Annotated in this window: 49 protein-coding genes and 1 pseudogene (1 of these 50 only partly in view); 26 read left to right on the top strand and 24 right to left on the bottom strand. The window is 61.7% G+C overall.

The genetic code is table 11. The features are described from left to right. Positions 1 to 974 carry the 5' portion of a hypothetical protein gene (locus tag CCR96_RS00480; protein ID WP_338035785.1) on the bottom strand. It extends 247 nt beyond the left edge of the window, so the window shows 974 of its 1,221 coding nt (coding positions 1-974); it begins with the start codon at positions 972 to 974; the stop codon falls past the left edge of the window. 2 nt (positions 975 to 976) lie between these two features. Further along, positions 977 to 1,423: a hypothetical protein gene (locus tag CCR96_RS00475; protein WP_201215151.1), complete on the bottom strand. Its 447-nt coding sequence runs from the start codon at positions 1,421 to 1,423 to the stop codon at positions 977 to 979. A 275-nt stretch (positions 1,424 to 1,698) separates the two neighbouring features. On the opposite strand from CCR96_RS00475, the gene CCR96_RS00470 reads away from it, so the two are divergent. The 6 genes from CCR96_RS00470 to CCR96_RS00445 all read left to right on the top strand — a co-directional run bounded on the left by CCR96_RS00470 (position 1,699) and on the right by CCR96_RS00445 (position 8,043). Continuing rightward, positions 1,699 to 2,577, top strand: a complete 879-nt coding sequence (locus CCR96_RS00470) for a trypsin-like serine protease (protein WP_201215077.1) — start codon at positions 1,699 to 1,701, stop codon at positions 2,575 to 2,577. Positions 2,578 to 2,752: 175 nt separating this feature from the next. Then, positions 2,753 to 3,817 carry a hypothetical protein gene (locus CCR96_RS00465; protein ID WP_201215076.1) on the top strand — a complete coding sequence of 355 codons (1,065 nt, stop codon included), beginning with the start codon at positions 2,753 to 2,755 and terminating at the stop codon, positions 3,815 to 3,817. Continuing rightward, positions 3,814 to 4,908, top strand: coding sequence for an AAA family ATPase (locus CCR96_RS00460; RefSeq protein WP_201215075.1), 1,095 nt, complete (start codon positions 3,814 to 3,816; stop codon positions 4,906 to 4,908). The genes CCR96_RS00465 and CCR96_RS00460 overlap by 4 nt, the downstream gene beginning before the upstream one ends. Positions 4,909 to 4,944: 36 nt before the next feature. Further along, on the top strand, positions 4,945 to 6,516 hold the full coding sequence (locus CCR96_RS00455; RefSeq protein WP_242518260.1) for a vWA domain-containing protein: 1,572 nt from the start codon (positions 4,945 to 4,947) through the stop codon (positions 6,514 to 6,516). 86 nt (positions 6,517 to 6,602) lie between these two features. Continuing rightward, positions 6,603 to 7,493: an Rpn family recombination-promoting nuclease/putative transposase gene (locus tag CCR96_RS00450; protein WP_201215074.1), complete on the top strand. Its 891-nt coding sequence runs from the start codon at positions 6,603 to 6,605 to the stop codon at positions 7,491 to 7,493. A 373-nt stretch (positions 7,494 to 7,866) separates the two neighbouring features. Then, positions 7,867 to 8,043: a hypothetical protein gene (locus tag CCR96_RS00445; RefSeq protein ID WP_201215073.1), complete on the top strand. Its 177-nt coding sequence runs from the start codon at positions 7,867 to 7,869 to the stop codon at positions 8,041 to 8,043. A 77-nt stretch (positions 8,044 to 8,120) separates the two neighbouring features. On the opposite strand, the gene CCR96_RS00440 is transcribed toward CCR96_RS00445, so the two are convergent. The 3 genes from CCR96_RS00440 to CCR96_RS00430 all read right to left on the bottom strand — a co-directional run bounded on the left by CCR96_RS00440 (position 8,121) and on the right by CCR96_RS00430 (position 10,732). Next, positions 8,121 to 8,492, bottom strand: coding sequence for a hypothetical protein (locus tag CCR96_RS00440; protein ID WP_201215072.1), 372 nt, complete (start codon positions 8,490 to 8,492; stop codon positions 8,121 to 8,123). 39 nt (positions 8,493 to 8,531) lie between these two features. Further along, positions 8,532 to 8,894 (bottom strand): hypothetical protein, encoded by a 363-nt coding sequence (locus CCR96_RS00435; RefSeq protein WP_201215071.1) that lies wholly within the window; start codon positions 8,892 to 8,894, stop codon positions 8,532 to 8,534. 134 nt (positions 8,895 to 9,028) lie between these two features. Next, positions 9,029 to 10,732, bottom strand: coding sequence for an FAD-dependent oxidoreductase (locus CCR96_RS00430; protein ID WP_201215070.1), 1,704 nt, complete (start codon positions 10,730 to 10,732; stop codon positions 9,029 to 9,031). Positions 10,733 to 11,175: 443 nt separating this feature from the next. Here CCR96_RS00430 and soeA point away from each other — a divergent pair, with 443 nt between their 5' ends. The 3 genes from soeA to CCR96_RS00415 all read left to right on the top strand — a co-directional run bounded on the left by soeA (position 11,176) and on the right by CCR96_RS00415 (position 16,007). Next, the gene (soeA, locus tag CCR96_RS00425) at positions 11,176 to 14,082 is read left to right on the top strand and encodes a sulfite dehydrogenase subunit SoeA (protein ID WP_201215069.1); all 2,907 of its coding nucleotides are present in this window, start codon (positions 11,176 to 11,178) and stop codon (positions 14,080 to 14,082) included. A gap of 134 nt (positions 14,083 to 14,216) precedes the next feature. Then, entirely contained in the window at positions 14,217 to 14,939 is a 723-nt protein-coding gene (gene soeB, locus CCR96_RS00420; RefSeq protein WP_201215068.1) for a sulfite dehydrogenase subunit SoeB, read from the top strand. Positions 14,940 to 15,026: 87 nt separating this feature from the next. Next, positions 15,027 to 16,007 (top strand): dimethyl sulfoxide reductase anchor subunit family protein, encoded by a 981-nt coding sequence (locus CCR96_RS00415; protein ID WP_201215067.1) that lies wholly within the window; start codon positions 15,027 to 15,029, stop codon positions 16,005 to 16,007. A 198-nt stretch (positions 16,008 to 16,205) separates the two neighbouring features. On the opposite strand, the gene CCR96_RS00410 is transcribed toward CCR96_RS00415, so the two are convergent. The 3 genes from CCR96_RS00410 to CCR96_RS00400 all read right to left on the bottom strand — a co-directional run bounded on the left by CCR96_RS00410 (position 16,206) and on the right by CCR96_RS00400 (position 20,246). Next, positions 16,206 to 16,406, bottom strand: a complete 201-nt coding sequence (locus tag CCR96_RS00410; protein WP_201215066.1) for a hypothetical protein — start codon at positions 16,404 to 16,406, stop codon at positions 16,206 to 16,208. 34 nt (positions 16,407 to 16,440) lie between these two features. Beyond that, on the bottom strand, positions 16,441 to 17,913 hold the full coding sequence (locus CCR96_RS00405; RefSeq protein ID WP_201215065.1) for an NAD(P)/FAD-dependent oxidoreductase: 1,473 nt from the start codon (positions 17,911 to 17,913) through the stop codon (positions 16,441 to 16,443). Between the two features lie 71 nt (positions 17,914 to 17,984). After that, positions 17,985 to 20,246: a M1 family metallopeptidase gene (locus CCR96_RS00400; RefSeq protein ID WP_201215064.1), complete on the bottom strand. Its 2,262-nt coding sequence runs from the start codon at positions 20,244 to 20,246 to the stop codon at positions 17,985 to 17,987. Positions 20,247 to 21,013: 767 nt separating this feature from the next. Here CCR96_RS00400 and CCR96_RS00395 point away from each other — a divergent pair. Then, complete coding sequence (locus CCR96_RS00395; RefSeq protein WP_242518259.1) at positions 21,014 to 22,135, top strand: ChaN family lipoprotein; 1,122 nt, start codon at positions 21,014 to 21,016, stop codon at positions 22,133 to 22,135. Next, entirely contained in the window at positions 22,132 to 23,622 is a 1,491-nt protein-coding gene (gene trhP / locus CCR96_RS00390) for a prephenate-dependent tRNA uridine(34) hydroxylase TrhP (RefSeq protein ID WP_201215062.1), read from the top strand. The genes CCR96_RS00395 and trhP overlap by 4 nt, the downstream gene beginning before the upstream one ends. Positions 23,623 to 23,639: 17 nt before the next feature. Here trhP and CCR96_RS00385 read toward each other — a convergent pair whose 3' ends face one another. Continuing rightward, complete coding sequence (locus tag CCR96_RS00385; protein ID WP_201215061.1) at positions 23,640 to 24,623, bottom strand: aldolase catalytic domain-containing protein; 984 nt, start codon at positions 24,621 to 24,623, stop codon at positions 23,640 to 23,642. 147 nt (positions 24,624 to 24,770) lie between these two features. Then, positions 24,771 to 26,009 (bottom strand): 30S ribosomal protein S1, encoded by a 1,239-nt coding sequence (locus CCR96_RS00380; protein ID WP_201215060.1) that lies wholly within the window; start codon positions 26,007 to 26,009, stop codon positions 24,771 to 24,773. 342 nt (positions 26,010 to 26,351) lie between these two features. On the opposite strand from CCR96_RS00380, the gene CCR96_RS00375 reads away from it, so the two are divergent. Continuing rightward, positions 26,352 to 27,320: an acetyltransferase gene (locus tag CCR96_RS00375; protein ID WP_201215059.1), complete on the top strand. Its 969-nt coding sequence runs from the start codon at positions 26,352 to 26,354 to the stop codon at positions 27,318 to 27,320. 106 nt (positions 27,321 to 27,426) lie between these two features. Continuing rightward, a pseudogene (locus tag CCR96_RS00370) lies at positions 27,427 to 27,705 on the top strand (gamma-glutamylcyclotransferase family protein); the annotation flags it as partial. A gap of 8 nt (positions 27,706 to 27,713) precedes the next feature. Here CCR96_RS00370 and CCR96_RS24290 read toward each other — a convergent pair. From CCR96_RS24290 to purU, 11 genes are all read right to left on the bottom strand, one after another. After that, positions 27,714 to 28,472 carry a B3/B4 domain-containing protein gene (locus CCR96_RS24290; protein ID WP_242518256.1) on the bottom strand — a complete coding sequence of 253 codons (759 nt, stop codon included), beginning with the start codon at positions 28,470 to 28,472 and terminating at the stop codon, positions 27,714 to 27,716. A 92-nt stretch (positions 28,473 to 28,564) separates the two neighbouring features. After that, on the bottom strand, positions 28,565 to 29,086 hold the full coding sequence (locus tag CCR96_RS00365; RefSeq protein ID WP_201215057.1) for a GNAT family N-acetyltransferase: 522 nt from the start codon (positions 29,084 to 29,086) through the stop codon (positions 28,565 to 28,567). A gap of 35 nt (positions 29,087 to 29,121) precedes the next feature. After that, on the bottom strand, positions 29,122 to 30,447 hold the full coding sequence (locus CCR96_RS00360; RefSeq protein ID WP_201215056.1) for an FMN-binding glutamate synthase family protein: 1,326 nt from the start codon (positions 30,445 to 30,447) through the stop codon (positions 29,122 to 29,124). A 10-nt stretch (positions 30,448 to 30,457) separates the two neighbouring features. Continuing rightward, complete coding sequence (locus CCR96_RS00355) at positions 30,458 to 31,141, bottom strand: GltB/FmdC/FwdC-like GXGXG domain-containing protein (protein ID WP_201215055.1); 684 nt, start codon at positions 31,139 to 31,141, stop codon at positions 30,458 to 30,460. Next, the gene (locus CCR96_RS00350; protein WP_201215054.1) at positions 31,138 to 32,070 is read right to left on the bottom strand and encodes a class II glutamine amidotransferase; all 933 of its coding nucleotides are present in this window, start codon (positions 32,068 to 32,070) and stop codon (positions 31,138 to 31,140) included. Before CCR96_RS00350 ends, CCR96_RS00355 begins: the two co-directional genes overlap by 4 nt. A 50-nt stretch (positions 32,071 to 32,120) precedes the next feature. After that, positions 32,121 to 33,455 carry a type III glutamate--ammonia ligase gene (gene glnT / locus CCR96_RS00345; protein WP_201215053.1) on the bottom strand — a complete coding sequence of 445 codons (1,335 nt, stop codon included), beginning with the start codon at positions 33,453 to 33,455 and terminating at the stop codon, positions 32,121 to 32,123. Next, positions 33,452 to 34,069, bottom strand: a complete 618-nt coding sequence (locus CCR96_RS00340) for a hypothetical protein (protein WP_201215052.1) — start codon at positions 34,067 to 34,069, stop codon at positions 33,452 to 33,454. The genes glnT and CCR96_RS00340 overlap by 4 nt, the downstream gene beginning before the upstream one ends. Continuing rightward, positions 34,069 to 37,020 (bottom strand): 2Fe-2S iron-sulfur cluster-binding protein, encoded by a 2,952-nt coding sequence (locus CCR96_RS24965; protein ID WP_201215051.1) that lies wholly within the window; start codon positions 37,018 to 37,020, stop codon positions 34,069 to 34,071. The genes CCR96_RS00340 and CCR96_RS24965 overlap by 1 nt, the downstream gene beginning before the upstream one ends. Further along, positions 36,989 to 37,270, bottom strand: a complete 282-nt coding sequence (locus CCR96_RS00330; RefSeq protein WP_201215050.1) for a sarcosine oxidase subunit delta — start codon at positions 37,268 to 37,270, stop codon at positions 36,989 to 36,991. The genes CCR96_RS24965 and CCR96_RS00330 overlap by 32 nt, the downstream gene beginning before the upstream one ends. Positions 37,271 to 37,303: 33 nt before the next feature. After that, positions 37,304 to 38,545, bottom strand: coding sequence for an FAD-dependent oxidoreductase (locus tag CCR96_RS00325; RefSeq protein WP_201215049.1), 1,242 nt, complete (start codon positions 38,543 to 38,545; stop codon positions 37,304 to 37,306). 10 nt (positions 38,546 to 38,555) lie between these two features. Further along, positions 38,556 to 39,410, bottom strand: a complete 855-nt coding sequence (gene purU, locus CCR96_RS00320; protein ID WP_201215048.1) for a formyltetrahydrofolate deformylase — start codon at positions 39,408 to 39,410, stop codon at positions 38,556 to 38,558. A 335-nt stretch (positions 39,411 to 39,745) separates the two neighbouring features. On the opposite strand from purU, the gene CCR96_RS00315 reads away from it, so the two are divergent. The 7 genes from CCR96_RS00315 to CCR96_RS00285 all read left to right on the top strand — a co-directional run bounded on the left by CCR96_RS00315 (position 39,746) and on the right by CCR96_RS00285 (position 47,378). Then, on the top strand, positions 39,746 to 40,447 hold the full coding sequence (locus tag CCR96_RS00315; RefSeq protein ID WP_242518251.1) for a helix-turn-helix domain-containing protein: 702 nt from the start codon (positions 39,746 to 39,748) through the stop codon (positions 40,445 to 40,447). Between the two features lie 331 nt (positions 40,448 to 40,778). Then, positions 40,779 to 42,110, top strand: a complete 1,332-nt coding sequence (locus tag CCR96_RS00310) for an ammonium transporter (protein WP_201215046.1) — start codon at positions 40,779 to 40,781, stop codon at positions 42,108 to 42,110. An 82-nt stretch (positions 42,111 to 42,192) separates the two neighbouring features. Next, positions 42,193 to 42,369 (top strand): hypothetical protein, encoded by a 177-nt coding sequence (locus CCR96_RS00305; protein WP_201215045.1) that lies wholly within the window; start codon positions 42,193 to 42,195, stop codon positions 42,367 to 42,369. Between the two features lie 128 nt (positions 42,370 to 42,497). Next, positions 42,498 to 43,901, top strand: coding sequence for an ethanolamine ammonia-lyase subunit EutB (locus CCR96_RS00300; protein ID WP_201215044.1), 1,404 nt, complete (start codon positions 42,498 to 42,500; stop codon positions 43,899 to 43,901). Next, a complete protein-coding gene (gene eutC / locus CCR96_RS00295) occupies positions 43,898 to 44,743 on the top strand; it encodes an ethanolamine ammonia-lyase subunit EutC (RefSeq protein WP_201215043.1) in 846 nt (281 codons plus the stop codon). Before CCR96_RS00300 ends, eutC begins: the two co-directional genes overlap by 4 nt. A gap of 215 nt (positions 44,744 to 44,958) precedes the next feature. Beyond that, positions 44,959 to 45,450 (top strand): OsmC family protein, encoded by a 492-nt coding sequence (locus CCR96_RS00290; RefSeq protein ID WP_201215042.1) that lies wholly within the window; start codon positions 44,959 to 44,961, stop codon positions 45,448 to 45,450. Further along, positions 45,450 to 47,378, top strand: coding sequence for a RyR domain-containing protein (locus tag CCR96_RS00285; protein WP_242518250.1), 1,929 nt, complete (start codon positions 45,450 to 45,452; stop codon positions 47,376 to 47,378). Before CCR96_RS00290 ends, CCR96_RS00285 begins: the two co-directional genes overlap by 1 nt. An 18-nt stretch (positions 47,379 to 47,396) precedes the next feature. On the opposite strand, the gene CCR96_RS00280 is transcribed toward CCR96_RS00285, so the two are convergent. The 3 genes from CCR96_RS00280 to CCR96_RS00270 form a co-directional block, all read right to left on the bottom strand. Then, complete coding sequence (locus CCR96_RS00280) at positions 47,397 to 47,864, bottom strand: DUF1249 domain-containing protein (protein WP_242518248.1); 468 nt, start codon at positions 47,862 to 47,864, stop codon at positions 47,397 to 47,399. A 183-nt stretch (positions 47,865 to 48,047) separates the two neighbouring features. Continuing rightward, positions 48,048 to 48,419 (bottom strand): thioredoxin, encoded by a 372-nt coding sequence (trxA, locus tag CCR96_RS00275; RefSeq protein ID WP_201215040.1) that lies wholly within the window; start codon positions 48,417 to 48,419, stop codon positions 48,048 to 48,050. A 95-nt stretch (positions 48,420 to 48,514) separates the two neighbouring features. Beyond that, positions 48,515 to 49,105: a methyltransferase domain-containing protein gene (locus CCR96_RS00270; RefSeq protein ID WP_201215039.1), complete on the bottom strand. Its 591-nt coding sequence runs from the start codon at positions 49,103 to 49,105 to the stop codon at positions 48,515 to 48,517. Positions 49,106 to 49,210: 105 nt separating this feature from the next. Here CCR96_RS00270 and CCR96_RS00265 point away from each other — a divergent pair, with 105 nt between their 5' ends. The 6 genes from CCR96_RS00265 (at position 49,211) to CCR96_RS00240 (ending at position 56,735) form a co-directional block, all read left to right on the top strand. Beyond that, the gene (locus CCR96_RS00265) at positions 49,211 to 49,681 is read left to right on the top strand and encodes an Rrf2 family transcriptional regulator (protein WP_201215038.1); all 471 of its coding nucleotides are present in this window, start codon (positions 49,211 to 49,213) and stop codon (positions 49,679 to 49,681) included. Positions 49,682 to 50,055: 374 nt separating this feature from the next. After that, positions 50,056 to 50,985, top strand: coding sequence for a 50S ribosomal protein L3 N(5)-glutamine methyltransferase (prmB, locus tag CCR96_RS00260; RefSeq protein ID WP_201215037.1), 930 nt, complete (start codon positions 50,056 to 50,058; stop codon positions 50,983 to 50,985). Positions 50,986 to 51,146: 161 nt separating this feature from the next. Then, positions 51,147 to 52,628, top strand: coding sequence for an oxygen-independent coproporphyrinogen III oxidase (hemN, locus tag CCR96_RS00255; RefSeq protein ID WP_242518246.1), 1,482 nt, complete (start codon positions 51,147 to 51,149; stop codon positions 52,626 to 52,628). A 95-nt stretch (positions 52,629 to 52,723) separates the two neighbouring features. After that, a complete protein-coding gene (locus tag CCR96_RS00250; protein ID WP_201215036.1) occupies positions 52,724 to 54,316 on the top strand; it encodes a long-chain-fatty-acid--CoA ligase in 1,593 nt (530 codons plus the stop codon). A gap of 9 nt (positions 54,317 to 54,325) precedes the next feature. Beyond that, positions 54,326 to 54,988, top strand: a complete 663-nt coding sequence (gene thiE / locus CCR96_RS00245) for a thiamine phosphate synthase (protein ID WP_201215035.1) — start codon at positions 54,326 to 54,328, stop codon at positions 54,986 to 54,988. A gap of 547 nt (positions 54,989 to 55,535) precedes the next feature. Further along, positions 55,536 to 56,735, top strand: a complete 1,200-nt coding sequence (locus tag CCR96_RS00240; RefSeq protein WP_201215034.1) for a GGDEF domain-containing protein — start codon at positions 55,536 to 55,538, stop codon at positions 56,733 to 56,735. Positions 56,736 to 56,844: the final 109 nt, after the last annotated feature.

Genomic DNA, 56,844 nt, shown 5'->3' with positions numbered 1-56,844 from the left:
GCGAAACCTTCTTCATAGCGTAGCATCAGCTGCCACTTGGGCAGCGGTCGATGGGTGACTTGCGCATAGTACCCTTCGGCGGTGGCGTCTCGATCCGGGCGCAGGGGTCCGAAGTCCCGCCACCGCATGGGCTCGGCCATGTACTCGGTGGTGAAACTCCAGCGCTCGGTGTTGTACTGCGCGGATGCAATCCAGTAGAGGATGTCGACCGTGCCCGGTCCGATCGGCAGTGGGCCGCCTTGCTGGGGGTCGAACTTCAGCGAGACGGCGGCGCCGCTCCAGCCGAGCTTCAAGCGTTCGTTCTGTGAGTAATACCAGAGGCTGGCTAGCCAGCTGTTCTCGTCCGGCTCGAGACCACCGGGCAGGTCGCCGAACAAATACGCCGTTTCAACATTCGTATCGACCACGGGCAATCCGCTCGCCAGACTCGCCGAAAAGAGGCCGAAGGGTTGGTAGAGATCGGTATAGGCGAGGATACCGTCCGCGGACAATATTAGGTTGCGGACCTTGTCGAAATAGACCACCTGTGGCAAGAAGATGCCGGGGTGAGTGAAAGGCACATCGCGGGTTTCGTTATACAGGCCAAGGCGGTTCTTGATGCGGCCGATCCGGGTTCCAACACGGTAGCTATCGCCGCTGGCTAGGGTGATATCCGCGAGTAGGAAATCGACCTGTGGCTCGTCGTCACTCATCTCGCCGGCTCGTCGGTAGAGCAGCTGTCCCGCCAGCCTGAGCCGTGGATTCAGGCGCCAAGACGCATTCAAGCCGATCTCGGTGAAGTCGAACGAGGTGTTTGGACTGTCGCCGTAGAACCGGTTGGCTGAGGTTTTGAGCGCCCCCTGGCTGGCGAACCCATGCAGCTGCAGTTGATCGGCAAGTCGTTGATCCGCATTTGACTCTGTGAAATTGTCGGCGATACTGCTGCCGACCGCGAGCAGCAAGATCCAGGTTGTGAGAACGCTGCGTAAGTCCACGACTATTTGACCTCGACGACCTTGATCCCGGGCAGGCTCAGTGGCTGGCCAACATAGCCGATGGCGCCTGGTGTTTGACGAACGCGTTGGACCATTTCTGCTTCGTTGGCAACCTGGAGTGGTGCCTGGCCGGTGCCAGAGAAGACTTGGCGGTCCCAGGTCTGTCTGAGCTGGTACGGGAAGACCCCGAGGGCGCTTTTGGCGAAGGCCTGGTGCAGTGGGGCGTCGTCGGGGAGGACGAAGACGGCGACCGGCAGTTGATCGGACCATTGGTTGATCCGCATGGTGAAGATCAGTCGTGCACGATTACGATCAATGTCGCTGATCGTGACATCATCGTTGACGATGATCTGCTGCGCCTGTGCCAAGCTCAGCGCAGAAAGGCTGAAGCATAGGGCTGAGATCAGGGCGCTGACCTGCGGCCACTGCATGCGGGGGAACGGAGTCACGGTGCGCGCCGTCCAGGGTGCTAATGACCGACAACGCGCACGCCGCACCCCGTTGGGAGTGTTTGAGAAATCCTTTAACCGCACTGGCTGGGGTACATCCTAGCAGCTCCGACTCAGTAAGGGCTGAAGCGCGCATTTCGCCTGCAATCAGACGGCCCTTCGCAAGGGGCTGCATGCCGGCATCTCTTTTAACCCTGGACTGGTATGCACTTTACTGAGGAGTGGCGATGGTGCGCAAGCCTGTGGCGTGCAATCAGCTTTCATGATGACCGCGGATGCCAATCCATAATCCAAGAAGGCGCTTGCGTCTCGCACGCTTCGGACTCGGCCCTTGGCTGCTGATCGCCAGCACTGCCTTGGCGTTGAGCGGCGGAAGCGAGGACAGCGTGCAGCGTCATCCCGAAGTGTTGAGTCTCCGTGCTGATCAACGGTTCATCTGTAGCGCCGTGAAAATCGGTCCGCAGACGCTGCTGACCGCCGCGCATTGCGTGGTGAATGCGCGCAGCGGCGAGCTGATGTCGGCGTTTCGACACGCTGCCGAGATCTCGCTCGACAATGCCCCGCAACAGCTGAGCGACAAGGGCGCGATGATTGCCGTCGTTGACGACATCCTGTTGCCGGATGCGTACCGAGAGGGATTGGCAAAGCTAGTCGATTATCGTCGGCAGCGTCTCGCTGAGCTGAGCAGCATGGCGTCGGCGCTACCGACCGAACAGCTTGAGCAGGGATTGCGCATGCGTTACCACTTCGCTGAGCGCTATCCTGACATCGCCTTGATTCGGCTGCGCACAGCCACCCCGGAGATCCCCGTTGCCGAAGTCGATTTCACACCGCTAGCAGCGGGCGCAGAGGTCGAGCTGGTCGGCTTTGGCTGCGCCGATCTGCGTCGAGTCGGTAACCGAGCAGCGGCCGCGCGCCGTTCGGGCTGGACGCGGGTGATTCGGGTCGATGCGGTCAACTTCTATACCGAAGCCGGTCAGAAGTCGGAGCAGGCGCCCTCACTCTGTCCAGGCGATTCCGGTGGCCCCGTGCTCTATCAGGGCCGCGTGGTCGGCATCCACAGCGTCGTCTATGGGCTCAATGCCCGGCATGGGGCGCGCTCGAATATGGCCGTGAACCTGGCGCCTTTGGCAGGTTGGGAGGCTTGGCCATGAGCGATCTCGAGGCTTTCCTGAATCTATTTTGACGTGCAAATTTGACGTGCAAATTTGACGTGCAAATTTGCACTTCAAATCCACAGCATTTTCATGGATGAGGCGGGGATGCCGTTGATGCTGAAGCCGTGTATCGTCATCATCCTGCAACCTCATCTGGATCGAGCTTGTCATTATGGTTCGTATTGTCGTCACCCCGCCCGCTGCGGTCGAAGCCGAGTCTACCGGACCGATTCCGCTGACCCATCATCAGATTCTCGAACTGGTTGCGCCGTTCAGCCGCCGGGGTTGCCAGGTCGATCTCGCTGCGAGCGATCGTGCTCTGCGCCGGCTCAACTTTAAGCCCGTCAGCCATCCCAACCTGCCACTTGCGGGCGAAGCGCTGACCGAAAGCCTGGTCCTTGAGCACCCTGAAGACGACCTTTTCCGCTTGTGTCGGACCCTTACCGATGACTCCGGGCTCAGTTCGACGCTCGAGATCGAGGGGACCGATGCTGGGCTGCTGTTGGAGCAGGTCGAGGCGATCGCGGTCGAGCGGCAGATCATCGCCGTTGAAGGGGTGCACATTGCTCGAAGCTATCGGCTGCAGCCGGTGGCGGCGAGCGAGCAGCGGCCCGCCTATTGGCGTTTGCAGTTGACCACTGCAGAGGCGCGAGTCGAGGGGACGGTGTTGACCCTGAACGCCAAGACCGGACGCAAGATGCCAGCTGACATCGAGTTGGACGCCGAGGCCGGGCAGCGTCTGCAAGTGCCGGCCGATCTGTTTGCGGTATTGGGTTGGGATTGGCGTCCGCTGCGCCCGCTCGGCAAATTCTGGCGCGGCAGCCTGCGCATTGCTGCCGATGAGCCGGCACGAACGCGGGATGCCGAGTCCAAGCTGTCGCAGGCCGTCAGCCATCTTGCCAAGACCCTACGCAGTGATCCGGCCGATTTTCATGCCCGCTGGCAGAGGGCGCGCTGGCGCGCCACCTTCCAGCGCGCGATCCCATTGCTCATCGGTATCGGTCTGCTCGGCTCGGCGCCCTTGGTCCAGCTATTCACGCTTGAGCAGGCTTCAGTCGCGCGCATGCTCATCTTCCATGCGCCACCGATGTTGCTGATCGGTATCTTCATGATGCGTGAGCTGCCGGTGATCGAGATTCCACCCATGCCGCGCCGTTTGGTTGGTCGCGACTGGATGATCGATGACGGCAAAGGGCACTTAAAGGGTCGCTCCGTGCAAGGTGTTGAAGCCGGATGAATATCCCGCCGGTCTCGATTGCTGCGGCCAAGCAGGCGCTCATCGAACAATATGCTGATCCGGTACTACGCCAGCGTGCCTCGATGCTCTGGGGCACGCGCGGTGTCGGCAAGTCATCGATCGTGCGTCAGGTCGCCGACCACTTCGGCGTCCCGCTGATCGATCTACGCCTCACCACCATCGAGCCGGTCGATATCCGCGGCGCCATCTATGCCGACGAGACCCAGGCCAAAACGGTCTGGTTTCCACCCGAGTTCCTGCCGAGCGCCGATCAGCCCGAAGGCATCCTGTTTCTCGATGAGCTGACCGCGGCCGATCAGCGGCTGCAGATCTCGGCCTACTCGCTGATCCTAGATCGGCGTGTGGGTCATTACCGGTTGCCGGATGGCTGGCAGCTGGTGGCGGCCGGCAATGCCAGTTTCCACGGTGCCGTTAGTCATGACATGGGTACCGCGTTGGCGGATCGGATGTTCCATTTCAATGTCCAGACCGTGATCGATGCCTTCCTCAGCTATGCCGTTGCCCAGGGCTTTGCGCCTGAGGTGATGGCCTATCTGAAGGTGCGCCCGGACAAGCTCGACGATACCCAGACGCAGCTCGCCAATGACCACCTGATCGGTGCCAGCCCGCGCGGTTGGGAGGACATCTCCAACGTGTTGCGCTCTGGTCTCTCCGAACAGGCCAAGCGGGTCTTCGTGCAGGGTCGCATCGGCGCCGCCAATGCCGCCGAGCTGTTTGGCGTGCTCAAGGAGATCCAAGCCGGCGTCGACGTCGTCGCGCTGCTCGAGGCCGAGCCGGGCGAGGCTACCGCGGCGCTGTTGCCGACCAACCTGGATGCGCTCTACGGCATGATCTATGCGCTGCTGGCGGCGGCGAGCGACCCGGAACGCATGGCCCGTGCACTGGCCATCATCGAGCAGTTACCGGATGCGCCAGCCCGCGAGCCGCTGCCGATCCGTGAGGCGCAGACCTTGGCAATGGAACTGCTGTTGGAGCGCGCGCTCGAGACCGGGCTTGAAGGCGCGGTGCTCGAGAGTCCCGCTTATCGGCGCTACAGCGAAGCGCGCGAGCAGGCTGGGCTCAGTGGCTAGTCTGCGAGTCGTCTGCACTCAGCCGTATCCCCGTCGATGCAAGCCTCCCTTCATACCCATCGCGGTACCCGCGCGATCCAGAAGATGGTCGAGTACGCACCTTCGACCGGTGGACTCGCGCTCTGGGTTCGTCATCAGGATGTCGATGTGCTCCCGGGGCAGCAGCAGGGTGTGGGTCTAGAAGGTCTAGCCAACACTCAGCATCGCGCTCGCAGCGCGGCGAATGAAGGAGCCTCTCGCGGCTGGGCGGCTGAAGGTACCTCTCGCGGCGGAGCACCTGAGGCTGATGCTTCTCGCAGCGGGGTGACTGAGGATAGCTCTCGCAGCCGGCTGAATGAGCGCGAGGCGGTTGAGGCCGAGGCCGGTCTAACGGCCATGGTCGCCAATGATGGCCGCACCATCTTCTACACCCCAGCCTTTGATGCGCTCAGCCTGCCGCTGCAGATCGGCCAAGTCGCGCATCAGGTGCTCCATGTCGCGCTGCAGCACGCGCAACGCGAGCGGGCACTGGCGCGCCTGATCGGCGATGTTGATCCGCAGCTCTTCAATCTCTGCGCTGATGCCATCGTCAACAGCACCCTCGGACATCTGCCCTGGCTCGAGCTGCCGCGCAATGCAGTCATGCTCGAAGGGCTGATCTCCAGCATCCTGCATCGCGAGCAGCGTCCTGCTGCGGCGCTGCTCGAATGGGATCTCGAGCGGCTCTACCGTGCCATTGATGACCGACGTCCGCGCTTGCAAGCGGGTACCGGCGATCAGAACCGTAGCAACCGCCGGCGAGACGGCAACAGTGGCCAGCGTAGTGGCCGCGCTGGTCAGCAGCTCGAGACTGAGTTGAATGCGGCGCCGAGTGCTGCGCGCGAGGACGGTCCGCGCGCTAGCCGCGCGCGCTGGCTCGGGGCCGAGACGCCACGTGATCTGCTACCTGCCGACGATGATCTACGTCCCGAGCAAGAGGCTGAACAGGCGCGCGAATGGCGCGAGCGGCTGATCCGCGCCCACGCCGGCGACGGCGCCCACTCCATGCTGCGGGAGCTGATCGCCGACCTGCCAAAAGTGCGCACGCCTTGGGAGCACCTGCTGCGCACGCTGCTTACCCGCGGTCTGGCGCGCACGCCGGATCAATCCTGGTCGCGTCCGTCGCGCTCCTATCTGGCCAATCAGGGGCGCACTGCCAGCGGACAGCGTCTGCCCTGGGAGCCAGGCCGCACCGCCTCGCGTGCAGTGCCGCGGTTGGTGGTCATGGTCGACCTCTCTGGCTCCATCGATCCGTCGTTGCTCGAGCGCTTCGCGCGCGAGATCGAGGCCATCAGCCGCCGCCTTGAGGCAGGACTCACGATCATCGCTGGCGATGATCGCGTGACCGGCGTCGCCCAGTTCGAGCCTGGCCGCTCCAACCTGCGCGAACTGGCCTTTGAGGGCGGTGGTGGCACCGACTTCAGCCCGCTGCTACGCGAGGCCGAGCGCCACGCCCCGGATATCGCCCTGTTCCTCACCGATCTCGATGGCCCAGCGGACTACAAGCCCAGTTATCCGGTGATCTGGACCGTGCCGGCTGTCAACGCGAATGCCCGGCATCCGTTTGGGCGGAAGCTGGTTCTCGAATAGCACTACGCGGTATTGATGCGCAGCTGCGTCAATCCTGAGCGTTCGGCCGGATGGGTGCTCGTCGTCCTTCTGCTAGACTCCCCAGCATGCGCCACCCTATCGACCCCAAGATCGACTGCGTCTTCAAGGCCCTGCTCGGCGCCGAGACCAACCGTGCGTTGTTGATCCACTTCCTCAACGCCATACTCGGCTCGGAACTGCCGGCCCCGATCACTTCGGTCGAGATCCTCAACCCCTACAACGAGCGCGAATTTCTCGACGACAAGCTCAGCATCGTCGATGTCAAGGCCCGCGACGACTCCGGGCAGCTCTACCAGATCGAGATCCAACTGCTGATCTATCGCGACTTGCCGGCGCGTATCAGCTATGGCTGGGCCGATCTCTACAGCTCCCAGTTGAGCAGCGGCGAACCCTATACCAAGCTTAAGCCCACCTATGCGATCTGGCTGCTGGCAGAGGACTTGCTCCCCGACAATGACGTCTACCTGCACGACTTCCGCCTGCGCGATGCCAATGGGCATTGTCTCGTTGCCCATGGCGGAATCTGGCTGGCGGAACTGAACAAGTTCCATGCCGACCTGGTCCAAAATGAGCAGGAGCGGTGGCTGAAGTTCTTCAAAGACGGCGATAAGCTCGACACCGACGCGCTACCGCCCTGGATGCAGACCCCTGAGATGGAGCAAGCCATGAGTACCCTAGAAGGCTTTTCCGAGAAAGACCGCGCCTACCATGCCTATCAGGCGCGACAGAACTACCTGCGCCAGCAGGCCAGTATCCAAGAAGAACTCGACGACCGGCGAGCTGAGATCGAACAGGCGCGGCTTCGTTTGCAACATGCGCAGGCGGCTGTAGAGCAGGCGCAGGCAACCGCAGAGCAGGCGCAGGCAACCGCAGAGCAGGAGCGTGCCGCCAAAGAGGATGCGTTAGCCGAGATCGAGCGGCTCAAGGCTCAACTGCGTGGGCCGAAAGCCGATTGATAGCCAACTGCCTACGACCCTTGGGCGCTACTGTGTTTCGACGAACGTCGGTAGGACCGTACCTGATGCTGACCTAGTATCAGGTGAGTCTCGCATCAGATCGGTGAGATTCGCGAGCTGGATCAGCTCCACGATGGGCGATGCGGGGCGTTCTAGCGCAAGGCTTAGCCGCTGACTTTGGATGCCTTGGAGAAGAAGTTGAGGGGGCCGGGGATATAGGGTCTGCGGATCGAAACCCGCGTACCACACGGCATGAAGCCGAATTTCGTCCCTAGCCAGAGGAGAGGCTAGAACCTGAGCCACGAGAAATCAAGGTTTGCTTGGCCGGCGCGCTCGCTGAGCAGGGGGGTCTTCAAACCGGACGAGGTGACCGATGATGGATCGCATTCGCAGCATTCTCGAGCAGTTGGAGCAGACGCGGGATGACTTGCTCGCCCTCTCGGACGACATCTGGCTCAGCATCGACCACAACGACCTGACTTTGGTCACCCGCAACACAGCCAATTTCACTTTGAGCGGCGTCAAGCTCCTGAATCCGTTTTCCTCCTGAGCGTTCGTTTGGATGGGTGCTCGTCGTCTTTCTGCGATACAGCGACCTCTAGCTCCACAGCGAGCAAAAGCGATCAGTCAATTGGCGAGTACGGACCAGGAATCGTCTTGCAGGTTCTTGATCATCTTATCTTCATCCGCAACTATTTGTTCGACTTTGTCGAGGTCTGACCAGGAATAACCTTGATCCTTCATGCGCCCCCTTTCTTCTCCAATCTTGTTATTGATGCCGAGAAGAAATTCATACCATTTCTTCCATGCATCCCTGTCATTTTCATCCCATTCAGCAATGGGGTAGTATAACTTTTCCCTGGTGTCGAGCAGGTAGAGTCGATCTTTCTTGAGTGCTCTATTACAATAGATCACGCAATAAGGTGTGCCGCGTAATCCGCGATACTCAAACTCAGCGGGTGTCTTGGCCGCTAAATCACCATGGATCAATTGTGCCATCATGTCCTCCCAACATCGTTGGGTCTTGCGTGCGTCTGATCACAACCGCTGCAGACCCTGCGCCCAATCAGCGACGAACTCCTCGATCGACGCGATGAAATCCGGATCATGCTCGCTGCGGTTGATGGTGCAGTGGATCAGCGTACCTTCGGGGTCTTCGGTGATCGTCCAGGCCAGCGCATTCGGACAGCCGGGCAGGGTGAAGCGCAGTCCGTCGCGGATGCGCTCGCGGCGCACGGCGAACTGCCCCCAGAGGCAGTAGATCTCGCCAGCATCCTGCGCATCCGACCACTGCAGCACCCGGTCGATCGACGCGCAGAGTTCTGCCAGTCGTGGACCGGTGACCTGGTCTTGGAGGTGATCAGGGGTGAAGCTGCATCGGGCGGTGGCAAAGAATTCCATCTGGCGTCTGTCCGGTTGGGTTTCGGAATCACAGCATGATGGCACTGGTCGGGGACGGCGACCAATGCCGATGGTGACTCCTGTGTTGAACGGGTGATCAATGGTCACCCCGAGGGTCAAGAGTGACCCGCTGGTCACTTCTCCCGCGCGTAGGGCCAGGCCATGATCCCGCCTTCCATCACCTTGACGTTGCGCCAGCCGTGCTGCCGCAGGATCGCCGCGCCTTCGTAGCCGCGTAGCGAGATCTTGCAGTAGAGGATGATCTCGCGGTCCTTATCCTCTGGCAGTTCGTTCAGCCGACCCCGCAAGGCACCAAGCGGGATCAGGGTCTCGCCGATGCCGAGCCGCATCGCCTCGTACTCCTCCGGATTGCGGGTGTCCAGGATGAAACAGTCGGCGCCTTGGTCGACACGCTGCTTGACCTCGGTGACCGAGAGCCCCCGCATTCGCCCCTTGAGCTTGTTCTCCATGACATGGGCGGCGATGATGGTGTGATCCAGCGCCAGCGAGTAGGGCGGGGCATAGGGCAGGTCGGCGTTGACCATATCGTCGACCGTGAAGCGGCCGCGGATCGCCATCGCCATGGTCGCGACCCGCTTGCTGACATCGCCGGGGCCGATGCACTGATAGCCGATGATGCGGCCGCTCTCGCGCTCGGCCACCAGCTTGCTGATCAACAGCTTGCCACCCATGAACACCGGGATGTCGAGCCCGGCGATGGTCGCGGACTCGATATCCTCGAAGCCGGCCGCCTTCGCCGCCTGCGCCGAGAGGCCGGTGAAGCCGACGGTGAAATCGAAGATCTTGCAGATGCCGGTCTGGGTGATGCCGGGGAAGCTGGCGCTGTTTTCCTCGATGATGTTCTGCCCGGCGACGCGGCCCTGCAGGTTGGCCAGATCGCCATAGGGCGCGCGCATCCAGTGTCCGCTGACCAAGGATTTGCACTCGACGCAGTCGCCGACCGCGTAGATGTCTGGGTCCGAGGTCTGCATGCGTTCATTGACGCGGATGCCGCCCTGATCGCCGATCTCCAACCCGGCAAGCAAGGCCAGGTCGATATTCGGGCGCACCCCGACCGCGACCACCGCCAACTGACAGGGCAGCTCGGTGCCATTGTCGAGCTTCACGCCACTGAGCTTGCCGTTGTCGCCGAGGAATTCGGCGACGCCGTTGCCGACGATGATGTCCGGGCCATGGGCGCGGATATGGTTCTCGACCAGCTTGGCCAGGTCGGGATCGAGGAACGGCAGGATCTGATCGGTCTTTTCGATCACCGTGGTATCGATGCCAGCCAAGCGCAGCGCCTCGCAGACCTCGAAGCCGATCAGACCGCCACCGACCACCACCGCCTTGTCGACACCCTGGGTGTCGCGCACCGCGCGCAGCGCATCGGCATCGCCCATGGTGTGCAGGGTCTGCACGCCCTCGAGATCGAACCCTGGGGCATTCGGGCAGACCGGGCGGGCGCCGGTGGCGATCACCAGCCGATCGTAGTGCAGGGTGCGCTCGGTCTCGGTCGGCAGATGCTTGACGGTGACGGTCTTCGCCTCGCGGTCGATGCGCAGGGCCTCGGTCAGCACCAGGGCCTCGATGCCCTTGGCCTTGCCGTAGAAATTGGGATCGCGCACGGTGCCGGCAGCGGTGCAGATGAGCAGGTTGCGATCATCGAAGGTGCCGCCGACGTAGTAGGGGAAGCCGCAGGAGGCCATCGACAGATCCTGCTCGCGCTGGACCAGGGTGATCTCGGCGAATTCATCCAGGCGCCGAGCCTTGGCGGCGGCCTTGGGACCAGCGGCGGAGCCGCCGATGACGACGATGCGGGTGGGTTGCGATGACATGCTGTGGTTCCTTTGGGAGTCGAATCAATGAGCGGCAGGGCTTGCTCCGACCGAACGCCAGGAACAGCAGTGGATGCTCATGCGGGCTCTACGGACCGGAGTGGTCGGCCGCTGATACCGCACTTCCCCTGTCGTGGCCGCTCGCGTCACGTCCAGGCGTTAGGAACACCCGCTGGGGAAACCCTCAAGCATTGAGTCTGAGTAGCGACCTCAGGCTTGGCGCTGATAACCATCAAGGCTTGGCATGTTTTGGTGTAAGCCTTTGATCAGTGACAAGTCCTGCGCGTTCTCGGGCAGCCCTTGAGGTTGGCGACCCCGCGAAGGCGCGCGGAGATTACCTCAATCAATAAAACGTTGTTTTTGTTCTCTGCGCTTACCCATTTACGCTGCGCAAATATTAGAATGTATCGACATTCCCCAGAGGCCAGACGAACGACAAGCCCATGAAAGACCCTGCTGTGCAACACGATGCCGAGATTGGCCAGACCGAGGTTAAGGAGACCACCTGCTATATGTGCGCCTGTCGCTGCGGCATTCGCGTGCACCTGCGCGATGGTCAGGTCCGCTACATCGAAGGCAACCCGGACCACCCGCTGAACAAGGGCATTCTCTGTGCCAAGGGCTCGTCTGGGATCATGAAGCAGGTCTCGCCGGCGCGGCTGACCAAGCCCTTGCGCCGCAAGGCCAATGCCAAGCGCGGTACCTCTGCGTTCGAGGAGATCTCCTGGGACGAGGCGATGACCATGCTCAGCGAGCGCCTTGGCAAGCTGCGCGCGACGGACCCAAAGAAGTTCGCGCTCTTCACCGGCCGCGATCAGATGCAGGCCCTGACCGGCATGTTCGCCAAGCAGTTCGGCACCCCGAACTACGCCGCGCACGGCGGCTTCTGCTCGGTCAACATGGCCACCGGCATGATCTACTCGATCGGCGGCTCGTTCTGGGAGTTCGGCGGGCCTGACCTTGATCACGCCAAGCTGTTCATCATGATCGGTACTGCCGAGGACCATCACTCGAACCCGATGAAGATGGCGCTCTCGAAGTTCAAGCGCGAGGGCGGGCGCTTCATCGCCATCAACCCGGTACGCTCCGGCTATGGCGCGATTGCGGATGAATGGGTGCCGATCAAGCCCGGCACCGATGGCGCGCTCTTTCTCGCCTTGACCCATGAGATCCTCAAGCTTGGCCTGTTCGACCGTGACTTCCTGATCCAGTACACCAATGCCGCTGAGCTGGTGATTGATGACCCCGAGCGCGATGACCACGGCATGTTCGTCCGTGACGAGACCATTGAGGTCACCCGTGGTTGTACCGATCCGCAGGATAAGCTGTGGTGGGATCGCAATACCGGGCCGGTGCTGACCCATAGCGAGGGCGCTGATCCGCGCCTGCTCGGCGGCTATACCATGCCAGATGGAACGCCGGTGAAGACCTCGTTCCAACTGCTCAAGGAGCGCGTCGACGACTATACGCCGGAATGGGCCGAGAGCATCACCGGGATTCCGGCCGCAACCATCCGCCGGCTGGCGCATGAGATGGGCGTGATGGCGCGCGATCATAAGATCGAGCTGCCAATCAACTGGACTGACGTTTGGGACAAGGAGCACGACCGGGTCACCGGCAATCCGGTCGCCTTCCATGCGATGCGCGGCCTGGCGGCGCATTCGAACGGCTTCCAGACCATCCGTGCGTTGAGCATCCTGATGACGGTGCTCGGCACCATCGACCGTCCCGGTGGATTCCGCCACAAGGCGCCGTTCCCGCGGCCGATTCCGCCCTGCCCGAAGCCACCGAACAGCCCGGATGCAGTGCAGCCGAATACGCCGCTCGATGGCCTGCCGCTGGGTTGGCCGGGCAAGCCCGAGGATCTCTTCGTCGACGATGATGGCGAGCCGGTACGCATCGACAAGGCCTTCTCCTGGGAGTATCCGCTCGCTGCTCATGGCCTGATGCACAACGTCATCACGAACGCCTGGCGTGGTGACCCCTATCCCATCGACACGCTGTTCCTGTTCATGGCCAATATGGCCTGGAACTCGTCGATGAACACGGTCGAGACGCGCAAGATGCTGACCGACCAGGACGAGAACGGCGAGTACAAGATCCCGTTCCTGGTGGTCTGTGACACCTACGCCTCAGAGACCGTCGCCTTTGCCGACCTGGTGCTGCCGGATACGACCTATCTCGAGCGCCACGATGTGCTCTCGATGCTGGATCGACCGATCTCTGAGTTTGACGGCCCCGTCGACTCGGTGCGCCTGCCGGTGTTGCCGCCAAAAGGGGAGTGCCGGCCGTTCCAAGATGTGATCATCGAACTGGGCGCCCGTCTTGGTCTACCGGCTTTCACCAATGCCGATGGCACGGCCAAATATAAGAACTACCCCGACTTCGTCGTTAACTACGAGACTTCCCCCGGCTCGGGGATCGGCTTCCTCGCCGGGTATCGCGGCAAGCACGGCGACAAGTCGCTGAAGGGCGAGCCGAATCCGAATCAATGGGAGCAGTACGCGGCCAACCATTGCGTGTTCCACCATGAGCTGCCACGCAGCTACCAGTACATGCGCAACTGGAACAAGGGTTACCTGCACTGGGCGCGCGCGCATGGCATGACCAAGTGGGCCGAGCCGATCACCATCCACATCTACTCCGAGATCCTGCAGCGATTCCGCGCCGCGGCGCAGGGTAAGTGGCCCGGTCGGCAGCCCCCGGAGCGCTATCGGGAGCGCATCGAGACCTTCTTCGATCCGCTGCCGTTCTACTACGACAGCCTCGAGGCGCAGCGTGTCGATACCAAGCGCTTCCCGCTCACGGCGCTGACCCAACGACCGATGGCGATGTACCACAGCTGGGATAGTCAGAACGCCTGGCTACGTCAGATTCACAGTCATAATTACCTGTTCGTGAACCCAAAGATGGCGATCGCCTTGGATATTCAGGACGGTGACTGGATCTGGGTCGAGTCGCATCTCGGTAAGGTCAAGTGCATGTGTCGCTACTCCGAGGCGGTCGAGCCGAGTACGGTCTGGACTTGGAACGCCATCGGTAAGGCCACTGGCGCCTGGGGTTTGAGCGACAGGGCTGATGAGTCGAAGAAGGGCTTCCTGCTCAACCACATCATCAGCGAAGAACTGCCTGTGGTCAGCAGCGACGGCAAACAGATCTTGTCCAATTCCGATCCGCTCACCGGACAGGCCGCCTGGTTCGATACGCGTGTGCGCATCTATAAGGCCAATGCGCAGGAGCCGAAGATCACCGAGCCACAGTTCCCGCCAATGAAGTCGCTGCCGGGCCAGCTGTCACGGCCGAGGGTGCGTTGGCAGGCCTATGTGGCTGGTCTCTTTGGCCGTAAATAACCAGCAGCGGCCGGCGCTGAGTCGCCGGCCGTGGTTGCTCGATCAAGCTCGGAGCGCAGTCGGCCTGTTCGAACCTTGGCCAGCGCGTCCACCGAGCCCAATGCCTCCGGGCCAGCATTACCCGCGATAGACCCATGACTCAACTTGCCCTCGTTATCGATCTGAACGTCTGCGTTGGCTGCCATGCCTGCGTGACCTCCTGTAAACAATGGAATACCTCGGGCTGGGCTGGCCCGATGGTGGATGAGAATCCTTACGACGCTAATCCGACCGGCACCTTCTTCAACCGGGTGCAGACCTACGAGGTCGGCAGCTTCCCCAGTACCGAAACGGTGCACTTTCCAAAGAGCTGCCTGCATTGCGAAGATCCGCCTTGCGTCCCTGTCTGCCCAACCGGCGCCTCCTATAAGCGTGAGGACAACGGCGTGGTGCTGGTCGACTATGACAAGTGCATCGGCTGTAAATACTGCTCTTGGGCCTGCCCCTATGGTGTGCGTGAGCTGGACGAGCAGCAGAAGGTGATGAAGAAGTGCACGCTATGCATCGATCGCATCACCGATCACACGCTTCCTGAGGCTGAGCGCAAGCCGGCCTGTGTGATCGCCTGCCCGACCAATGCGCGGCTTTATGGCGATGTGCATGATCCGGATTCCGAGGTCTCGGTCGCGATCCGTGAACGTGGCGGCTATGCGCTGATGCCGGAGTGGGGCACCAATCCTGCCAACCATTATCTGCCACGTCAGAAGACGCACATGCATGTGACCGAGGAAGACCTGCAGCGCTCCGATAATCCGCTCACCAAGGAAGACATCACTGTCTACCAGGGTGAAGAGACCATGGAAGACGTGACCTGGTAGATATCTCTGGTAGATGTCTCTGGTAAATGTCATCTGGTAGCAACGCGCTGCTTCCTCCTCATCTGAACCTCGATCAGGCTATTTCCGATGCATCCAGCTTTCTCTGTCATCTTTTTGACCACGCTCATCGGCGCGGGTCAGGGCCTCTTCTTGGCCCTGTTCACCGGCCAGTTCTATTCGACCGTTGAATTGGTCGAGCCACAGCCGGCCTCGTTCTATGCGGTCGGTAGCGCCCTGTCGCTGGCCTTGCTGGTCGGTGGGCTCGCGGCGTCGTTCTTTCACCTCGGACGCCCCGAGCGGGCGTGGCGGGCGGCTGCGATGTGGCGTACCTCTTGGCTCTCGCGCGAGGTGATCGTGCTGCCAGCAATGATGGGTATCGTCTTCCTCTACGGCGTCTTCCATTGGGCCGGCTGGACGCAGCCGTTCATCGTGCTGGGGGAAGGGACACTGCCCATCGATGCGACCTTTGTCCTCGGTATGCTCGGCGTGCTCGTCACGCTGGCGCTGTTCGTCAGCACCGGAATGATCTATGCCAGCGTTAAGTTCCTGCAGGAATGGCATTCGCCCTATACTATTGTGAACTTCATCTTCCTAGGCACCGCCTCCGGATTCATGCTCGCCGCCGCTTATTCGGCGCTGCTCGGCAACCATCTGGTCGGCTTCTTTGGCACTTGGGCGGTCATTGCGACCTTGCTCGGTCTTGGCACGCGAACCGCTTCGTTGATGCGGAATGCATCGATCAAGCATCGGAGCAATCTGCAGACGGCGATTGGAATTCGTCACCGGGGGATCGTGCAGAAGTCGCAGGGCTTTTCAGCAGACTCGTTCAACACCCGCGAATTTTTCCATCATCAGAGCCCAGAGACCCTAAAGCTGATTCGCGTCATGTTCATGGTGTTGGTCTTCCCACTGCCCATCGCCTTGGTGCTGCTCGCCTATGCGCTGGCGTCGCCGACACTGCCAATCCTGGCCTTCGTGGTTCAGTACATCGGACTCATCGCTGAGCGCTGGTATTTCTTCGCCGAGGCCGAGCATCCGCAGAATCTGTACTACCAGCAGATCTCCTAGACGTTGGTCTGGGGATCATTTCGGGATAATTTGGGGATAACGGTAAGAAATGAAGGCCCGAACATGACCATGTTCGGGCCTTTTTCGTGGTCAGCAGATCAGAGTGCGCAACGGCAACGTCTTCCCGATTTGAGCGCTCCTGTAAGGCGATTATCGGGAAGTAGAAGATAGGGCGTGACTCACCGTTGCTCTGCTGCTTCAGTGATGTGAGCTCAGCATCAGCTTGAACATCTTGATATTGATGGCGATAAATCGCCAGAACTGCCAAATCAGGTTGCTGCGCATGAAGCGTGTGAAGCCGGTCGGCACCGGCGGATAGTAGGCCTGCTGATACGGTTCCTTGTTCTTTGGCGTCGTTGAGCTTTCGGCGCCAGGCTGGCTGGTTGCGTTGGTGGTCATGGACTGCTCCTCTTGGATTGCGTGGCTCCGGGTATCAGTGCGGCAACAGTGACCAGCCCGGCCTGAGCTTGGCTTGGTAGATGAAGACATGATGGAGGATGTACTTCAGCCAGTGCCCGGCAAGGCCGACCTCGCCAAAGGTCAGATTGATGTCACGACCGTATTCGGGGTAGGTCTCGTAATCCGGTACCACCGGATACACGGTCATGGTGGCGGCGGAGCCGGTAAAGATGTGCATGCCGGTCGAGGCGACACAGGCCGCGCCCATCTCAGCCATCGATGCGGTGTGGGTCGGCTCCGCTGCGCCGCCGAGCATATCGCAGATATTCGCGGCCACCGCCTTGCCAATGGTCGCCGCTGGCATGCCGGTGCGTGGTGGAGTCGGGTTGATCGGCGTGCCGTTGGGACTCTGCATCGGCTTGCTGATCAAATGCGGCGGGGCAAAGGCGATGCCGATGGCGAAGACATTCTTGTACTTCGGCGTCTGATAGGTCTTTGGCCAGTCGGCCTTGCTCCATTCTTCGTAGGGCTTCGGCCTGTAGTCGCCGTCAACCTTCATAAAGCCATTGGGTGCGAACACCTCGCTGCTGATGTCGCTGCCGTCCTTGCCATAGGCCTTGAGCGGCTGACCGGCGAAAGGCGGGATCAGCATCGCAAAGTCGAACTCCAGCTCGTGCTCGGTGCCGTCGAGGAGTTCGTAATAGAGCTTACCCGGTTCGACGCGCTTCACTGCCGCACGCACGATCCACTCCATGCCACGCTCGACCATCAGTGACTCGGCAAACACCTTGCCATTGGTGATATAGCCGCCGCGCTTGATGTGCACGCCACCCATGCCGAAATCGCCAAGCTCGTATTCGTTGCTGATCCAGATGATGCGTGCTTTGTCGCGCACCCCTTTGTCGCGGAACATGTGCTCGATGTTGTAGATGTACTCGAAGGCGGCGCCCTGACAGGTGCACATGCCGTGACCGGTGCCGACGACAAAGGTACGGGTCTCACCGCGTTTCATCGCGGCGATGTTCGCTTGCAGCTCTTCATTGGCATGCAGCGCGTGGCCCGGGGTGCAGACCGACGTGGTGTAGCCCGCGTCCGGACCCAGCCCAGGCGTGGCGCCAAAGTTCAGCTTGGGGCCGGTGGCGTTGACCAAGTAATCGTAGGTCATGGTTTCGGTCTGACCGGCGCGCGCGGCCTCGGTGTATTCGAAGGTCACATAAGGCGATTCGCTGCCCTCACCGCCTTCTGGATGGATCGAGATCGCCTTGGCCTGCTTGAAGGTCACGCCCATCTTTTTGTAGATCGGCGCGAGCGGGAAGGTCACCTGTTTTTCGGTCATCTCGCCGACGCCAACCCAGATATTGGATGGGATCCAGTTCCATTTCTCGTTCGGCGAGACGACGACGATCTCATGCTGACCTGCCTGTTGTTTTTCGCCAAGCCATTTTCCGAGCCAGCGTGCGGTGGTGTGGCCCGAGATGCCCGCGCCGAGGATGACGATGCGTGACATGTTGTTACCTCCTTTGGTGAGTTTTCGGTCCGAGACTAGCAGCGACAGCCAGTTGCTGAAAGCGGCTTAGGTCAAGGAACGACGGGGTGCAGCGCAGATCGCGGCGCGGTTTCAAACTCGAGTAATGTGGGCCGTGATGGGTAGGCGAGCGGCGGTCTGGACTCCGAAAGCCAGCGCGTCAGGTTCGACTCGCCTGCCGGCCACTGTCCTTTGACAACATTGGTCGGCGCAGATCCCTCGAACAGCAGATAGCCATATTTGCCGTAATGGGGCAGCTTGCGCGCGAGGCCGATCACGGCCTCGGCGCTGTCAGCGCCCACCCAGCCGAGCGGCTGCCCATGGTGATGGGTGCTGATCACCGGGATCTGCTCAGCATGCTCGGCGCCGAGCAGGTTGATGCGCTGCTGTGCTGAGTCGAGCCTAAATGAGCGCTGTTCGGTGCCGATCTCGGCCAATGCCGGGAGCCAACGGTTGCGCCAGCCGAGCAGCCAGATCGCTCGATCCGAGGGCAAGTCCTCGAGCTCCGAATCGAGCGCAACCGACCAACCTTCCTGGCCGCGCTGCCAAGCCTCGGCGAGCTGCTGATAGGCCGTACGCAGCTCGGGTGGCGCATCTGCTGGGACGAGGATGACCCCGGACTCAGCGCCGAACAGGTTACTCAGGCTGGCGGTCGATTCGCCCTCGGCCAGGGTGCGAAAGCTATCGAAGCGCGGGTCGACGGCGATTCGGGCCGGCTGAGCATCCAGCACCGTCGTGAACTCAGCGATGCGCTGATCCATTGTCACCAGCAACTCGCTGGCGGCGCCTGAGGCGTCGAGGAGCGCAATCGGCACCGCCATCGGGAAGGGCTCGCTGGATTGCGTCTGCTCGAGCCGGCCGCTCAGGCGCCAGCGACCGTCGTCCAGCGGTTCGGCTGCGATGTCCTCGAGGGCCAGGCTGGGTGCGCCGGGGCGCGAGGTCCAAGCGGTGAAAAAGTCGCTGAGATCCGTGTCGGATTCGGCCTCGAAGGCGCTCTGGATCGCATCCCAGCCGGCTTCGGAGAAACGATGGTCGCGGTAGAAGCGCTGAAGGCTCTGCACAAAGGTTTGATCGCCGAGCTGAGTGCGGAGCATGTGGAATAGCATGAGCGCCTTGCCGTAGCCGATCGCCTGCGAGGCGGCGCCATGGCGGCCCCGGAAGTCGCTCAACGGTAGATCTTGGTGATCGCGTACATAGTCGGCGTAGGCCTTGAGCTGGTCGCGACGGTAATCGGCGCCTTTGCCGTCGATCTCCTGGTTCAGATGGTCGGCGAGATAGGCGGTTAGTCCCTCACTCCAATTGCCCTGTGAAGAGTCGACATAAACCCCGTTGCCCCACCAGTTGTGCAGGATCTCGTGCGGGTAGGATGAGTGCAGGATGAACGGCAGTCGCAGCACTTGAGGGCCGAGGAGGGTGAACGAGGGCATGCCATAGCCGGTCTCCCAGAAGTTTTCGACCAGGGCAAACTTGGCATAGGGATAGGGGCCAATCAGCTGACTGTAGCGGTCGATGTAGGTCCTGGCCGCCTCGAGATAACGCGCTGCAAGATCGGCATCAGCGTTGCGCAGAAAGGCTTGCGCCTCGGCGTTTTCGTCCGCTTGCCGATACAGCGTGAATGGAGCGGCGATGAGATAGAGTTCGTCCTGCGGTGCCTTCTCGCGCCAGCCGATGCGCACCTGTTCACCGTCCTCCTGGATCTCGGGGCCTTCACCCTGGGCAACCGCAAGCCAGTCTGGCGGCAGGCTGACTTCGAGCGAGACCGTCTCGAGGGTGCCCAACACTTTTGGGTACCATCCGCTGTAGCCGCTGAGGAAGACGCCCTCGGGGTTGATGGTGCCGATCAATTGCTGCCGTTCGCGTCCCATCCCCTCGCGCACGGCACGGAAGTCGTGTTGGATACGGCCTTGATAGCCGAACTCGACCTCTGATCCAGGCTGAGCCTCTAATCGGTATTGAGCCAGGTGACCGCGTCTAGCAACGGGTTCTAGCGTGGCATTGTCGCTGAGGATCTCGGGCTTGAGTCCTTGATGCAGCTGGATGAAGATGACCGCTGGGCGACCCGCTGACGACGATGTCGAGCCTGATGTCTCGGGCGATTCGACCGGAAGTCGAAGGCGATCGGTCGCACTGAGCGAGCCGTCGCGCGGGTCGAGACGGATGCGGATCTGGTGAGCGACCACAGGCTGCTTGCTGCTCACCCCTGACGCTGCAGGACTGGGCGTGCTCAGCCCTAGCAGCCCTAGCAGGCCGAGGAAAATGAGCCAGAGGTGCGCCGTTGGTGGAAGCGTCGGCAGGAACTTGTTGGAATCATGCATGGTCGCTGTCACTTAAGTGTGTTCAGAAGGCGATAAGGTGCTTGCCGTGAGTGCCATCCCCTGATGCGCCTGAATCACAACGGGCTGATCATTCTGAATGATGGTCCAGGGTGATGGTCCAGGGTGATGGTCCAGGATGATGGTCCAGGATGATGGTTCAGGATGACGCGCCGATGCACCGGTAACAGACACTCTGCCTTATCGCTACGTTCGACTTTCGATAGGGGACTTTTGGTGTTCTGGCTGCTGCTGGCTTGAAGGCTCAATCATCGCGCTGAGTGCTTAACCTGAATCTCACGCGATTCATTTTTCGGGGTGGTGCTGCGCCATAAGAGTTAGGTTACCAGCCGAGGTTCCCAGTCGAGGTTGCCAACTGAGGTTGCCAACTGAGGTTCCTAACGGTGCACCAAGTCGACACGGACCCCTTCGCTTGCCAACTCGCCGTTGCATGGAGCCTTGAGTCGTCAGTTCCCCCTGTGCGCGAGCAATCAAACCTAGAGATCTCTACCATGCTGCGATCGCCTTTCCTGCCTAGAATCCTGCCTAGAATCCTGCCTAGAATCCTGCCTAGAATCCCGACCTGTCAGCGCCCGACTCGAGCGGCGATACTCGGTCTACTGTCTGTGTGCTGCCTGTTCTCGGGCGGGTTGATTGCGATGCCTGGGGCTGGGGCTAACGCCTCCAGCGCTGCGGCCGGGTCCAATAGCTCCCATGCCGAGCACAATTCTGGTCCCGTGCAAGGCGTGGCAATGGTCGATTATGCAGGGATGCCCCCTGCTGAGGCGGCAATCCATCCTGCGACAGATCCGCACCTGGACCCCATGGACCCAAGCATGGACCCGGACACCAAGGTGCTCGATCTCGCCAGTCTGGGCGAACTCGATGGCCTGATCGAGCAGCTTGTGGATAAACGGGTGGTGTTCATCGGCGAATCCCACGATCGCTATGAAGATCACCTGAACCAGCTCGAGATCATCCGCGGGCTGCACGAGCGTGGCAACCCGGTCGCGATCGGCATGGAATTCTTCCAGCAGCCGTTCCAGGACAAGCTTGATGCCTATGTTGCCGGCGACCTCAGCGAAGAGGCATTGCTGCGCGAGACCGAGTACTTCGAGCGCTGGCGCTTCGACTATCGCCTCTACCGGCCGATCCTGCGCTATGCGCGTGAGCATGGCCTCCCGCTGATCGCACTCAACCTGCCGCGCGAGATCACCGAAAAGGTCGGTGATGGTGGTATCAAGTCACTCAGCCCCGCCGAGGCGGCGATGATCCCAAGCGAGATCGATCGCGAGGCTCCAAACTATCGAGCCAGCCTGCAGAGGGTGTTCGAGATACATCCCAAGACGGACGATGCCTCGTTCGAGCATTTTCTCGAGGTCCAGCTGCTCTGGGATGAGGGCATGGCCGAGCGCGCGGTCCGTTGGCTGCAAGCCCATCCTGAGTCGCAGCTGATCGTGCTTGCGGGTGCGGGCCATGTCGAATACGGGCGCGGCATCCCGTCGCGGGTCAAACGGCGGCTGGATGTGCCGATGTCGATCGTGATGAGTGGCCAACAGCGCCCGCTCGATCCAGACATGGCCGATTTCCTGCTCTATCCGCAGCCAGTCGGCTTGCCGAAGACGGGTCTGATGGGGGTCATGCTGGATACCAATTCCAAGGGCCAGGGCGTCGTGATCCAGGGTTTTGCGCAGCAGAGCGGGGCCCGAGATGCGGGGGTCAAAGAGGGTGATCGGATCATCGAGATCGGCGATACCGCGATTGATTCCTACGCCGATATTCGGATCGCGCTGATGGATAGCCGGCCGGGCCAGCAGATGCCGATCGCGGTGCTGCGCAACCCACTGGTCGGTGGTGCCGAGCAGCTCAGCTTCGACGTGACCTTGCAATGAAGCCAGGGGTAAGAGTGACGTCAGGCCCAACAGGATTGCCCGAGCTGCTCGCGCCAGCCGGAACCCTGCGCAACCTGCGCTACGCACTGGCCTATGGTGCCGATGCCGTCTATGCGGGCATCCCGCGCTACAGTCTGCGGGTGCGCAACAACGAGTTCGGCACCCTTGAGGCGCTCGGCGAAGGCATCGCCGCAGTGCGTACCGCCGGCAAATGCTTCTATCTGGCCGCCAATCTGATGCCACACGGTGCCAAGCTGGCGACCTTTATCGCCGACTTGGAGCCGGTGATCGCGCTTGCCCCAGATGCGCTGATCATGTCCGATCCTGGCCTGATCCTGCTGGTGCGTGAGCGTTGGCCGGAGATCGCCATCCACCTTTCGGTGCAGGCCAATACGACCAACGCGGCGGCGGTGCGTTTCTGGCAACAGCAAGGCATTCGGCGCGTGATCCTCTCGCGCGAGCTGTCGCTCGATGAGATCGCCGAGATCCGCCAGGCCTGCCCAGACATGGAGCTGGAGGTCTTCGTCCATGGCGCGCTCTGCATCGCCTACTCTGGCCGCTGTCTGCTCTCGGGTTATCTCAATCATCGTGATGCGAACCAGGGTAGCTGCACCAATGCGTGCCGCTGGTCCTATCGCGTTGGGCAAGCGGTTGCGCCGTCGTCGACAGCGCCCTCTGGTTCACGAGGGGGCAACGCAGATGCCAGCCAGGACGCCGAGGTGAGGATGGACGAGACGACGCGAGCGGTGCCGGGCGGCCTGTCAGCCAACGACCCATTGGCGACCGCGAGCCGAGGAGAGGGGCGGTTGCCTGGGTTAGGGGCCTTAGGACCAACCCCGACCGCAGGGCGTCATCCGGAGGCCGACCAGGCTTGGCTCCTAGAAGAGGCCGAGCGCCCCGGAGAGTACATGGCGCTGTTCGAGGACGAGCACGGCAGCTATGTGATGAACTCGCGCGATCTGCGCGCCGTTGAGCATGTCGACCGGTTGAGTGCGATCGGCGTCGACTCGCTGAAGATCGAAGGCCGGACCAAGTCGCACTATTACACGGCGCGGACCACCTCGGTCTACCGCCGCGCGATTGACGATGCCGCCGCTGGGCGTGGCTTCGATCGCGGCCTGCTCGACGAACTCGAAGGCTTGGCGAATCGCGGCTACACCGAGGGATTTCTGCGCCGCCACGCACCTTCAGAGCTGCAGAACTATGCGGCTGGCAGCTCAGTCAGTGAGCGTCGGCAATTCGTCGGCGAGCTGGCGCGAGTCGATGCCGCGAGTGGTCTGGCCGAGATTCGCGTTCGTAACCGCTTTGTGCTTGGCGATGAGTTGGAGTGGATCACCCCTCGCGGTCTGCAGCGCTTCCGTCTCGAGCAGCTGAGCGCGACCGATGGCCGGCCGCTTGAGGCCGCGCCTGGCGACGGCTGGACGGTGCGTATCCCGATGCCTGAACAACCGCTCGCGCCGGAGTCGCTGCTTGCGAAGGTGATTTAACGTCGCTTCCTCAGATCCTAGATCTCGGAGACAACCTTGTCGTAGAAGGCGAGGAAGTCGTCGGGCGTGGGGCCTTCGCGCCACTCGATCGCCGCGCGTGGATGCAGATTGAGCTGGCCGGTGAGGTTGTAGGGGATCATCGGTCCCCATTCGATCTCGCGGCGTAGCGGCAGGATGTGTTGCTGGATCACCTCGATGATCGGGCGCACCTCGAACTTTGGGTTGCGCAGGAAGCCGAGCAGCATCTCGGTGTGGCAGTTACCAGCGCCACGACCAAAGCCAAAGATGGTTGCATCAACGCGATTGCAGCCCAGAATAATCGCCTCGATCGTGTTGGCGAATGCCAGCTGCAGGTTGTTGTGGGCGTGGATGCCGATCTCCTTACCGGTGCCTTTCAGCGCATTCGCATACTTGTGATAGAGACGGTCGACCTGCTCGCGGTAGAGATGGCCGAAGCTGTCGACGATGACCATGGTACTGGCTGGCGTCGGCGCGATGGCCTCAAGGACGGTGTCGATCTCTTCCTCGGTGATGTTCGAAACCGCCATCAGGTTGGCCGTGGTCTCATAGCCCTGCTCGGCGCCAAAGCGGATCATGTCGACCGCTTCTGACACCTGATGCGCATAAAAGGCCACACGGATCATGCTCAGCGGGCTCTCGGCGGCGGGGACGATCTGCGTTTCCCAATCGCTTTTGCCCGCATCGGCCATGGCGGCGAGCTTCAGCCCGGTCGCGACGGGGTCGTGATCGCCGACAACGCGTTTGAGATCGCTCTCGTCACAATGGCGCCAAGGACCAAACTTCTCGCGAGGGAAGGTCTTTGGGGAGTTCTTGTAGCCGATCTCCATGTAATCGACACCCGCCGCGATGCAGGCCTGATAACAGGCGCTGACGAAGTCGTCGCTGAAGCGATGGCTATTGACCAAGCCGCCATCGCGCACCGTACAGTCCATCACCTTGAGCTCAGGCCTGTAGGTGATCCAGGGGGCCTTGTCTGACATGGGTCTCTCTCCGCGCTGATCTGAGCTTGGGATTGTCAGTCGCTCGCCCAGTCAAGGCATTGTCGGTGGTCACCTAAGGGATGGATTGCCGTGGAACATGCGCTTCAGCATCGGGGGGTGGCGAAGCGCGCAGTCTGTTAGACCGGCTCAGCGCGCGTCATCCTGCCCGAGCTGGGCCTTGAGCAGCTCGCCGAGGGTGCCGAGGCCCGGCTCCTCGGGACTCTCGGTCGCGCGGCGATCGTTTTTTGAGTCCGTGGGCGAGGTCGGTTGTGCGCTGCTGGCCTCGGCCTCGACGACGCGATCGGCAGCGAGCGAGAGACCGATGCGGCGGCGCTCGGTGTCGACCTGCACGATCACGGCATCGACCTCTTGACCAACCTGGACGATGTCTTTGGGATGCTCGACACGTCGACCGGCGCCGAGCTCGCTGACATGAACCAGACCGGTGAGCCCTGGCTCGATCTCGACAAAGGCGCCGAAGGGTTCGAGCCGCTCGATGCGGCCACGCACGCGGGTGCCAGGATGATAGCGCTGGGCGGCATCCGACCAGGGGTTCTTCGCCAGTGCGCGAATCGAAAGCGCAATCCGCTCCGGGCGCTTGGGATTATTGGTCTGCTCGACCCGTAGCACCGCGACCTCGAGCTCTTGGCCGATGCTGAGCACCTCTTCCGGATGCCGCACCCGACCGAGCGCCAGCTCGCTGATATGGATCATGCCCTCGACGCCACCGAGATCGACGAAGGCGCCGAATTCCTGCAGACCAACGACGACACCTGGCAGTACGGCACCGGGCTCGAGCTTGGCGCGCAGTTCGGCGGCGCGCTCGGCCTGTTCCTCAGCCAGCACGGCACGACGCGAGACCACCAGGTTCATCCGCCGACCACCCTCGAACTTGGTGATGCGGAACGAGGCGCGCTCACCAACCAGGGTCGAGAGGTCTTCAATGAAGCGTATATCGGCCTGCGAGGCCGGGCAGAAGGCGCGCTGGCCGGCGATCTGAACCTCGAGACCGCCTTTGGTCGTGCCGGTGATCTGGCCCTCGACCGGCGTGCCGGCCTGAAACGCCGCCTCGAGCTGATCGGCGCCATGGGCATGGCGGCCGTGGCGACTTCCCAGCACCAGGGTGCCGCTGTCCGGATCGACGCCGGTGACGGCGGCCTCGATGCTGTCGCCGACGGCCTTGTTGATCAGCCCATCCGCATTGCGCAGGTTGGCGACCTCCATGGTTGCCTCGGCCTTGCCACCGATATCGACGAACACATGCTCCTCGCCGATCTCGATGATGGTGCCCTTGACTCGGTCACCTACCTTGGGCCGAGCGGCCACCGCCTGCTCGGTCTTTTCCAGCTCCTTGAGCAGGGCCTCGAAATCGTTGTCGTCGGTCATCACTGGCGGGCCTGTCTTCGGGCCGGTCGGGATATGGGATTGGGAAGCGAGCTCGCAAGTGCCTTGAGCAGACGGGTATTCACGGCACAAGCGGTGTAAATTCTACTCGTCTGGCAAGGCCTGATGCCAGCAAAAGGGAGCTTTTCTTGTGATCTGAGGCATTTTGTGGGTGTCTAAGCTCAGTGGCGTCCGACGTTGTCGGTCTGTAGCTCGGTTGGGTGGCGGTCAGACATGCTCACACAGCGTCACTGGGCACCGGTGCCATCCGCGCGTTAAGCTAATCCCGGCCTGATAAATGGCCAAGACTGACAGAAGAGAACGACGCAAGAGGCAAATACGCGAATGAACCGCTACGATGTCTTCAATGGCGATGCCGACGGCCTCTGCGCCCTGCAGCAGCTGCATTTGAGTGAGCCGGAGGCGGAACAGGCGCGCTTGATCACCGGCACGAAGCGCGAGATCGCACTTGTGCAGCAGGTGCCTGCCGAGGCCGGTGATCAGGTCACGGTGTTAGATGTCTCGCTCGATAAGAATCGCACTGCGCTGATGGAACTGCTCGAGCGTGGGGTCAGCGTGCGCTACGTCGATCATCATTATCCTGGCGAGATCCCCGAGCATCCGAACCTACAGACCCACATCGACACCCGCGCCGATCGCGGCACCAGTCTGCTGGTCGACGACCTGCTTCAGGGCCGTCAGCGCGCTTGGGCCGTGGTCGGCACCTTTGGCGATAACTTCGATGCCGCCGCAATCCGCGCAGCAGCGCCACTGGGTTTGCAGCAGGATGCGCTCGAGCGCCTGCGCGAGCTTGGTATCCTGCTGAATTACAACGGCTATGGCGCAACGGTGGCGGATCTGCATTTTCCGCCCGATGCATTGTTCGCGCGTTTGCGCCCCTACGCCGACCCGCTCGAGTTCGTGCGTTGCGACCAGGCTTTTGAGGCCTTGCGGACCGGCTATGCTGACGACATGGCGCGCGCGCGCGCCATGAGCCCGGAGCACCAGAATGCGACGCACCTATTGATGGTGCTCCCGGCTGCGCCCTGGGCACGCCGGGTCGGTGGTGTGTTTGCCAACGAACTGGCGCAGCAGGCACCGAGTCGAGCGCATGCCATGATGACCCAGCTCGAGCAAGGCGGGTTTGTGGTCAGTGTGCGTGCGCCGATCAACCGTCCGGATGGCGCCGATGCACTCTGTCGCCAGTTCGAGACCGGCGGCGGTCGCAAGGCGGCGGCCGGGATCAACCAGTTGTCCGACACTGACTACCCGCGTTTCGTCGAGGCCTTCTTGGCGGCCTTTGGCACGGACTGAGCGGGCTGGCGTTGATGCCGGTCGCAGGGTTCGAATCACCTGAGATCAGCGGCTTTGGCCCGATGAGCTGATTGGTTTATCGGTTGTTAGATTCAGAGCGGTTGCGATGCGGCATTTGGTCTTTGTTTACGGCACCTTGCTCCGGGGCGAGGTCAATCACCGGCTGCTCGAAGACGCCGAATGGGTTGGTGAGCATCGCACCGAGCCGCGTTTTACCCTGCTGCGGCTCGGCGCCTATCCAGGGTTGATCAGTAAAGGACGTACCGCGGTCTTGGGTGAGCTGTATCGGGTCGATCATGCGGGACTCAGAGCGCTGGACGCCCTTGAGGATTATCCACGGCTCTATGGCCGGCGCTTGATCGCAACGCGCTTTGGTCGGGCCTGGACCTATATCTACCGCGGCTCGGTGCGGGATCGAGCGCTGATCCCGAGTGGTGACTGGCGAACGGTCTCCTGTTGCGCGCTCCGGTCGCGGCAGTGCAGCCAGACCTCGCCACGACCGGAACCGCAGTAGTGGCCGAGTAGGGCGCTGACCCGGTCTCCGACCTGCTGCAGCAGTTGGCAAGGGGTCGCGTTGTGCCCCTGTACGATAAACAGGCCGTCACGACTGTCTGAGGACAGGCTGCTCAGGCTCGATTGGCGATATTCAAGACGGCACAGTACCCGATCGTCGGCATCGATGTAGGCATACTCGCCGGCTGGGACTGGGCGCGGATGCGCCTCGTTGAGTGCGCTGCCGAGCGGTACGAAGGTCTCATGGCCGCTCGTCACGTCGAGGCGTACAGAGCCGTGGATACGCGCTAGGTCGTGGGCGCCAATGGACAGCCCCGTGACCAACGACACCAGGTTGTAGATGTCCACGACAGGGCTGATCGGCATGAGTGTGCCACGGCGCTCGAACTGCCCCCGCAGGGCGATCGGCGACGGCGGAAAGCGTTTGATCGACCGGCCGACTCGCGCCCGCAATGGCCGATAGCCTTCGAGGATATCGATGCGGGCGGCATTGTGCTCCTGCGCCTCAATCAGCAGTGCTGCGCGCAACGCCTCGAGACCAGCGGGCTGCGCTTGGTTGTTCAGATCATGCTCGACCCAGACCAGTGTGCGTAGGCCCAAGTTGGCGGCAGCGTCGGTCAATGTGAATCGGAACGACATGGCAAGACCATCAGCATCGTTCTCGGAGTCAAGCATAGGCAGATTGTCGTTGAGCGTTTCGAGTCGAGCTTGTGCGCGACCAAGGTTAACCGCTAAAGCCGCTTCTCCAAGAACAGGTATTGTACCGCCTGTCCGTCGTCCGCCTTTGCGCCCGCATCCGTACTGGCAACCGAACCGCCCCCGAAGCCCAGGTTTCGATACAGCCCGCGAGCCGCCGGATTATCCTCGCGCACCTCCAGCGTGACCTTGCAGTGGTTGCGTTCGCGCGCGATTGTCTCCACCGCTGCCAATAACTGCTTGCCGATGCCCTGGCCGCGCCAGTTGGGCAACACGGCCAGGTCGTGCACATTGGTCAGCGGTCTGGCGCGGAAGGTCGAGAAACCGGTGAAACAGACGGCGACGCCTACGGGCACCCGATTTGCCCGAGCGAGCAGCACGCAGGCGCCAGGGACAGTACGCAGGCCGGGCACGAGTTCACGTCGGGTCGCCGCGGACAGGGGGCTACCAGCCCCCATCGGGTCGGCGGCATAGGCATCCAGCAGGGCAATCAGGGCGGCAGTGTCTGTCGGGTCATCGAGATCGGCTGTGCTGATCTCGATCTGAGGTTGCTCCATAGCGGCTCCTAGCGGCGATGTCCGCGCGCTGTTCGTCAGAAGCCCTGCCCGGGAATCCAGTTCGTCCCGGCCAATGGGACCCGCGCCATGGCTGCGGCTTCCACCGTCAGTGCCACCAGATCCTCCGGCTCTAGGTTGTGTAGGTGCGACTTGCCGCAGGCGCGAGCAAGCGTCTGCGCCTCCATGGTCAGCACACGCAGATAGTTGGCCAGGCGCCGGCCGCCGTCGACCGGGTCGAGCCGCTGCGACAACTCTGGGTCTTGCGTCGAGATGCCGGCCGGGCAACGGCCTTCATGATAGTCGTCGTAATAGCCAGCGGCAGAGCCGATGGCCTCGTAGTCCTGGTTCCACTTGGGGTGGTTGCAGCCCATCGCGATCAGTGCCGCAGTGCCGATGCCAACCGCATCCGCGCCGAGCGCCATGGCTTTGGCAACGTCGGCACCGGTGCGGATGCCACCAGAGACGATCAACTGCACCTGGCGATGCATGTCCATCTCTTGCAGCGCCTGCACCGCCTGCGGGATGGCCGCTAAGGTGGGGATGCCGACATGCTCAATGAACACCTCCTGCGTGGCGGCGGTACCGCCCTGCATGCCGTCGAGCACGATGACGTCGGCGCCAGCCTTCACCGCGAGCTTGACGTCGTAATAGGTACGCGTAGCGCCAATCTTGATGAAGATCGGTTTCTGCCAATCGGTGATCTCGCGCAACTCCTCGATCTTGATCGCCAAGTCGTCCGGCCCGGTCCAGTCCGGATGCCGGCAGGCGCTGCGCTGGTCGATGCCGACGGGCAGCGTGCGCATGCCGGCCACGCGCTCAGTGATCTTCTGACCGAGCAGCATGCCGCCGCCGCCGGGCTTGGCGCCCTGGCCCAGGACCACCTCGATGGCGTCGCCCTTGCGCAGATCGTCTGGGTTCATCCCATAACGCGAGGGAAGGTACTGATAGACCAGATGTTTGGACTGGCCCCGCTCCTCGGGCGTCATGCCGCCATCGCCGGTGGTGGTGCTGGTGCCGACGATCGATGCGCCGCGGCCGAGGGCCTCTTTGGCCTGAGCCGAGAGTGCGCCAAAGCTCATGCCGGCGATGGTGACAGGAATATCCAGCTTGAGTGGCCGCTTGGCGAAGCGGGTGCCGAGGGTGACATCAGTGGCGCATTTTTCCCGATAGCCCTCAAGGGGGTAGCGCGACATGCTGGCGCCGAGGAAGAGCAGGTCGTCGAAGTGTGGGACGCGGCGCTTGGCACCAAAGCCGCGGATGTCGTAGATGCCGGTGTCGGCGGCGCGTTGGATCTCGTTGATGGTGATGCGATCGAAGGTGGCCGACTCGCGTAGGCCGGCCTTGACGTAGACGTCGGTCATAGTCGTATCCTCAGTAGGCGGCGGCGTTGTCGACCTTGAAATGATACAGCTCGCGCGCGGAGCCGTAACGCCGGAAGTCGGAGGGGTTGGCGTCGATGCCGGCGCGGTTCAGTAGTTCGCGCAGCTCGGCGAGGTGTTCATCGCGCATCGGCTTCTCGATGCAGTCGGCGCCGAGCGAGGCGACCTTGCCCTTGACGTAGATCCGCGCCTCGTACAGCGAGTCGCCCAAGGTCTCGCCGGCATCGCCGCAGACGACCAGCCGGCCGGCTTGGGCCATAAAGGCGCTCATGTGGCCGACGCTGCCGCCGACGACGATGTCCACGCCCTTCATTGAGATCCCGCAGCGCGCTGCCGCATCCCCTTCCACAACCAGCAGACCGCCATGCGCGGTCGCGGCTGCGGACTGTGATGCATTGCCCCTGACCCGCACCAGGCCTGACATCATGTTCTCGGCCACGCCCTGGCCGGCATTGCCATGTAGGGTCACGCTGGCCTGCTGGTTCATGCCAGCGCAGTAATAGCCGGCATGGCCCTGAATATCAACGCTGAGCTTGGCGTTGAGGCCGCAGGCGATCGCATGCTTGCCAGCCGGGTTGAGCACTAGCCACTCCGGTTCAGTGCAAGCGCTGGCCTGATCGTGCAGCCCTTGGTTCAGCTCACGGACGCTTTGATGGTCGAGATCAATGGTTTTCATGCTACGGCTCCTAGCGCCTGAGTACGCTCCCACAGATAGACCCTGGCCGGGTCTGGCTCCCAAACGCTGGCCTGCTCGATGCCGGGCAGATGCACCAAGGCACGGTACTCGGAGGCCATGGCGACGTATTGGTCGGTCTCGGCCAGCACTGCGGGCTTGCAGGCGACCGGGTCGCGAATCACGGCGAAGCCGTCGCGGGTGCCGATGGTCAAGGTGAAAAACCCATCTAGGTCTTCAAGGCCCTTGTGCAGTGCCTGTTCGAGGCTGTCACCGGCGCGCAGGCGCCAGGTCAGATAGCCAGCCGCAACCTCCGAGTCGTTCTCGGTCTCGAAGCGGATGCCCTGCTTCTCGAGCCGCTTGCGCAGCCAGTTGTGATTGGACAGCGAGCCATTGTGCACCAGGCAGAGATCCTGTCCGGTCGAGAATGGGTGGCTGCCGGCCATGCTGACCGCGCTTTCGGTGGCCATGCGGGTATGGCCGATGCTGTGAGTTCCCTGCATCGCCGGCAGGTTGAAGCGCTCGATGATGGCTTGGGGGCGACCGACGCCCTTGAGGATCTCGATGCTGCGGCCGACGCTCATGATGTGGGCGTCCGGCGCGAGTTCGCTGAATGCCGCACGGGCCTCGCCTTCGCTGGTGGCGAGCTTGAACACCGCCGCCGTGGCGTTCTGGAACCAGTCTGGCTCGCTGCCAGCAGTGTTTCCGGAACGCGCTGCTAAGGCGCTGGCAATGGCGCTCCAGTCGAACGCCGGGTCCTCGTGCTGCAGCGTCAGTTTGATACGGCCTGGTCCGACCTCATCGCCGTAGATGGCAAAACCGGCGCTGTCGGGGCCGCGGTCAGACATCGCTGCCAGCATCGGCGCAAAGAGTTCACCCAGACGCGGCTCCAGCGCAGGGTCCTTCAGATAGAGTCCCACGATTCCACACATGATCTCGATCTCGTCAGCTGTGAACGAAAAGCCTGATTAGCTCGGTTCGATCAGAAAAATTCGGCATAGTGCTGGACCTCCCAGTCGGACACATGCCGACTGTATTCGGTCCACTCCATGCGCTTGACCTTGATGAATTCACCAACGATCTCTGAGCCCAGCGCCTCGGCGAACAGGGGGTCTGCCTCCAACGCATTGATGGCCTCATCGAGGTTCTGGGGCAGGATGCCGATGCCGCGACGGACACATTCGTCACGCTCCAGGTTATAGAAGTTGATATTCATGGGCTCACCGGGATCGAGATCACGCTCGATGCCGTCGAGACCCGCGGCAATGATCGCTGCATGCACCAGATAGGGGTTGCAGCCGGAGTCCGGCAGTCGGAACTCGAGGCGACCGTAGGGGATACGCACCATGGCCGAGCGGTTGTTGTCGCCATAGCCGATATAGGCCGGTGCCCAGGTGGCGCCGGAGAGTGCGCGGCCCACCACCAGGCGCTTGTAGGAATTGACGGTCGGTGCTGCGAAGGCGCAGAGGGCCGAGGCGTGATGCAGCAGCCCTGCCAGGAACTGATAGCCGAGCTTGGAGAGGCCCATCCCGGAGGGATCGGAGGCGTCGGTGAACAGGTTGTTGTTCTCGGCATCGGCGATGGATAAATGGAAGTGCATGCCGCTGCCGGTCCGGCTGGAGTCGGTCTTGGGCATGAACGAGCAGATCATACCCAGGCCGTTGGCGATTTCTCCGGCGGCCATGCGCACGAAGATGAAGCGATCGGCGGAGGTCAGTGCGTCGCTATAGGTGTAGTTGATCTCGAACTGGCCGTTGGCGTCTTCGTGGTCAATCTGATAGACATCGAAGCCGACGCTCTGCAGCGATTCGACCAGTTGCTCCAGAAACGCGCGTGCCCGTGACAGCCCTTTGTAGTCGTAGCAAGGTTTATCCAGCACATCGCTGTGGTCCACTGGGTTGAGGCGGCCATCGGCGCCGCGTCGCATCAGGCACATCTCGGGCTCGAGACCGCTGTAGAGGGTCCAGCCCTTGTGTTTGATCCGCTCGAGCTGGCGCAGCAGCACATAGCGCGAGTCATAGGGATAAGGCTGGTCCTTGACATGACCGGTGCAGACGATGCGGGCATAGCCCGGTTGCCAGGGCACGATGCTGAGCGTGGTCGGATCACCCTTGGCCATGAAGTCAGCGCTTTGCGGCTCCATGCCCAATCCCCAGACGGCAAAGCCGGCGAATCCGGCGCCATCGTTGATGACGTCGTGGATGCAATGCGCTGGTACCGCCTTGGTCTTGGCCACGCCGTGGATATCGACAAACTGGGCTAGCACATACTTGATGTCGTTGTCGCTGATGAACCTGTCGATGTCTTGCGGCGTCATAGTTGGTCTCCGATGCGCGATGGTGATGCTGATGCTGATGCTGATGCTGGCTCTGGTGCTAGCGTTGGTGTCGGTCTCTGTGAGGTCGGTTGCACGCCTGATTGGCCGCTGGCCGCAGTCAGGTCGCGCACCACCTCCGTCAGCGTCTGTTGCAGGTAGTGGCCGAGGCTCGGATCGCAGCCCAGCAGCAGACCTTCGTCGATGCCGAGACACCAGAGATTGACGCCCGCAGCGGCCAACAGCTGCCAGTCATTCGGGCCGAAGCCGCGGAGGTCCGCATGGCAAACCTGGGCCATGACGCGGCGCCAGTCGGGGCCGGTCAGTGCCAGCACGCGATCATCGCGGCCATAGCACCAGCAGCAGAGACCATCCGCTGTGGGTGGCGTTGTGGCCGCGATCAGGAATTCTTCCCGCCCGGTGCGCGCGATGAAGCCATCCGTCAGCGCCGCCGCTTGCATGATCTCGGGTAGCGGCAAGCCTGCGGACTGTACCGCGCCGGGGCTGCCCGGCCCGAGTAGGTGCCAAAGTGGACGTGCCCGAGGCTGGAGGCTGACTGAGCGGGTCGCGGTCGGTGACACAGGCTGCATCGAATCGAGCGTTGCTATCGAAGCCATCAGGCGACCTCCTGCCGTTGCACGTCGGCCTGCTGGCGCAGTCCGTCAGGATCGTAGAACGGCATCGCCACCTGGGTCGCCGTCACCAGGACCCCGTCGGTGGCGCGGATGGGGAGTGTTCGGCCAAGGCCGGCAACCTCGCTGTCCACCAATGCCATGCCAATGATGCGTCCGCGCGCGGGGCTGAATGCAACGCTGGTGACGCGACCGCGGATGTCGCCGTCGACGATCACCAGATGACATTCGGCCACCTCGGGCCAGCCGTGTCCGGGCTGCAGCTCGAAGCCCACTAGGCTGCGCGCCGTCCCTGGCTTGAGGATCTGCAGACTGCGCTGACCGACGAAGAAAGGCTTCTTCAGGTGCACGGCCCAGGACATACCGACCTCGAACGGCGTGGTCAGACCGTCTGTGTCTTGGCCGACAATGATGTGGCCTTTCTCCATGCGCAGCCTTCGTTGGGCCTCGACACCGAAGGGACGGATACCGTAGGGCTGGCCCTTGCGCATCAGCAGATCCCAGAGTTCGGCGCCGCGGTGATAGGGCACATGGATCTCATAACCGAGCTCGCCGACGAAACCCACCCGCATCAGGCGCGCGGGGATCTTGCCGATGGTCGCTTCGCGCAGTCCGAGATAGGGAAAGGCGTCGTCAGTGAGATCGATATCAATCAACTCGGCGAGCAGTCGGCGGCTGTTTGGCCCAGCCAGATTCATCGCCGAGAGCTGCCCGGTGCGATTGACCAGCCGGACTTGGAGTCCCCACTCCAAGGCGAAGCGCGTGAGGCTGCGATAGGTCGCGTTGGCATGGCTGCTGGTCGCGGTCAGGTAATACTGCTGCTCACCCAAGCGGCCGACGATGCCGTCGTCGATGATGACGCCTGCCTCGTCGACCATTAGCGCATAGCGCGTCATGCCAGCTTTGAGCCTGGTCATGCGCATGCTATAGGCGGCGTCGAGTAAGCGTGCGGCGTCGCGCCCAAGGACCTCGATCTTACCCAGCGTCGAGACGTCGATCAGACCGAGCGCACCACGCACCGCCGCGACTTCCTCGCGCACGCGGGCCTCGCGCTGTTCGGCTTTGCCGTAAAACTCCGGGCGTTGCCAGGCACCAGCCTCCATGAAGCAGGCACCGGCCTGCTCATGGCGTTCGTGCAAGGCCGAGCGTTGATGCACGCGGAAGCGTCGACCGGCCAGGTCGTCCAGACGCAGGGGGTGATAGAAGGGGCGGGCCGTGGTGGAGCCGGTCTCGTCGATGGCCTTGCCGAGGACCTTGGCCAATACGCGAATCGCGTTCATGTTGGCGTGCTTGCCCTGGCTTGGTCCCATGCCAACGGTCGAGAACCGTTTCAACAGCTCGATGTTGTCGAAACCCTCGCGTGCGGCTTGCAACAGATCCTCAAGCTGCAGATCCTCATCCAGGTCGACGAAGTTCTTGCCCTTGGGATGCGCCACAATCGGCCAGGGGTGAGAGTGGGCGTTCGGGTCGCGGTATTGGGCCAGGTCGTGATTGCTGGCTGGGCCGCTGGTCTTGATCTCGCTCGCAACGTCGGTTGCTGCTGTCAGTTCTGCGAGCGCCGCGCGGGCGGCACGACGGCCATCCTCGATCTGCGCCTGCAGCTCGAACACACCATTGACGCGGCCTGCCGCCTGGATGCCCGGTGGCAGCTCGAGCGGTACGAACTGCTCTAAGGTCTGGCTGTACCCGAGTGTTGCGCCGGCTTGGTAGAGCAGATGCGCCGCCGGCGCCCAGCCGACGCTGAGGATGACGCCGTCGCAGCGCAGCCAGCGCTCCTGGGTGTCGTCGAGGCTGCCGTCGGCGCCCAGTGGCGCGACACTGACGGCACTCAGGCGATCCTTGCCAGAGGCTGCATAGAGGCCGTGATGGGCGAGGATCTCGACGCCGGTGGCAGCGAGCTTGCTGGCCAGTGGACCGCGCTCGGCTGGCTCGCCTAGGTCGACGACGGCGATAAGCTCGACGCCGGCGGCTTGCAGATCGAGCGCGGCGCGATAACCCTCGGCATTGGCCACTAAGAGCACCGCCCGCTCGCAGGGCTTGACCGCGTAGCGCGCAATCAGGCGCTGAGCCGCGGAGGCGAGCATGACGCCAGGCAGGTCGTTGTTGCGAAAGACGGCTGGCTGCTCGATGACGCCGGTCGCGACGATCAGCGCGCGACTGCGGGTCTTGGCGATGCCGGCTGGGCCGGCCAGCGGTACCCACTGATCCTGGTAGTAGCCGGCAGCAACGGTAGCCGTCATGATGCGAATCCGTGGATGCGCGGTGACGCCCTGTTTGAGCGTGGCGCGCGGCGCCTCGGCGCCGGGATCATTGGTCCATTGATAGTCCAGGCTTCCGCCGATATGCGGATGCTCATCGACCAGGATTACATCGGCGCCGGCCTCGGCGGCGGTGAGTGCCGCGGCCATGCCGGCTGGCCCCGCGCCGATGACCAGCAGATCGCAATGCTCATACCACTTCGGGGTGATGCGCCGCCGCCAGCTGCTGCGGACCTGCCCGAGCCCGGCGGTGTGGCGCAGCAGACGCTCCCAGAACGGGAACAGCCAGCGGGGTTTGTGGAACACCTTGTAATAGAAGCCGACCGGCAGCGCGGGTGAGAGTTGATCGAGCCAACGGTATCGGTCCTGCTTGAGCCCGCCCAGGGTGTTGCAGGCGGTGAGGTTGATGCCAGCCGGCACCGGTGTTACATCGCCGCGCAGATGGGTGTCATCGACGTACTCGAACAGGGCGTTGATGTCGTGATTGGCGAGTGAAAAGATGCCGCGTGGGCGGTGATATTTGAAGCTGCGACCGAGGATGCGCACGCCATTGGCCCACAAGGCACTGCTAATGCAGTCGCCCTGTAGCGCATCGATGGCCTCGCCCTCGAGCGTGAAGCGCAGCGGGCGAGCGCGCTCGATCCACTCAAACGGCTGAGGTGTCAGTCGGGAGCTCATAGCAGATGTCCTGCACGGGAATGGAGCGGAGGAAGCGATCCTGGGCCGTATCGCGCTCGAACAGGTACCACCCCCCGGTAGGCCGGTGGTACCACCATTCGCGCAGCACCCCGGGGGCGCCGGTGCGATTAAAGACATGCGCGGCCCAGGTGGCGTCATCGGCCACCAGTGGCGGGCGAGACTGCTCGCCGCCGTAGTCGAATTCTGTCACCGGGTGTGGACCCAGGTCAGGTAAGGGGATCAGTTTCATGCTGGTCTCTTGGTGTCCGACTTCGTGTCCAACTTAGTGTCCGACCGATGCCGCGCCGCGTTCGCCGACCAGGTCGAAGTCGGTGAAGCGGGATAGCCGGAAGGGCTTGATCAGTTCGTGGTTTTGATCGTTGACCGCGGTCCAGGCCATGGTCTTGCCGCTGATCGGCGTGGCCTTGAAGCCCCAGGTGCCCCAGCCGGCATCCAGGTAGAAGCCGGTGATCGGGGTCGTGCCCATGATCGGCGCGAAGTCTGGGGTCATGTCACTCATGCCGGCCCATTGCCGCATCACCCGCAGCCGCCCGGTGAGCGGGAAGAGGTCGAGCAGCTTATCCGCCAATTCCTCGACGAAGCCGAAGCTCGAGCGGGTGCTGTGCAAGACGCTCGGGTCCACGGAGGCCCCCATCACCAGCTCCCCGCGGGAGGACTGACTCACATAGACGTGCAGACTGCCGGAGACGATGATGCTATTGAGAAAGGGCTTCACCGGCTCGGTGACGCAGGCCTGCAAAGGGAAGATCTCGATCGGTGTCTGCAGACCGACCATCTCGGTGATGCGCGGGGTGAAGCCAGCGACCATCGAGATCAGCTTGTCGCAGGCGATCTCGCCGCGGTTGGTCTGCACGCCCCGCACCCGTTCGCCCTCGACGCGGATGCCGGTGACGCGGGTCTTTTGGTGAATCTCGACGCCGCGCTGCCAGGCACCCCGACCATAGCCCCAGGCGACCGCATCATGCCGCGCGACGGCACCTGGGGCGTGCCACAAGGCACCCAGGACGGGCTGATCGCCACCGCAGTCTAGATCCATCTCCGGCACTGCCTTGGCGATGCGCTGACGGTCGACCAACTCGCTGTCGATGCCGAAGTGCTTATTGACCTCGGCACGCCAACGCATGGTACGCAGCGCGCTATCGGAGTGGGCTAGCGTGAAATGTCCGCGGGTGGAATAGAAGAGGTTAAGGTCGAGGTCTTCTGACAGATCCTGAAAGAGCTTCAAGCTCTGGTCATAGAACTGGACCCCCTCGGGGGTCAGATAGTTGGAGCGCACGATGGTGGTGTTGCGCCCGGTGTTGCCGCCACCTAGGTAGCCCTGCTCAAGCACTGCGACCCTCTTAACACCATGCTCGCGTGCTAGATAGTAGGCGCAGGCGAGACCGTGCCCGCCGCCCCCGATGATGACGATGTCATACTGATCGGCCAGTGGTTGCTCGGGCGGAAAGAAGCGGGGCTCGGCGTCGGTGCCGCGCAGGGCAAACTTCAACAGACGTAAGGGCATGACGCTGGCCTCAGGCAAACACGATGGTCTTGTTGTCGTGCACCAGCACCCGGTCTTCCAAGTGATAGCGCAGACCGCGGGCAAGCACCGTCTTCTCGACGTCCTTGCCCAGGCGGACCATGTCCTCGACCGTGTTGTGATGATTGACGCGCACCACGTCCTGCTCGATGATCGGGCCGGCATCGAGCTCACTGGTGACATAGTGGCAGGTGGCGCCGATCAACTTGACGCCGCGAGCGGATGCCTGGTGGTAGGGCTTGGCGCCGACGAACGAGGGCAGGAAGCTATGGTGAATGTTGATGATCGCGCTGGGATAGCGCTCACAGAGGTCGGGCGGAAGGATCTGCATATAACGCGCCAGCACCACCGCATCGGCACCCACCGTCTTGATCGTCTCGCTGACCGCCGCGAAGTGCGGGCCTTTGTCGCTGGGGTCGACCGGCAGATGGTGAAACGGGATGCCGTGCCATTCCACGTAGTCGCGCAGATCCTGATGATTGGACAACACGCAGGGGATATCAAACGCGAGCTCGCCGCTGCGCCAGCGGTAGAGCAGGTCTGATAGGCAATGCTCCTGTTTGCTAGCCATCAGTACGACCCGCTTGTTGACGCCGGTATCGTTGAGATACCAATGCATGCCAAAGCGCTCGGCGATGGGTTCGAAGTGCTGCCGAAACCCCACTAGGCCAAAGGGGAGTGAGCTTGCGCGCACCACATAGCGCATGAAGAACCACTGGCTAGCCGGGTCCGTATAGTGATGCGCCTCAGTGATCCAGCCCTGATGGTTGGCGATGAAATCACTGACGGCAGCGACGATGCCGACTTGGTCCGGACAGGAAATGACGAGGCGGTAGGATCTTTCCATCGTTGAGTCTGAAAATTTCTCAAAAGGAAATTTTATTGCATTTGAGGAATGCAACAACGTTGCCAAGTGTCTCTCGGTTCCTGACTCCAGCTGGTATCGGAGACCTTGGCGTTTGACGATCATCGCCCAGTCCTTGCTGCAGTGATTTGTTGCTGATGCTGTTTTTGGCAATCATCTGGACGCCCCGAGTAGGGTTCATTCGATGAGCGCGGTCGGGCTTATGCCTTTGCGGGCCGGCCCCTACCGCTGAATGGGTGATCTTTCCTGGTGCGAACATTATTTTCCTGCACTGATTTTGGGCGATGGGCCGGAACGGCGGCAAGAGGAGCGAGGCGTTGACTGATACCAGAGGCCGGAAGCGCCGCCAACCGGAGGGCGGTCTTGTTGAGGAGGGGCCGCTCGGCGCGCCGTCGATCAGCGAGACGCTGGCGCTGACCGGGTCAGGCGCCAAGTCAGCGCCAAGGCTGCGGCTTGAGCAGCACATTGCGCTGCAGGTCAAGCGCGAACGCGTCAGTCAGGGACTCAAGATCGCTGACGTGTCGCGGATCTCGGGGATTAGCCAGGGCATGGTGAGTAAGATCGAGAATGCCCAAGTCTCCACCAGTCTCGATACCCTGAGTCGGCTCTGCGACACCCTCGGTATGCCGCTCTCAAAGCTGTTTGCGGATTTTGATCGGGCCGATGGCCATGCTCAACTGATTCGCAGCGGTGAGGGGCTGGAGGTGGTGCGGCGCGGTACCGACAAGGGCCACACCTACCACCTGCTCAGTTACAAGCAAGGGCCGCGTAAGTTGTTCGAGCCTTTCCTGGTGACCATGGATGATGCCAGCGAGGTCTTCCCGAGCTTCTCCCATCCAGGTACCGAGTTCATTCATCTCCTCGAGGGACGTATCGAGTACCGGCACGGCAACCAGGTCTTCGGCATGGCTCCCGGTGACAGTCTCACCTTCGACGGCCAGATCCCCCATGGCCCGGAGCGTCTCATCGAGGTGCCGATTCGGATGCTCTCGGTGATCACCTACGCGGATGAATCCTGAAGCAGAGCGCGATCGGCACCGACCTGGCGCCTGGTGACGCCAACCAAGTTGTTTGCTGGCTCTTCATCAGGGATACCAGGGACTTTGGCTTGACTGAACCAGCCTGGGCTCCAGCTGCAGGCGCACTATTGACCGCCGATCGTGGTGGGTGAAGCCGTTTCTGGCATGTTCCTTGAAAGAAAAAAATCTGCCTTGCAGTGAATCGCTGGTCGAAGATGCTGAGGATCCTGCATGCAGGGTCTTCTCGCAGCCTTTGCTCGCTATCTGATCGCTGGCCTAGCGATCGGCTGTTTCACCCCCGCTGTCTAAACCGAACCGAGGGCGCATGCTGATGAGTGCAGAAGAGCTTGAACAGCTGAAATCGATGATCGAGATGTCAGGGACGGTCAACATGGAGGTCTATTATTGGTGGTGCACCGCCGTGATGGTCTTGATCCATGTCGGCTTCCTCGCCTACGAGATGGGCGCCTCGCGTCTCAAGAACACGCTGGCGTCGGGGGTGAAGAATATCCTCGCCTTCGCCTTCGTGATTCCGACCTTCTTCTTTTTTGGCTGGTTCATCTATCTCGGCTTCCCGGATGGGTTCAGTCTCCGCTTGGATGACGCGGCCGGTGGCATTCCCTGGGGCGAGTCGATGGGGCCGAACCTGAGCGACAACGCGACCGGCGTCTTCTGGGCCGCCTTCACGCTGTTCGCGGCGACGACAGCTTCGATCATGTCGGGCGCGGTGATCGAGCGCATCCGGCTGTCGGCCTTTCTGATCTTGGCGGTGTTGCTGGGCTCGGCGGTGTGGATACTGGGCGCTGCCTGGGGTTGGCATCCCGAGGGCTGGTTGACGCTGAAGCTCGGCTACCACGACACCGGCGCCGCAGGCGTTGTGCATATGGTGGCTGGCTTCTTTACCCTCGGCGTGTTGATCAATCTCGGCCCGCGCATCGGCCGCTTCGCGCCAGACGGGACCACACTGCCCATTGTCGGACACAGCACGCCGATGTCGCTGATCGGCTTGATGCTGATCATCGTCGGCTTCTTCGGCTTCATCGGGGGCTGCATCATCTACACCAGCGGTGATCAATGGGTGACGATCTACAACACGCCGGCCACACTATCGTCGTTCGCGTTCAATATCTTAATGGGCTTTGCAGGCGGAATCATCGGCGCCTACCTGATCACCCGCGATCCATTTTGGATGATGTCGGGTGGTCTGGCGGGCATTATCGCTGCAGCCTCCGGGATCGATCTCTACTATCCACCCCTTGCGTTCCTTATCGGCTTCATCGGTGGCGTCGTGATCGCCTATGCGGACAAGTTGCTGCAGAGGTTTCGTCTCGATGATGCGGTCGGCGCCTTTAGTGTGCACGGCGTTGGTGGTCTTATCGGTGTGCTCTCGGTGGGACTCTTCGCGGGCGGCTACCCGAATGTTGATGGTCCCGCGATCAGTCTGGGCGGACAGCTCGTAGGGGCGTTGGTGATGGCAGCGCTCGGCTTCATCCCTGGCTATCTGGTGTCGTTGCTGTTGAAGTCGATCGGTCTCTTGCGGGTGCCGGCGGAAGCAGAAGAGGCGGGGCTTGATATCACCGAGATCCCATCCCGCGCCTATCCAGAATCCTCAGGTCCGCCAGCGATCCCGCACGGTGCGGCGATGCCGCCGATTCAGGGCTGATGCCCTTCATCGGATGTGTAGGGCGTCTTGCCAACTGGCAAATAAGGCGCCTGTTCAAGATTAAGCTTCAGGAGATCAGGTTATGAATTCGAGTCCGATCACCAGTTGGGAAGGGGCGAGCGCCTACTTCACCTTTGCTGATAGTCCGGCCATGTTGGTCCTGCTGTTCTTGCTCTCGGTCCTCGTGACGGTTGGTGTGATCGCGGCCATGATGGTGCACGAGAAGCACAGCTTCCAGAGGGTCAAGAACGGCGGCTAGACTGGCTGCCGCTTGGCTGCGGCCGGCCTCCCGTCGGCTGCGGCCTCCTCAAGGCGCTCAGTTCTGCGGCGACTGCTGATGTCGCCTGACCGGCAGCGTCCTCCGCAACAAGCGACTGGAGTCCCAGCATGGCGACCTATCGCGCACGCCTTGGCACCACGAGCTATTGTTTCGAGGGATTGGGCGATCTACTGGCCAAGGCGAGCCCACTCAAGTCCGGTGATGGCCTGGCTGGGGTTGCAGCCCGCAGCGAAGAAGAGCGCATTGCCGCACGTTACGCACTCGCTGATCTTCCACTGAGCACCTTTCTGAACGAGGCGATCATCCCGTACGAGTCCGACGCGGTCACGCGCCTGATCCTGGATACCCACGATGCCGTCGCATTCCAACTGGTGGCATCCATGACGGTCGGCGAGTTTCGCGACTGGCTGCTGGCCTATGAGACTGATACGGCTTGCCTGTCGGCGCTGGCGCCAGGTTTGACACCGGAGATGGTCGCTGCTGTATCAAAACTGATGCGCAATCAGGATCTGATCCTGGTCGCGTCCAAGACCTCGGTGGTGACGCGCTTTCGCACCAGTATCGGGCTGCCGGGCCGGTTGTCGACCCGCTTGCAGCCCAACCATCCAACCGATGATGTGACTGGTATCGCCGCGTCCATCTTGGATGGGTTGCTGAACGGCTCGGGTGATGCGGTGATCGGCATCAACCCGGCCACAGACAATGTGCAGACAGCGACCCATCTGCTGCAGTTGCTCGATGAACTCAGGCTGCGCTTCGAGATGCCGGTGCAGTCCTGTGTGCTGGCGCATCTCACCAACACCTTGCTGGCTATCGAGCGGGGTGCGCCGGTTGATCTGGTGTTTCAGTCGATTGCCGGCACCGAGGGTGCGAACAATAGCTTTGGCATCAATCTCGCCCTGTTGCAGGAGGCGCTCGACGCGGGCCGGGCGCTTGGCCGCGGCAGCATCGGTAACAACCTGATGTATTTCGAGACAGGACAGGGCAGTGCCTTGTCCGCGAATGCGCATCACAACATCGATCAGCAAACCCTGGAAGCGCGCGCCTATGGTGTCGCGCGACAGTTCGAGCCATTGCTGGTCAATACGGTGGTCGGCTTCATCGGCCCCGAGTATCTCTACGACGGCAAGCAGATCATTCGTGCCGGACTCGAGGATCACTGTTGCGGCAAGCTCCTGGGTGTGCCCATGGGCTGTGACATCTGCTATACCAACCACGCCGAGGCCGATCAGAATGACATGGACAATCTGCTCACCCTGCTCGGCGTCGCGGGGGTCAATTTCATCATGGGCGTGCCTGGCGCTGACGACATCATGCTGTATTACCAGAGCACGTCGTTTCACGACGCCAACTACCTGCGCCAGGTGTTGAAGCGGCCTCCGGCGCCCGAGTTCGAGGCCTGGCTCGCCCGTATCGGCATCATCGATACGCATGGGCGTCTGGCCCCGCCGGGGCTTGCCGCCCCGCTGCTGCAGGCACTCGCACAGCAGACCGGAGACGAGCATCCATGACGCGATTAGCGACATTGCCGAGACTCGACTGTCCCAATGATCTGCGCACGCTGGCTGATCTCACCGCGGCACGCATCGGCCTCGCACGCAGCGGCAGCAGTCTCAGCACCTCTGAGTTGTTGGCCTTCGATCGAGACCACGCACGCGCCCGCGATGCGGTGCACCTGCCTTTCGATGTTCCTGCCATCGAGCAGGCGCTTCGCGTGCGCGGTCTCGACAGCATGGCGTTGCAGAGTGCCGCTCTGGACAGGGCCTGCTACCTTCAGCGTCCTGACTTGGGGCGGCGACTGAGCTCTGCGGGTCGTGCCGCGCTTCAGACACACAGGCAGTCGCAGGCGTCGTCCAGGTCTGCAACGGATGCGGCAGACCCAGACCATGCATCCAGTCGCACATTAGCGCCAGACGTGGCGGTGATCGTTGCTGACGGCCTGTCCGCGCGTGCGATCCATGACAACGCTGTGCCGTTTCTTGACGCCTGGCTGCCGCTAGCCAGATCCCAAGGCTGGCGCCTGGCCACAACGGTCGTAGCAAGCCAGGCGCGCGTCGCCCTAGCGGATGAGATCGGCGCAGCCTTGCGCGCGCGCCTATCGGTGATCTTGATCGGCGAGCGGCCCGGCCTGAGCGCCGCTGATAGCATGGGCATCTATCTCACCTACCAGCCGCGTCCCGGCCGAAACGATGCCGAACGTAACTGCATCTCCAATATTCGCACCGGCGGTCTCGCCTACGCCGAAGCCGCCCAACTGCTGACAGGGCTCATCGTGGGCGCTTTTCGCCAGGGGCTCAGCGGTGTCGGACTCAAGGATGATAGAACCCTGATCAACCCCCGGGCATTATCCTGAGAGGTGGAAGCGACGACGATCGCGTCTCGCTGCAGGCTTCCCATCGTTGTTCTCTGTTCGCCAGCGGCCATCTTTAGGAGGAGAATTGGCGCCCTTGGCTATAACCCTGGGCGATAACCTTTGGCTGCACCTCGTGCGGCTGGCAGGATTCGAAGAACCAGGTTCGGCAACAGGCGTTGCGATCCCGATCGATGGCGACGGAGACGGAGACGAGAATGACAACTGAGACCAATGCTTCACAGGCGAGCGACGAAGCGGGCCGCTTCACCATCCAGCTCGAGCAGCGCGAGGGCTTCGAGATCAATGTCGCCTTCGATTGGAAGCGCGCCGCCGATCTGCTGATGGATGAGCCACCGCCCTTGGGTGGCACCAATGGACCGAATGCCTCGCGGCTGCTCGCCGCCGCGGTCGGCAACTGTCTCTCGGCAAGTCTGCTCTACTGCATCGGCAAGGAGGAGCCGCCGGAGCAGAGCCTGCGCACCGAGGTCACCTGCGTGATGGTGCGTAACGAGAAGAAACGCTTGCGCATCGGCCGCATGGAGGTGCGCTTGATCGTTGCGCCGGCGCTGCTCGAATCAAAGCGGTTCGAGCGTTGCAAGACCCTGTTTGAAGACTTCTGCGTGGTCTCAGCCAGTGTCCGGGCCGGCATACCGATGAGCGTCTTGGTGCTCGATGAGGCGGGCAATCTGCTGCACCAGAGCGATTGATGCCGTTGTCTTGGATGCCTGTGTCTTGGCAACGAGTGGGCCGCCGGCGCCTGCTCCTGTTTGGCCAAGGCGAGGTGGCCGATGCCTGCGCGCGCGTGCTGCGAAGAGGCCCGGAACGGTTGATCAGGACCGAGGTTGCTGATCTTTCTCCGCAGGATCTTCTGGCTGCCGATGTCCTGCTGTTGGCGGGCCTGGCTGAACCACTTGCGTTGCTGACTGAATTGTCGGCGCGGCTCGGATGCGGACTGAAGGGACGGCGTCGACGCCAGCCATTGCGCATGCTGTTGATCGATGACGGCGCAGCGCCTGCGGCGAGCGACTTGGCCGAGGCGCGCGCACGCTGGCCGGACAATGTGCAATTCGAGCAAGTCTCGATCCCGACCGCCGCCGCGCGGCGTCTGCTGGCGAGCTGGCCCCTGCATTGGGGTGCTGACCCGCGGTTTGGCCAGCCGATTCATCTGGCTATCCTCGGCCGCAGCCGTTTCTCAGAGGCCCTATTGGTGCATGCGCTGCGCATCAGTGGCTACGGCGAGCAGCGCAGCTGCTTCACGCTGCTCAGCGAGGCCCCTGAGTCCTGGGAGCGCGCCTTTATCCAGGCCTATCCGCAGGCCCATGAGATCGCCGAGTTTCGGTTTAGATCCCTGGATGGGTTGGACTTGGCGAGTGTGCCGCCGATAACCGCGGCGATGGTCTGCTGCGAGCTTGCGCCCGCGGGAGCGGCGCAAATGCCGTCTGAGGTAGGCTCTGTGCCGGAGTCCTGGCCAGGCTCAGGGCCAGATTCCGAAGCTGAGGCACCAGCAGGCGCCCCAGTAGGGGCACCTGATGCTCTGAGCCAGGCGCGCACGCTGGCCGAGCGTCTGCTGGATATGCAGCAGTGCTCGCCGCCCATCTTCATCGAGATCGGCGATGCAACGCCCAATGGCGAGCTCAGCGATTGGGATGGACAGCTGATTCCGATCAGCTACCGCCAGCTGGCGCTCGATCGCGCGGTGTTGCTAGACGGCAAAGGCGATGAACTCGCGCAGGTGATCCACAACCACTATCGTGATACCACTGAGGCGCAGGGGCGTGATCCATCCCTTGAACCGGCCGGGAGACCCTGGTCGACACTGGCCTCATCCTATCGGGATGCGAATCGCCACCAAGCGGATCATCTCTGGGCCAAGCTGGCGATGACCGACTGCCAAGCGGTGCCGGAGAGCCAGGTCGAATCCTTCGCCTTCGCGCCGATCGAAGTCGAACGGCTGGCCGTGATCGAACACGGGCGCTGGGCCGCGGACCGCTGGCTGGACGGATGGTCCTATGCGCCGACGCGTGACAATCAGCGTAAGCACCACCCGCAGCTGATTCCCTATCAGCAACTGTCGGGGCCGATGAAGGATCTGGATCGATTTGCCGTACGTCTGGTGCCAACCCTGTTGGCGCGCTCTGGCCTTGGCGTGCTGCGCATGCTGTTGATCGGCCTGGCTCCCAATAGGGCGTCGCCGGGTGCTGAGCTACCAGCGGCGAGGATTGCCGTATTGATGCGGCGGGTATTGAGGCGATTGGTTTCACGCTATCCGGATCGCGCCTTGGTCATCGCGGCTACGCTTGAAGATCAAGCATCGAGGCGATTTGTTGATATCGCGATCAATGAGTTTGGTGCCAGCTTCTTCTTACTATTACCCCAGCCGCTGCCGGGTTTGCTCGAGGGTCTTGATGCGGCGTCGCGTCTGCAGACGCTGGCCTTGGTGGCTCGGGCTAGGCGCCGAATCTCGCTGTCACGCCCCGGCGACCTCGAGCGTTGGCTTGATCAACGTGCGGAGATTCTGGTCGAGCTTGGCGAGACCGGACAGCTGGCCAACCCAGGGGCCAACCCGGGAGAAGAGCACCACAAGCGGGTTCATATCGGCCCAAGCACCGGCCTGCAGTGGAATTTCGAGTATTAGCGAGGCTTTGCCGGGAGCTTAGGCGCTCGGTAGCAACTCGTGGAAATCTGCAGCGGCTGTCTGATCCGCTTTTGCCGAGAACCGGTATCCTTGATGCAAGCAGTAGCTAAGCCATTTCGAGACGAACAGATTGGCGCGCCACTTGGAGGCCAAGGCGGGCGCTTGGTAGTGACTCAGGATCGGGAGCACGGTTTGCCTGAGATTCAAGACCTCGACCTGCTCCGCATCGTGATAGGCGCGGAGCAGGGCATCGGGCTCCGACGGCTGCTGGTGCTGTGCGGTAGCCTCGACCTGGAGCAGGTGGGTCAGGCGCAGCGTCGTTGTGTAGGGAGATTGGTCGACGATGGAGAGTGTTAGCTCCGCGATGCGCTCAGGCTGCGAGCGCAGTTGTCCTGTCAGCTGAGGGAGGTTGGGCGCCAGCCTCATCAGCGCCGCATAATTCTCTTCGCACAGGCTCATCAAGCCGCCGACGTTGGTCGCGGGCATCAGCAGAGCGAGACGAGAAAAGACGAGCTTGGATGCCTGCATCGCGAGTGCGTTTACCCTGAAACAAGCGCCTCATCACCAGGGCTGGTGACGCGCTGCGAATAAGCCCTTAGCCCGGCCGCTTTAGCGGCCGGTTGGGCGCTTGCCGGCCCGGCCAATCGGGGGGTGATGCGCCGAGCTACCTCAGGCTGTGTCGCCTTGCTGTTTGGCGATATCGGCGCGGACCTGTTCCATATCCAGCTCCTTGGCCTTGCCGATCAGTTCGCGGAAGGAACTCTCGGGAAGCGCGCCAGGCTGGGAGAAGATGATCACATTGTCGCGGAAGATCATCAGCGTTGGAATCGACCGGATCTGGAAGTGGGCAGCAATACCTTGTGCCTCTTCCGTGTTGACCTTGGCGAAGACGATATCCTCGTGATCGTTCGAGACCTTTTCGAACACCGGCGCGAAGGAACGGCAAGGACCGCACCAGGTTGCCCAGAAGTCGACGATGACGAACGGGTTATCGTTGATAGTCTGCTCGAAGGTCTGCTCGTTGAGCTCTACGACGGCCATGAGCGGCTCCTCTGTCGCTGAAAAGTAGGCGGCAGTCTAACAGAATCCTTGAACCTCCCGTTGGTTTCCGCTTGGTTTCCGCCTTTAGAGCGCGGTCATTCGCTGTGCTTGTGTGTCATGGCGACACTGAAGTCGCCTGACAGATAGCCCTCGACGATCTCTACCTCTAGGTCCATTTCTGCGGCCCAGTTCTCGACCGCTTCGGGCATCAAATAGTTGAAGGTCAGTGATTGGTGATCGCCCTTGAGCAGGTTGAACACCAACCCTCGCCGCGCTGCGCTGAGGCAGCGCGTGATGAACAAACCGGTTTCTTCGTGTGTCAAGAGCGCCATGGCGCCGCTCGCGAGATACCAGTCGGCCTCCGGGATGGGGTCACTGAGCACGTCTCGGTGCAGGATTGTGCAGCCAGTGCGCGCCCGCGCGCGGTCGACCATCGTTAGTACGGCGTCGAGGCCAATGTACTGGCGCGGCAGATCGTTGCGCGCGACGAGGAAGGCATGGAGATCGCCGAGGCCACAGCCGACGTCGACCAGCGAGATGGGCGAGAGATCGGCTGGCAGCAGGTCACGCAGGACGGCAAAGCGGATCTGCTGGCTCTCGGCGGACCGCCAGTGTACGCCTTCTGCGTTCTCGCCGTAGCGCGCTAACGCCTGGCGGTAAAAGCTCTCGGTATCGACGCGCGGCATAAACATCCTCTCGCAAAAAAGTTGAGCGTTTTGCTTGACAATTGACGATTGAAAAACCACGTACCCAGCTGGAGTAAGGCTGCGTCAACCTTAAGGCATCACACCATGAGACTCTCTACCAAGGGCCGCTATGCCGTCACTGCTATGCTCGATCTTGCGCTGAACTCGGGCAGAGGGCCGGTGACACTGGCCGATATCTCGGTCAACCAGGGTATCTCTTTGTCTTATCTCGAGCAGCTGTTTGCGGCGTTGCGCGCGAAACAGCTCGTGCGTGGGATTCGAGGTCCTGGGGGTGGATACTATCTCGGCAAGTCCGCCGATGAGATCACGATCGCGGATGTCATCTGTGCTGTCGACGAGTGGGTCGAGTTTACCCGCTGTGGTGGCCGAGAGAACTGCCGCGGCGGTGAGCGCTGCCTCACTCACAGTCTTTGGGACCAGCTCAGCGATGAGATCTTCACCTTCCTCAGTGAAATCTCGCTTGCTGACCTGGTGGAGCGCGGTCAGCGCAAGCTGCGGCAGGGCGAGCGGGTCGACAATCGTTCAGTGGCGGTCCGCAAGCAGCGCGCTGCCTAGAGATCGCTTGGGTCGGCCGGGTCCGCCGATTGCCAGATCTGGCCGGCCAGGGCTGATGCGCTCTATTCGGGGGTCGATGAGTGAGCCTGTCAGTGCCAGTGGCAGCAGCCCTTCAGCTTGGCCTAGATCAGCTCTTCGGCTCATCCTGTCGGCAGTCGAATCCCTGCTGATGCTATCCTTACAGATTCGGCCCGCTTCGAACCCATCCTAACCGGCGACCTAGGCCGCGGGCGTTACCGTACTGTTTCAGCGCGTCGTCTTTCATCGCTGCGCTGATAGCAGCACTTTAGCAGCACTGTAGCAGCACTATAGCTGCGCAGCGCCGAGCGGAGTCCCAGGCATCAGCGAGAGCCCCTGTCATCATGCAGGTCACCATGCAGGTTGAAACCGATGAGCTGCTGACGATTCAGGACCTCGTTCGCTGGGGTGCCTGTCGCTTCATTGAGGCCGGGCTACACTTCGGCCATGGCACTGATAATGCATTCGATGAGGCTGCCTGGCTGGTCGCCGATGCACTCAAGATGCCGGTGGCGCTGATCGCCGACTATGGCCAGTGCCGCGTCACGGCCTCGGAACGCGAAGCAATCACTGCGCTACTCGCACGGCGTGTCGACGAGCGTCGGCCCTCCGCCTACCTCACCGGCCGCACCTGGTTCGCTGGTCTGGAGATGATCGTCTCCGATCAGGTTATGGTGCCGCGCTCTCCGCTTGCTGAGCTGGTCAGCGAGGGCTTCGCGCCCTGGATCGATCCGGCTCAGGTTGGCCGTGTGCTCGATCTCTGCGCCGGCAGTGGCTGTATCGGCATCGCCACGGCCATGCATCTGCCAGACACGGATGTTGATCTCGCTGACATCTCGCCCGCCGCGCTGCGGGTGGCGATGCGCAATCGCGCCCTTCATGGTCTCGAGGAGCGGGTTCGGATCATCGAGTCGGATCTCTTTGCCGCGATCGATGACGAGGCCGTTTACGATGTCATCGTCTCCAACCCACCCTATGTTGCCGCGGCAGAGCTCGAGTCATTACCTGCTGAGTATCGGCATGAGCCTCAGCTGGCGTTTGCCGCTGGTGAGTCAGGGCTTGATCTGGTCTTACGCATCCTGCGCGACGCTCCGGACTTCCTGGCTGATGACGGTCTCTTGATCGTAGAGGTTGGCAGCGCGGCGGAAACCCTGCAGGATCGGTTCCCCGGCGTGCAGTTCACCTGGCTCGAATTCGAGCGCGGCGGCGACGGCGTGTTTCTGATGCGTCGCCAAGAGCTCGTCGACGCGCATGCGGACTTTGCTGAGGCTGTCGCTGGCTCCTGAGTGCCGACGCCGCGGCCGCGGCGTTTGCAACGGCGCGATCGGCGACAGAGCCTGGCATCGGCGGCGTCGCTCGGGTCCAACTCGAGATGGGTCCAACACGACATCTTGAACCATACAACGCAACGAGGCCCGCTGCTGGTGCCTTGAGGTAGACGATAACAATGCTTGAAAACACCACCATGACCGAAGCACCCGGTGAGCAGCAACGCAGTCAAGGCGCTGCTGGGGCTGCTCGCTCCTTGGCCAGCGAGGGCGCTGCCGATCAGCGCACCGTGTTCGATCTGGCGCTGATCCAGCGTTACGACCAGAGCGGTCCGCGCTATACCTCTTATCCGACCGCGCTCGAGTTCGATCCGGCCTTCGATGAGAACCGCTACAAGCAGGTCTGCCAAGCGACCAACGCCAGCGGTCGGCCGTTATCGCTCTACTTCCACATCCCGTTTTGCGACACGGTCTGCTTCTACTGCGCCTGCAATAAGATCGCAACCAAGGACCGCACCATGGTGCAGCCGTACCTCGAGCGGGTCTATAAAGAGCTGGCGATGCAGTCGGCGTTGTTCGACGACGACCGCGTGGTCGAGCAATTGCACTGGGGCGGCGGCACGCCGACCTTCATCAGCGCGGCGCAGATGCGCGAGCTGATGGCCGAGACGCGTAAGCACTTCAAGCTGGCTGACGACGAGGTCGGCGAGTACTCGATCGAGATCGACCCACGCGAGGCCAAGGGCGATACCATCGCGCTGCTACGCGAGATCGGTTTCAACCGCATGAGCCTTGGCGTGCAAGATTTCGACCCCCGGGTGCAGAAGGCGGTGAACCGCGTGCAGAGCGAGGACGAGACCTTCGCTGTGCTCGAGGCCGCGCGCTCCGAGGGCTTCCGCTCGATCAGCATCGATCTGATCTACGGTCTGCCGTATCAGACTGCCGAAAGTTTCCTGGAAACCCTCGATAAGATCATCGCCGTCGGCCCCGAGCGCCTGTCGGTGTTCAACTACGCGCATCTGCCGCGCCGCTTCATGCCGCAGCGCCGGATCGACGAGGAGCAGCTGCCACCGCCGCAGGTCAAGCTCGAGATCCTGCAAGCGACCACCGAGCGCCTGGCCGAGGCCGGCTGGCTCTATATCGGCATGGATCACTTCGCCCGCCCCGATGACGAGCTGGCGCTGGCGCAGCGCAACGGCACCCTCTACCGCAACTTCCAGGGCTATTCGACCCATGCCGACTGCGATCTGATCGGCATCGGCGTGACCTCGATCGGCAAGGTCGGCGCCACCTACGGCCAGAACCGGCGCGAGCTAGATGAGTACTACGCCGACATCGACGCCGGCCGGCTGCCGGTGTTCCGTGGCATCGAGCTGAGCCGCGATGATGAGATCCGTCGCGACGTAATCACCCGGCTGATCTGTCACTTCAAGCTCGACTTCAGCGAGATCGAGCGCGCTTGGGAGCTAAATTTCCAGGATTACTTCGGCCGTGATCTCGCCAAGCTCAAGGGCATGCAGGCCGACGGCTTGCTCGAGATCGATGGCAGCGGCATCCGCGTGTTGCCCAAGGGTCGCATGCTGATCCGCAACATCTGCATGGCCTTCGATGCCTACATGGAGGCCAAGCAGGGGCAAGGTGGTTTCTCGAAGGTGATCTAGGGTGATCTGGAGTGGCGAACGGCGACCAGCCGCTCTGCACTGGCAAGCGCGGCGGAAGAGCGAGATTCAGAGTGGCCGGAAGCGGAAGGGCGGGCATGAGCGAAAGTCTATCGACGTTGTTTCGGCGCGCCGTTGGGCGCTGGGCCGATGCACCAGCCGTGCTCACGGATCCCGTCTGGAGCTATCGGCGCTTGGACCAGACCTCCGATGCGATTGCCGTTGGGTTGCAGCGGAATGGGGTTGAGCTGGGGGAGCGGGTCGCGTTGCTTTGCCCGAATGGGGCCGAGTTTGTCGTCGCCTATCTCGGGATTCTCAAGGCGGGGGCGATCGTCGTGCCCATCAATCTGCTCTTGAATCCGGCCGCGGTCGCCTTTCAGCTGCGGGACTGCGACTGCCGGACACTCATGGCGCATGTGGCGATGGCCGAGACGGCGCGCGCGGCACTGGCTGATGCGCCTGGCGTTCGGCTGCGGATTGGCATCGGCGGCGATCTGGGGTGCAATGAGCCAGATGTTGATGAGCGGGAAAGGCTGGATGCGCATGCTCTGCGGTCGGGCATCTTGGTGATGGAGGGGATGGTTGCGGAGTCGGCAGCGCCGCCTGAGATCAAGCGATCAGGATCAGACGATGCGGTGATCCTCTACACTTCTGGAACCACTGGCCGTCCCAAAGGCGCCGTGCTCACCCATGGCAACCTGGCGGCGAATGTTCAGGCCGTCGCCGAGGTGCTGGCCCTAGAGCCGGAGCGCGATCGGTTTCTGGTCGTGCTGCCGATGTTCCACGCCTTTGCCGCGACCGTTGGCCTGCTCACGCCACTGCTCAGCGGCACTGCCCTGATTCCGGTGCCGCGCTTTGATCCACAGCTGATCGTCCAAGGGATCGCCACGCATCGGGCGACCCTCTTTCTCGGCGTACCCAGCCTCTATGCGCTCTTGTTGCGCCTACCCGAGGAACAGGTTGCCGCTTGGTCCAGTGTTCGGCTCTGCATCTCTGGCGGTGCCGCAATGCCGCAAGCGGTGATGGAACAGTTCGAGCAGCGTTTCGGCGTGCCAATCCTAGAAGGCGATGGTCCGACCGAATGCGGCCCGGTCACCGCCGTGAATCCGCCAGCGGGGCCACGTCAGCCGGCGTCGATCGGTCCGCCGATTCCCGGCGTCGAGATGCGGATTTGCGATGCGGACGGCAACGCGTTGCCGAACGGCGAGCATGGTGAGGTCTGCGTGCGTGGACCGAGCGTGATGCGCGGTTATTGGAATCTGCCGGAGGCGACCGCCGAGAGCTTCTTCGGCGATTGGTTTCGCACCGGCGACCTCGGCCGGCGCGACGATGCGGGCTGGTTCTATCTGGTCGATCGGATCAAGGATCTGATCATCACCAATGGCATGAACGTCTATCCGCGCATCGTCGAGGAGGCCTTGATGAGGTATCCGGGGGTTGCCGAAGCAGCCGTCGTTGGTGAGCCTCATCCCGCCCATGGTGAGATCGTGATCGCCCATCTGGTGGCGCTACCTGGGCAGACGATCGACGTCGTTAACCTGAAGCGATGGTGCCGCGAGCATCTAGGCCGCCACGAGCAGCCGCGCCGAATCGAGCTGCGTGACAGCATGCCGAAGAACGCGGCCGGTAAGATCTTGAAGCGTGAACTGCGACTGAGCGGTGAGCACGAGCGCGGAGTCGCGTTTACCTAGACCGGCGCCATGATCGACCTCTCCGTCTATCTGATCACCGACGCCGTGCTCTGCGCCCGAGCCGGCTTGCTTGCGACCGTTGCCGCTGCCCTGCGTGGCGGGACGACCGCGGTGCAACTGCGTGACAAGCAGGCTTCCGATGCCGCGCTGATCGAGCAGGGCAAGGCGATCAAGTCCCTGCTGCGCGGTACCCAAGTGCCGCTGATCGTCAATGACCGGCTCAAGGTCGCCGTCGCCATTGGGGCCGATGGGCTGCATCTTGGGCAGTCGGACGGCGATGTCGCTGAGGCGCGCGCGGTCTTGGGTGCCGAGGCCATCTTGGGGCTGTCGGTGCAGCGCCTTGAGCAGTTGGAGGCGCCGGAGCTGAGTCTGGTCGATTACCTTGGCGTCGGACCGGTGTTTGCCACGGCGACCAAACCCGATCATTCATCACCACTCGGTTTTGATGGGCTCGCGGCGATCTGTGCGCAGAGCCCATTGCCGGTCGTGGCCATCGGTGGCCTGAGTGCCGAGCATGCCGCGTCGATCTGGTCCGCTGGTGGGGCTGGTATGTCAGTGGTCTCGGCGATTTGTGCCGCATCGGACCCCGAGCGAGCGACGCGCGAGATCGCAGAGGCTTGGAGGGTCGCGCGCCTCGGCAGCACCGATGCGAATTCGCTTTACAGGCTTTAACAGCTGCCAAGCTCAAGCCGCGATGCCCGCAGTGGTCAGCGCCGAATCGAAGCAAGAAGCAGCCTCTGAATCGATTTCGCGCGTCGGCGGGACGTTGCGGGATACCAAGCATTTTGCGGATGTTACCCCGCAGTGTCACGGTATCTACCACCGCGTTGTCCAGGCTAAGTTCCCGTGATAGGTTGGGCGGAAACTAGACAATCACTGGTTAGGCCAAAAAGGTACTTTTATGAGAACATTCGAAGAAATTAAGATAGAAATCGAAGGCCTTCCTTATCGTGAATATATGAAACTGATGCACTGGTTATCCGAGCACGATTGGGAAACGTGGGATGAGCTGGGTGACCGCGGGTGAGTGATCACCCACGGTCACCCGGCCACGGTTCAATGGAAATCGAAAAATACATTAAGTTATCAAGGCATAACAAGACAAATCACCGCCAGCCAACGCTCGTAATTCGCGCGGTTGATTTGTAGCGTCATACGTAATGACAGGTCATAAGCATAATTCAAACTATTGCCGAATCATGGAGCTGGAGACACAATAATGACGACGGATTACATTGCTGATTTGCAAGATAAGCCGGTGTCTAGAGAAGATCAAACAAAAGTGCATGGCACGTTTTTATTGGGCGTAGCAGATACATTTTACAGTATCAGCGCGCTCAGTTCGTATGACATTGACTCCCTAATCCAAGATGTTTCCGCAGAGGGTTGGTATCCGATTTCTCATTTGAAGCAATTGTTTAAAGCGCTGAGGGAAACTGAATATTACCATCCGACGCTGCTTTATCAGGCGGGACAAAAATTCGTTCTCTCTTGGTATGAAAACGGCGGTCGGGAGTTGAGGTGGGGTAGTATTGGACAAATCAAAATGCAAGATAATTCGCAAAGCCTTAAACTAGTTTTTAGGGATTATGACGCTGAAAAACTTTTTACCCGGCTTGTCGAACTGGATGAAGAAAAAGGTTATGCAGTTCTCGAAGTGGCACACATGTTACCATTGGATTTTACAAGAGGTGTTTTTTATCATGGCACCTTCTTATGGGGAGATCTGTTGTGGCTGGATCTGGAAACCGAAATCCTTTCGCAAGAACAGGATTTTATCCATGCCAGACTTACTTATCATTTCAAAAAGCAGGATTACAAATACTCGAACCAGAGTATTGATGAAACTATTGATCAACTTGTCATCGATCAGCCTGCTGATATATCGCCTGAGCTGGCGCAAACTTTAGCCTGGAAACTCAAAGGAATGTCTGCGCAGTTTGCTATTGAAAAGCAGATTAATGAAAAATCCTCTGAGATGTTGGGCAAAGCCCTGAGAGAGCAGGTTAGGATACGAGCTGATCTTGAAAAGGCAAACCAAGTTATCCGCCTACAATCTATTCGCGATTCCCTGACCGGGTTATATAATAAAAAGCATTTTTTCGAAGCTTTTGACAATTTATGGCTCCGCAGCATGCGCCAACAGGAAAGAGTCACGATCTATATGATCGATGTCGATTTTTTTAAAAAGTATAATGATAGCTATGGTCATCTCAAAGGGGATGCCGCCTTGCAAAGAGTTGCCGATTGCATCAAACAGAATTTTAAACGCCGCGAAGATATAGTTGCCCGTTTCGGGGGTGAGGAATTTATTGTTGCGACAACAGATGCTACGAACAAGCAGACAAATGCGCTGGCGGGGAATTTGATCAATAAAGTGAAAGGAGCTAACATACCGAACAGACTTGTGACCAAATAATAATCGTTTTCTCATTGAAAAACATAGTTATTTTTGAGGTTGGCCAACCCTGCAACGACCAAGATCACCTGATCAGCCATGCGAGTAGCACGATTTCTGAACGTGTTGG

Source organism: Halochromatium roseum, from assembly GCF_016653315.1.
Lineage (GTDB): Bacteria > Pseudomonadota > Gammaproteobacteria > Chromatiales > Chromatiaceae > Lamprobacter > Lamprobacter roseus.
Note: the sequence above shows the minus strand (reverse complement) of the source record. Positions and strands in the feature narration are given on the sequence as shown.

Excerpts from the sequence above, each read along its gene's own strand:
- CCR96_RS00340 (WP_201215052.1), bottom strand. The coding sequence starts at position 34,069 with ATGGCTTCGATAGCAACGCTCGATTCGATGCAGCCTGTGTCACCGACC.
- CCR96_RS00280 (WP_242518248.1), bottom strand. The coding sequence starts at position 47,864 with ATGCCCGCGACCAACGTCGGCGGCTTGATGAGCCTGTGCGAAGAGAAT.
- hemN (WP_242518246.1), top strand. The coding sequence starts at position 51,147 with ATGCTTGAAAACACCACCATGACCGAAGCACCCGGTGAGCAGCAACGC.
- soeB (WP_201215068.1), top strand. The coding sequence starts at position 14,217 with ATGACTCAACTTGCCCTCGTTATCGATCTGAACGTCTGCGTTGGCTGC.
- purU (WP_201215048.1), bottom strand. The coding sequence starts at position 39,410 with ATGGAAAGATCCTACCGCCTCGTCATTTCCTGTCCGGACCAAGTCGGC.
- CCR96_RS00240 (WP_201215034.1), top strand. The coding sequence starts at position 55,536 with ATGACGACGGATTACATTGCTGATTTGCAAGATAAGCCGGTGTCTAGA.
- CCR96_RS00435 (WP_201215071.1), bottom strand. The coding sequence starts at position 8,894 with ATGGAATTCTTTGCCACCGCCCGATGCAGCTTCACCCCTGATCACCTC.
- CCR96_RS24290 (WP_242518256.1), bottom strand. The coding sequence starts at position 28,472 with ATGTCGTTCCGATTCACATTGACCGACGCTGCCGCCAACTTGGGCCTA.
- CCR96_RS00330 (WP_201215050.1), bottom strand. The coding sequence starts at position 37,270 with ATGAAACTGATCCCCTTACCTGACCTGGGTCCACACCCGGTGACAGAA.
- CCR96_RS00395 (WP_242518259.1), top strand. The coding sequence starts at position 21,014 with ATGCCCCCTGCTGAGGCGGCAATCCATCCTGCGACAGATCCGCACCTG.
- CCR96_RS24965 (WP_201215051.1), bottom strand. The coding sequence starts at position 37,020 with ATGAGCTCCCGACTGACACCTCAGCCGTTTGAGTGGATCGAGCGCGCT.
- CCR96_RS00400 (WP_201215064.1), bottom strand. The coding sequence starts at position 20,246 with ATGCATGATTCCAACAAGTTCCTGCCGACGCTTCCACCAACGGCGCAC.
- trxA (WP_201215040.1), bottom strand. The coding sequence starts at position 48,419 with ATGGCCGTCGTAGAGCTCAACGAGCAGACCTTCGAGCAGACTATCAAC.
- CCR96_RS00455 (WP_242518260.1), top strand. The coding sequence starts at position 4,945 with ATGCAAGCCTCCCTTCATACCCATCGCGGTACCCGCGCGATCCAGAAG.
- CCR96_RS00350 (WP_201215054.1), bottom strand. The coding sequence starts at position 32,070 with ATGTGTGGAATCGTGGGACTCTATCTGAAGGACCCTGCGCTGGAGCCG.
- glnT (WP_201215053.1), bottom strand. The coding sequence starts at position 33,455 with ATGACGCCGCAAGACATCGACAGGTTCATCAGCGACAACGACATCAAG.
- CCR96_RS00355 (WP_201215055.1), bottom strand. The coding sequence starts at position 31,141 with ATGAAAACCATTGATCTCGACCATCAAAGCGTCCGTGAGCTGAACCAA.
- CCR96_RS00405 (WP_201215065.1), bottom strand. The coding sequence starts at position 17,913 with ATGTCACGCATCGTCATCCTCGGCGCGGGCATCTCGGGCCACACCACC.
- CCR96_RS00265 (WP_201215038.1), top strand. The coding sequence starts at position 49,211 with ATGAGACTCTCTACCAAGGGCCGCTATGCCGTCACTGCTATGCTCGAT.
- CCR96_RS00360 (WP_201215056.1), bottom strand. The coding sequence starts at position 30,447 with ATGACCGACGTCTACGTCAAGGCCGGCCTACGCGAGTCGGCCACCTTC.
- CCR96_RS00465 (WP_201215076.1), top strand. The coding sequence starts at position 2,753 with ATGGTTCGTATTGTCGTCACCCCGCCCGCTGCGGTCGAAGCCGAGTCT.
- CCR96_RS00285 (WP_242518250.1), top strand. The coding sequence starts at position 45,450 with ATGCCGTTGTCTTGGATGCCTGTGTCTTGGCAACGAGTGGGCCGCCGG.
- CCR96_RS00290 (WP_201215042.1), top strand. The coding sequence starts at position 44,959 with ATGACAACTGAGACCAATGCTTCACAGGCGAGCGACGAAGCGGGCCGC.
- CCR96_RS00375 (WP_201215059.1), top strand. The coding sequence starts at position 26,352 with ATGAACCGCTACGATGTCTTCAATGGCGATGCCGACGGCCTCTGCGCC.
- trhP (WP_201215062.1), top strand. The coding sequence starts at position 22,132 with ATGAAGCCAGGGGTAAGAGTGACGTCAGGCCCAACAGGATTGCCCGAG.
- eutC (WP_201215043.1), top strand. The coding sequence starts at position 43,898 with ATGACGCGATTAGCGACATTGCCGAGACTCGACTGTCCCAATGATCTG.
- CCR96_RS00380 (WP_201215060.1), bottom strand. The coding sequence starts at position 26,009 with ATGACCGACGACAACGATTTCGAGGCCCTGCTCAAGGAGCTGGAAAAG.
- CCR96_RS00460 (WP_201215075.1), top strand. The coding sequence starts at position 3,814 with ATGAATATCCCGCCGGTCTCGATTGCTGCGGCCAAGCAGGCGCTCATC.
- CCR96_RS00250 (WP_201215036.1), top strand. The coding sequence starts at position 52,724 with ATGAGCGAAAGTCTATCGACGTTGTTTCGGCGCGCCGTTGGGCGCTGG.
- soeA (WP_201215069.1), top strand. The coding sequence starts at position 11,176 with ATGAAAGACCCTGCTGTGCAACACGATGCCGAGATTGGCCAGACCGAG.
- CCR96_RS00445 (WP_201215073.1), top strand. The coding sequence starts at position 7,867 with ATGATGGATCGCATTCGCAGCATTCTCGAGCAGTTGGAGCAGACGCGG.
- CCR96_RS00430 (WP_201215070.1), bottom strand. The coding sequence starts at position 10,732 with ATGTCATCGCAACCCACCCGCATCGTCGTCATCGGCGGCTCCGCCGCT.
- CCR96_RS00415 (WP_201215067.1), top strand. The coding sequence starts at position 15,027 with ATGCATCCAGCTTTCTCTGTCATCTTTTTGACCACGCTCATCGGCGCG.
- CCR96_RS00440 (WP_201215072.1), bottom strand. The coding sequence starts at position 8,492 with ATGGCACAATTGATCCATGGTGATTTAGCGGCCAAGACACCCGCTGAG.
- CCR96_RS00470 (WP_201215077.1), top strand. The coding sequence starts at position 1,699 with ATGCCAATCCATAATCCAAGAAGGCGCTTGCGTCTCGCACGCTTCGGA.
- prmB (WP_201215037.1), top strand. The coding sequence starts at position 50,056 with ATGCAGGTTGAAACCGATGAGCTGCTGACGATTCAGGACCTCGTTCGC.
- thiE (WP_201215035.1), top strand. The coding sequence starts at position 54,326 with ATGATCGACCTCTCCGTCTATCTGATCACCGACGCCGTGCTCTGCGCC.
- CCR96_RS00325 (WP_201215049.1), bottom strand. The coding sequence starts at position 38,545 with ATGCCCTTACGTCTGTTGAAGTTTGCCCTGCGCGGCACCGACGCCGAG.
- CCR96_RS00410 (WP_201215066.1), bottom strand. The coding sequence starts at position 16,406 with ATGACCACCAACGCAACCAGCCAGCCTGGCGCCGAAAGCTCAACGACG.
- CCR96_RS00310 (WP_201215046.1), top strand. The coding sequence starts at position 40,779 with ATGAGTGCAGAAGAGCTTGAACAGCTGAAATCGATGATCGAGATGTCA.
- CCR96_RS00305 (WP_201215045.1), top strand. The coding sequence starts at position 42,193 with ATGAATTCGAGTCCGATCACCAGTTGGGAAGGGGCGAGCGCCTACTTC.
- CCR96_RS00270 (WP_201215039.1), bottom strand. The coding sequence starts at position 49,105 with ATGCCGCGCGTCGATACCGAGAGCTTTTACCGCCAGGCGTTAGCGCGC.
- CCR96_RS00365 (WP_201215057.1), bottom strand. The coding sequence starts at position 29,086 with ATGGAGCAACCTCAGATCGAGATCAGCACAGCCGATCTCGATGACCCG.
- CCR96_RS00300 (WP_201215044.1), top strand. The coding sequence starts at position 42,498 with ATGGCGACCTATCGCGCACGCCTTGGCACCACGAGCTATTGTTTCGAG.
- CCR96_RS00450 (WP_201215074.1), top strand. The coding sequence starts at position 6,603 with ATGCGCCACCCTATCGACCCCAAGATCGACTGCGTCTTCAAGGCCCTG.
- CCR96_RS00385 (WP_201215061.1), bottom strand. The coding sequence starts at position 24,623 with ATGTCAGACAAGGCCCCCTGGATCACCTACAGGCCTGAGCTCAAGGTG.